Annotated in this window: 38 protein-coding genes, 9 tRNA genes and 3 rRNA genes (1 of these 50 cut by a window edge); 31 read left to right on the forward strand and 19 right to left on the reverse strand. The window is 47.5% G+C overall.

Translation table 11 applies throughout. From position 1 onward, the window contains the following. The 5 genes from rpsR to rsmA form a co-directional block, all read right to left on the reverse strand. Nucleotides 1-188, reverse strand: partial view of a 30S ribosomal protein S18 gene (rpsR, locus tag BCF55_RS09385; RefSeq protein ID WP_121013068.1) — the 5' portion only. The gene continues 34 nt to the left of window position 1, outside the view; the window shows 188 of its 222 coding nt (coding positions 1-188); the start codon lies at nucleotides 186-188; the stop codon falls past the left edge of the window. 24 nt (nucleotides 189-212) lie between these two features. Next, nucleotides 213-662 (reverse strand): single-stranded DNA-binding protein, encoded by a 450-nt coding sequence (ssb, locus tag BCF55_RS09390; RefSeq protein ID WP_121013069.1) that lies wholly within the window; start codon nucleotides 660-662, stop codon nucleotides 213-215. Beyond that, on the reverse strand, nucleotides 652-993 hold the full coding sequence (rpsF, locus tag BCF55_RS09395; protein WP_121013070.1) for a 30S ribosomal protein S6: 342 nt from the start codon (nucleotides 991-993) through the stop codon (nucleotides 652-654). The genes ssb and rpsF overlap by 11 nt, the downstream gene beginning before the upstream one ends. 80 nt (nucleotides 994-1073) lie before the next feature. Beyond that, nucleotides 1074-1916, reverse strand: a complete 843-nt coding sequence (gene speE, locus BCF55_RS09400) for a polyamine aminopropyltransferase (protein ID WP_121013071.1) — start codon at nucleotides 1914-1916, stop codon at nucleotides 1074-1076. Then, the gene (gene rsmA, locus BCF55_RS09405; RefSeq protein ID WP_121013072.1) at nucleotides 1913-2674 is read right to left on the reverse strand and encodes a 16S rRNA (adenine(1518)-N(6)/adenine(1519)-N(6))-dimethyltransferase RsmA; all 762 of its coding nucleotides are present in this window, start codon (nucleotides 2672-2674) and stop codon (nucleotides 1913-1915) included. The genes speE and rsmA overlap by 4 nt, the downstream gene beginning before the upstream one ends. Before the next feature lie 31 nt (nucleotides 2675-2705). On the opposite strand from rsmA, the gene BCF55_RS09410 reads away from it, so the two are divergent. Continuing rightward, the gene (locus BCF55_RS09410) at nucleotides 2706-4139 is read left to right on the forward strand and encodes an acetyl-CoA carboxylase biotin carboxylase subunit (protein WP_121013073.1); all 1434 of its coding nucleotides are present in this window, start codon (nucleotides 2706-2708) and stop codon (nucleotides 4137-4139) included. On the opposite strand, the gene BCF55_RS09415 is transcribed toward BCF55_RS09410, so the two are convergent. Continuing rightward, nucleotides 4127-4897: a fibronectin type III domain-containing protein gene (locus BCF55_RS09415; RefSeq protein WP_147425020.1), complete on the reverse strand. Its 771-nt coding sequence runs from the start codon at nucleotides 4895-4897 to the stop codon at nucleotides 4127-4129. The two genes, BCF55_RS09410 and BCF55_RS09415, sit on opposite strands and share 13 nt — an antisense overlap. Nucleotides 4898-5053: 156 nt before the next feature. Between BCF55_RS09415 and BCF55_RS09425 the strand changes: the two genes are divergently transcribed. The 4 genes from BCF55_RS09425 to topA all read left to right on the forward strand — a co-directional run bounded on the left by BCF55_RS09425 (nucleotide 5054) and on the right by topA (nucleotide 9463). Then, on the forward strand, nucleotides 5054-6184 hold the full coding sequence (locus tag BCF55_RS09425; protein ID WP_121013076.1) for a KamA family radical SAM protein: 1131 nt from the start codon (nucleotides 5054-5056) through the stop codon (nucleotides 6182-6184). A 73-nt stretch (nucleotides 6185-6257) separates the two neighbouring features. Further along, nucleotides 6258-6749: a hypothetical protein gene (locus tag BCF55_RS09430; protein ID WP_121013077.1), complete on the forward strand. Its 492-nt coding sequence runs from the start codon at nucleotides 6258-6260 to the stop codon at nucleotides 6747-6749. Continuing rightward, nucleotides 6750-7859, forward strand: coding sequence for an MFS transporter (locus tag BCF55_RS09435; protein ID WP_121013078.1), 1110 nt, complete (start codon nucleotides 6750-6752; stop codon nucleotides 7857-7859). It begins immediately after the preceding gene. Next, nucleotides 7856-9463: a type I DNA topoisomerase gene (topA, locus tag BCF55_RS09440; protein WP_121013079.1), complete on the forward strand. Its 1608-nt coding sequence runs from the start codon at nucleotides 7856-7858 to the stop codon at nucleotides 9461-9463. Before BCF55_RS09435 ends, topA begins: the two co-directional genes overlap by 4 nt. Before the next feature lie 2 nt (nucleotides 9464-9465). Here topA and BCF55_RS09445 read toward each other — a convergent pair. Then, nucleotides 9466-9538 (reverse strand) — tRNA-Phe (locus tag BCF55_RS09445). A gap of 34 nt (nucleotides 9539-9572) precedes the next feature. On the opposite strand from BCF55_RS09445, the gene BCF55_RS09450 reads away from it, so the two are divergent. After that, a complete protein-coding gene (locus BCF55_RS09450; protein ID WP_121013080.1) occupies nucleotides 9573-10949 on the forward strand; it encodes an MBL fold metallo-hydrolase RNA specificity domain-containing protein in 1377 nt (458 codons plus the stop codon). Here BCF55_RS09450 and BCF55_RS09455 read toward each other — a convergent pair. Then, nucleotides 10950-11026: transfer RNA gene (locus BCF55_RS09455), tRNA-Arg, on the reverse strand. It lies immediately after the preceding gene. Between the two features lie 216 nt (nucleotides 11027-11242). On the opposite strand from BCF55_RS09455, the gene BCF55_RS09460 reads away from it, so the two are divergent. The 5 genes from BCF55_RS09460 to rrf all read left to right on the forward strand — a co-directional run bounded on the left by BCF55_RS09460 (nucleotide 11243) and on the right by rrf (nucleotide 16210). Beyond that, nucleotides 11243-12812, forward strand: a 16S ribosomal RNA gene (locus BCF55_RS09460). Nucleotides 12813-12891: 79 nt separating this feature from the next. Further along, nucleotides 12892-12965: transfer RNA gene (locus BCF55_RS09465), tRNA-Ile, on the forward strand. 16 nt (nucleotides 12966-12981) lie between these two features. After that, nucleotides 12982-13054 (forward strand) — tRNA-Ala (locus tag BCF55_RS09470). Between the two features lie 48 nt (nucleotides 13055-13102). After that, nucleotides 13103-16054, forward strand: a 23S ribosomal RNA gene (locus tag BCF55_RS09475). Between the two features lie 38 nt (nucleotides 16055-16092). Next, nucleotides 16093-16210, forward strand: a 5S ribosomal RNA gene (gene rrf / locus BCF55_RS09480). The 16S, 23S and 5S rRNA genes sit together here with 2 tRNA genes alongside, the layout of an rRNA operon. 18 nt (nucleotides 16211-16228) lie before the next feature. Here the strand turns inward: rrf and serS are convergent. From serS to BCF55_RS09530, 10 genes are all read right to left on the reverse strand, one after another. Further along, nucleotides 16229-17500, reverse strand: coding sequence for a serine--tRNA ligase (gene serS / locus BCF55_RS09485; protein WP_121013081.1), 1272 nt, complete (start codon nucleotides 17498-17500; stop codon nucleotides 16229-16231). Nucleotides 17501-17511: 11 nt separating this feature from the next. Then, entirely contained in the window at nucleotides 17512-18330 is an 819-nt protein-coding gene (locus tag BCF55_RS09490; protein ID WP_121013082.1) for a GGDEF domain-containing protein, read from the reverse strand. Nucleotides 18331-18361: 31 nt separating this feature from the next. Beyond that, nucleotides 18362-18799 carry a DsrE family protein gene (locus tag BCF55_RS09495; protein ID WP_121013083.1) on the reverse strand — a complete coding sequence of 146 codons (438 nt, stop codon included), beginning with the start codon at nucleotides 18797-18799 and terminating at the stop codon, nucleotides 18362-18364. Beyond that, nucleotides 18796-18987: a hypothetical protein gene (locus BCF55_RS09500; protein ID WP_121013084.1), complete on the reverse strand. Its 192-nt coding sequence runs from the start codon at nucleotides 18985-18987 to the stop codon at nucleotides 18796-18798. Before BCF55_RS09500 ends, BCF55_RS09495 begins: the two co-directional genes overlap by 4 nt. Further along, a complete protein-coding gene (locus BCF55_RS09505; protein ID WP_121013085.1) occupies nucleotides 18987-19406 on the reverse strand; it encodes a DsrE/DsrF/DrsH-like family protein in 420 nt (139 codons plus the stop codon). Before BCF55_RS09505 ends, BCF55_RS09500 begins: the two co-directional genes overlap by 1 nt. Before the next feature lie 62 nt (nucleotides 19407-19468). After that, nucleotides 19469-20044, reverse strand: a complete 576-nt coding sequence (locus BCF55_RS09510) for a TetR/AcrR family transcriptional regulator (RefSeq protein WP_121013197.1) — start codon at nucleotides 20042-20044, stop codon at nucleotides 19469-19471. After that, nucleotides 20037-20546, reverse strand: coding sequence for a thioredoxin fold domain-containing protein (locus tag BCF55_RS09515; protein ID WP_121013086.1), 510 nt, complete (start codon nucleotides 20544-20546; stop codon nucleotides 20037-20039). The genes BCF55_RS09510 and BCF55_RS09515 overlap by 8 nt, the downstream gene beginning before the upstream one ends. Continuing rightward, nucleotides 20522-21394, reverse strand: coding sequence for a 4-hydroxy-3-methylbut-2-enyl diphosphate reductase (ispH, locus tag BCF55_RS09520; protein ID WP_121013087.1), 873 nt, complete (start codon nucleotides 21392-21394; stop codon nucleotides 20522-20524). Before ispH ends, BCF55_RS09515 begins: the two co-directional genes overlap by 25 nt. Before the next feature lie 24 nt (nucleotides 21395-21418). Then, nucleotides 21419-22069 carry a phosphoribosylglycinamide formyltransferase gene (gene purN / locus BCF55_RS09525; RefSeq protein WP_121013088.1) on the reverse strand — a complete coding sequence of 217 codons (651 nt, stop codon included), beginning with the start codon at nucleotides 22067-22069 and terminating at the stop codon, nucleotides 21419-21421. After that, nucleotides 22062-23606: a hydantoinase B/oxoprolinase family protein gene (locus tag BCF55_RS09530; protein WP_121013089.1), complete on the reverse strand. Its 1545-nt coding sequence runs from the start codon at nucleotides 23604-23606 to the stop codon at nucleotides 22062-22064. Before BCF55_RS09530 ends, purN begins: the two co-directional genes overlap by 8 nt. A gap of 59 nt (nucleotides 23607-23665) precedes the next feature. On the opposite strand from BCF55_RS09530, the gene BCF55_RS09535 reads away from it, so the two are divergent. Next, on the forward strand, nucleotides 23666-25378 hold the full coding sequence (locus BCF55_RS09535; RefSeq protein WP_121013090.1) for an EAL domain-containing protein: 1713 nt from the start codon (nucleotides 23666-23668) through the stop codon (nucleotides 25376-25378). On the opposite strand, the gene BCF55_RS09540 is transcribed toward BCF55_RS09535, so the two are convergent. Continuing rightward, nucleotides 25365-26603, reverse strand: coding sequence for an EAL and HDOD domain-containing protein (locus tag BCF55_RS09540; RefSeq protein ID WP_121013091.1), 1239 nt, complete (start codon nucleotides 26601-26603; stop codon nucleotides 25365-25367). The genes BCF55_RS09535 and BCF55_RS09540 overlap by 14 nt on opposite strands. A 94-nt stretch (nucleotides 26604-26697) precedes the next feature. On the opposite strand from BCF55_RS09540, the gene BCF55_RS09545 reads away from it, so the two are divergent. From BCF55_RS09545 to BCF55_RS09635, 19 genes are all read left to right on the forward strand, one after another. Then, a tRNA-Thr gene (locus BCF55_RS09545) sits at nucleotides 26698-26770 on the forward strand. Nucleotides 26771-26781: 11 nt separating this feature from the next. After that, nucleotides 26782-26868, forward strand: a tRNA-Tyr gene (locus tag BCF55_RS09550). 3 nt (nucleotides 26869-26871) lie between these two features. Next, a tRNA-Gly gene (locus tag BCF55_RS09555) sits at nucleotides 26872-26947 on the forward strand. A 4-nt stretch (nucleotides 26948-26951) separates the two neighbouring features. Beyond that, nucleotides 26952-27024 (forward strand) — tRNA-Thr (locus tag BCF55_RS09560). A gap of 79 nt (nucleotides 27025-27103) precedes the next feature. Next, complete coding sequence (tuf, locus tag BCF55_RS09565) at nucleotides 27104-28321, forward strand: elongation factor Tu (protein ID WP_121013092.1); 1218 nt, start codon at nucleotides 27104-27106, stop codon at nucleotides 28319-28321. Between the two features lie 14 nt (nucleotides 28322-28335). Then, nucleotides 28336-28494, forward strand: a complete 159-nt coding sequence (gene rpmG, locus BCF55_RS09570; protein WP_121013093.1) for a 50S ribosomal protein L33 — start codon at nucleotides 28336-28338, stop codon at nucleotides 28492-28494. Nucleotide 28495: 1 nt separating this feature from the next. Beyond that, nucleotides 28496-28568: transfer RNA gene (locus BCF55_RS09575), tRNA-Trp, on the forward strand. A 14-nt stretch (nucleotides 28569-28582) separates the two neighbouring features. Further along, nucleotides 28583-28777 carry a preprotein translocase subunit SecE gene (gene secE / locus BCF55_RS09580; RefSeq protein ID WP_121013094.1) on the forward strand — a complete coding sequence of 65 codons (195 nt, stop codon included), beginning with the start codon at nucleotides 28583-28585 and terminating at the stop codon, nucleotides 28775-28777. Further along, nucleotides 28777-29502: a transcription termination/antitermination protein NusG gene (nusG, locus tag BCF55_RS09585; RefSeq protein ID WP_121013095.1), complete on the forward strand. Its 726-nt coding sequence runs from the start codon at nucleotides 28777-28779 to the stop codon at nucleotides 29500-29502. The genes secE and nusG overlap by 1 nt, the downstream gene beginning before the upstream one ends. An 11-nt stretch (nucleotides 29503-29513) precedes the next feature. Continuing rightward, entirely contained in the window at nucleotides 29514-29951 is a 438-nt protein-coding gene (gene rplK / locus BCF55_RS09590) for a 50S ribosomal protein L11 (RefSeq protein WP_121013096.1), read from the forward strand. 4 nt (nucleotides 29952-29955) lie between these two features. Further along, nucleotides 29956-30684, forward strand: coding sequence for a 50S ribosomal protein L1 (gene rplA / locus BCF55_RS09595; RefSeq protein ID WP_121013097.1), 729 nt, complete (start codon nucleotides 29956-29958; stop codon nucleotides 30682-30684). Nucleotides 30685-30696: 12 nt separating this feature from the next. Continuing rightward, nucleotides 30697-31245: a 50S ribosomal protein L10 gene (gene rplJ / locus BCF55_RS09600; protein ID WP_121013098.1), complete on the forward strand. Its 549-nt coding sequence runs from the start codon at nucleotides 30697-30699 to the stop codon at nucleotides 31243-31245. Between the two features lie 12 nt (nucleotides 31246-31257). Next, nucleotides 31258-31647 (forward strand): 50S ribosomal protein L7/L12, encoded by a 390-nt coding sequence (gene rplL / locus BCF55_RS09605; RefSeq protein ID WP_121013099.1) that lies wholly within the window; start codon nucleotides 31258-31260, stop codon nucleotides 31645-31647. Between the two features lie 128 nt (nucleotides 31648-31775). Next, complete coding sequence (rpoB, locus tag BCF55_RS09610) at nucleotides 31776-36182, forward strand: DNA-directed RNA polymerase subunit beta (RefSeq protein ID WP_121013100.1); 4407 nt, start codon at nucleotides 31776-31778, stop codon at nucleotides 36180-36182. Further along, on the forward strand, nucleotides 36179-40927 hold the full coding sequence (gene rpoC, locus BCF55_RS09615) for a DNA-directed RNA polymerase subunit beta' (protein ID WP_121013101.1): 4749 nt from the start codon (nucleotides 36179-36181) through the stop codon (nucleotides 40925-40927). The genes rpoB and rpoC overlap by 4 nt, the downstream gene beginning before the upstream one ends. 40 nt (nucleotides 40928-40967) lie before the next feature. Next, nucleotides 40968-41357, forward strand: coding sequence for a 30S ribosomal protein S12 (gene rpsL / locus BCF55_RS09620; protein WP_121013102.1), 390 nt, complete (start codon nucleotides 40968-40970; stop codon nucleotides 41355-41357). Then, entirely contained in the window at nucleotides 41357-41839 is a 483-nt protein-coding gene (gene rpsG, locus BCF55_RS09625) for a 30S ribosomal protein S7 (protein WP_121013103.1), read from the forward strand. The genes rpsL and rpsG overlap by 1 nt, the downstream gene beginning before the upstream one ends. 11 nt (nucleotides 41840-41850) lie before the next feature. Then, entirely contained in the window at nucleotides 41851-43950 is a 2100-nt protein-coding gene (gene fusA / locus BCF55_RS09630) for an elongation factor G (protein WP_121013104.1), read from the forward strand. Between the two features lie 16 nt (nucleotides 43951-43966). Further along, a partial coding sequence (locus tag BCF55_RS09635) for a GTP-binding protein (RefSeq protein WP_211322898.1) occupies nucleotides 43967-44059 on the forward strand: 93 nt, incomplete at its 3' end.

Consider the following 44059-nt stretch of genomic DNA (forward strand, 5'->3'; position numbering starts at 1 on the left):
CGTGCCCTCTTTATCTGAAGGGCAAGCTTCTTTTGATGTTTGTTGCACAGGTTAGTTTGCCTCCTTGCCTTTATCCTCGCCCTTTCTGTCATAAACTGCCTGAGCTCTTCATAGTTTTTGTAGTCAGGCTCCTTGTTATTCTCACAAAAGTAACAGGTCTTTCTCTTTGCTGGTCTTTTAATAGCCATCTTCAATCCTCCTGAATAAGTAGTTTAAAAAGGTATTTCATCGTCTTCATCAAAGGGTTGTTCTTTCTCTCCAAGCTCCTTTAACTCCTCTTCAAGCTTTTCAACCTCTGAGTCCTTATCAATGATTTCCTCCTCTTCAATCTCCTCTATCTTAGGTTTCCTAATGATCTTTACCGATTCCGCAACTACCCTGATTCTGCTGTAATTCTTTCCGTCTTGTCCGGTCCATCTGTCCTGGGTTAGCCTGCCCTCTACGACAACTTGATATCCTTTTGAAAGCCTTTCCGCAAGGTCTTCAGCCAGCTTCCCGTAAGCTTTTATGTCAAAGAAGTGGCTCTCCTCTTTCCATTCATCACCGGTTCTGTACCTTCTGTTCCATACTATTCCAAATTCCGTTATCGGCGTTCCGGAAGGCAGATATCTTATAACAGGGTCACTGGTAAGCCTTCCTATTAGGAGTACCTTATTTAGCACTTTTAATAACCTCGCTCTCCTTTATCTGGAAATTGAGCCACCTTATAACATCCTCGTTTATCTTGAGTTGGAAATCAAGCTCGTTGGGTAGCTGGGAATTATCAGTCCTGTACTGAATGAGAAAGTACCTGCCGTGGTTGAAGTTATCAACCCTGTAAGCCAGGGTCTTTGTTCCCCAGTCCTGGAAGTGAAGGACCTCGCCACCCTTTGATTCAATGAACTTTTTTATGCTCTCAGCCTTCTGCTTCACCTCTTCTTCTGTAAAGGTCGGCTTGAGGACAAAAACCGTTTCGTAAAATCTTACCGTTTTGTAGTGCCTGTTCTTTGGCATCTCTCACCTCCTGGTCTGTTTGGTCCCCTCCTGTAATCGGAGGAGGGAACGAGGCATGTAGCCAATTTTACCACAAATTCTCAGTACTTATACTCTCCCTCCATTATCCTCCTGTAAAAGCTTTCCGGAAGAAAGGCGTGTCTGTGCATGTCTGCTGAGTATATCTTCGTTTCAGCCTTCACTTCCCTTGCAGGTTCACGAACAGGGTATTTCTTTGAAGCAATGGAAAAGGTCCACCAGTACCCAGCGTATATCGGAATGACGGAAGTGTATAGGTCAACCACAGGGAATACCTTTTTGAGAGCCTTCTGAATTCTTGCAACTATATCAAGGTGGTAGTGGATAGACTCAGTCTGAGCTGCGTATATACCATCCTCCTTTAAAGCTCTATAAACAAATTTAAAGAAGTCTTCCGTTGTGAGAACATGGGCAAAGCCAACAGGGTCTGTTGAATCAATTATTATCACATCAAACTCACCTTCGTAGTCCTGTATGTACCTGTAACCATCCTCGTTCACGACTATAGCCCTTGGGTCTTCAAAGGAGCAAGACATGGTGGGAAAGTACTTCTTGGATACCTCTATTACTTCTTTATCTATGTCAACTAGGACAGCCCTTTTAACGCTTTCATGTTTGAGAACTTCTCTAAGCGTCCCTCCGTCTCCGCCCCCAATTATAAGGACGTCCTCAGGGTTTGGATGGGCGTACATAGGAATATGAGCAAGGTATTCGTGGTACATGAATTCATACTTCTCATCAACCTGTACCACACCATCAAGGACGAGGAGTTTCCCAAATTCTGGAGATTCAAGAACCATTATCTCCTGGTACTCACTCTTGCCTTCATAGAGAACCTTGCTCACTGGGTAGCAGTGTCTTATAGGTGCGTATGGGTCCCTCTCAATAAAAAAGACGTCTCTCATCCTATCTTTCTCCTCTTCTGGCTTGTGTTAAAAACATTATACAGCCTAAGGAAATCCTCGGTAGTCAATTGCTCAACCCTGAGGCTTGGGTCTATTCCTGCTTCAGTGAGTGTATCTTCCGGTAACTTCTTTTTAAGCATCTTTCTCCTCATAGAAAAGATGGAGGTGAGAAACTTCTTGTAATTTTCCAGGTTGAGTTCAGGAGGGTTCTCCTTCCTGATGAGTTTTATAACTCCAGAGTCTACCTTTGGGGGAGGGATAAAGAACCTGGGAGGGACACTCATCAGGTACTCAACTTCATAGTAAGTGTTTAAGAATACTGTGAGCCAGCCTATTTCGCCCTTTCCACACAGCTTTAAGGCTACTTCCTTCTGGAGCATAAACACACCCAAGGATATGCACCTGTAATGCTTCACCACGTTCTCAACTATTAGAGAACCGACGTTGTATGGAAGGTTCCCTGTAATCTTAACCTCCTCTCCCAGAGAACAGAAGTCAAAACTGCTCGCATCCGCCTCTATAACCTCTAACCGATTGTCTTCAATACTCATGAGCCTCTTTACCATTTCAGGGTCAAGCTCAAGGACGTAAAGCCTGTTTATGGGATACTCAAGGAGAGCCCTTGTCAGATTTCCCGTTCCGCCCCCGATCTCAACGACCGTGTCTCCTTCTTCAAGGTTAAGGCTTTGGGCTATCTTCTTCAAGACCCCTGGAGAGACCAAGAGATGCTGACCGTAGGATTTTTTAAGTCCTCCCATCTGATAACAAGATAGCCTTATAATTACTGAGATGTTCAAGAAGGTTCTTATAGCGAACAGAGGAGAGGTTGCCCTAAGGATCATAAGGGCATGCAAGGAGCTTGGTATAAAAACCGTTGCGATATACTCAGAGGCTGATGTCCGTTCCCTCTATGTTAAAAAGGCTGATGAGGCTTATCTTATCCCGGGAGACCCAATAAGAGCATACCTTGACTATGTGAGGATAGTTGACCTTGCCCGTCAAGTGGGAGCGGAAGCTATACATCCTGGTTACGGCTTCCTGGCGGAAAATGCCGACTTTGCAAGATACTGTCAGAGGAGGGGTATAACCTTTATAGGACCCACACCAGAACAGATAGATACCTTTGGAGATAAGGTTAAAGCTAAGAAGGTTATGGAGGAGGCAGGTCTTCCCACTGTCCCCGGTATACCTGAACCTGTCACTGAAGTTGAGGACGCTTTGAAATTTGCTAGGGAGATAGGATTTCCGGTTATGTTGAAAGCCGCATACGGTGGTGGTGGTAGGGGTATGAGGGTTGTCCACTCCGAAGAGGAGCTAAGGACAGCCTTTGAGTCTGCCTATAGAGAGGCTGAGACCTTCTTCGGCAAAGGCGATATATTCATAGAGAGGTACCTGGACAACCCAAAGCATATAGAGGTTCAGGTTCTTGGGGACAAGTACGGAAACATAATCCATCTCGGAGAGAGAGACTGTTCAATACAGAGAAGACACCAGAAACTTATAGAGATAGCGCCCTCACCGGCTCTACCCAGAGACCTTAGGATGAAGATACTCGGGAACGCTGTGAGAGCTCTGATGAGAGTGGGTTATGAGAACGCTGGTACACTTGAATTCCTTGTGGACGTGAGAACGGGAGAGTACTACTTCATAGAGATGAACACAAGACTTCAAGTTGAACACACTATAACGGAAGCCATAACCGGTGTGGACATAGTTGAAACCATGATAAAGATAGCTGCCGGTGAACCTCTGCCGTTTCTTCAGAGCGATGTGACCTACAGAGGTTACGCTATAGAATTCAGGATAAACGCCGAAGACCCTAAAAAGGGTTTTGCTCCCTCTCCTGGAAAGATAACAGCCTATTACTCACCGGGTGGACCAGGTGTGAGGATAGATGCCGGTGTTTATAAGGACTACATAATCCCCCCTTACTACGATTCCATGATTGCTAAGATGACCGTATGGGCTCTTACATGGGAAAAGGTTGTTGCAAGGGCAAGAAGGGCTATAGATGAGTTTATAGTTCGTGGAGTACCTACAAACATACCTCTTTACAGAGAAATCATCAGGGACCCAGATTTCCTTAGGGGAGATTTCGGCGTTAAGTTCCTTGAGGAAAAGATACAGAAGGGCGAGTACGACTTCGCCATAGAGGGGGAGGTAGACAGGGAAGACATAGTCCTTGCCATATCAGCCGCTATAGCAGCTCATTACGGGCTGTAAACAACAACTGCAGGCTCGCTTTCAACACCAAACTCATTTACAGCACGGACCTCATAAAGGGTCCTCCTTTTGGGCAACTTATCTACGAATAAGTTCTGAACTGTCGGTACAGGAGTAATGAGTTCTCCATTCCTGTAGACCACAAACCTGACTTCCTCTTCCTTTGACCACCAGTATATGTAAAGGTTCCCCCCTTTTACTATAAGCTTTAACCCTTCAGGTTTTTGAGGTTTTGGGGGTTCCTTTGCCGGCACCTCAACTACAAGGGGATAGGTTTCAGCCCCATCCAAGACTTTAGTTATGGCAACCCTGTACGTTCTGTATTTCCTTTTGAACTCAAGCCTATTACCTCTTATATCAGTTATGACCTTAGGTACTATCTCTCCGTTATAGGGGTATACTTTGTAAAACCCCTCTCGGTCAAGAGTCACAACAACGCTCTCCTCCAAGACCTTTACGCTACCCGTGATTTTATCCGTAGGTGCTTCCTGCACACAGGACAACTCTTCTTTCCCCTTCGTATGCTTGACCTTAAAGCAGAAATGCATAGGTTCTTTTCTTAGAAAATAAGAGCCCTTTCTCTGGAATCCTTCAGGGATTACCTCGTTGCTACTGGGGATAATATAGACGGTTTCGCCTATCCTGAGCATCGTATATTCAGGCTTTGGAAGGGGTTTAACGTCAGATTTTATGCCGCAAGAGTACAGTAAAAGTAGATTTAAAACAAGAAAACTACATTTTAAAAAAAATCTATTCATGTTCAAATTAAATTATAAAACCTTTTATATTCAAGATATTAAACTCTGGCTCACAGGGGTTGACATATCTGATGAATTTTTTAAAATAAAACACCCCAAAGAGCAGGCTCTATGAGGGGCAGCTTCATCTTGTTCAGAAATTAGGAGGTGGGTAGTATGAATAAAAAGGTTAAGTATATAATAAAACTTGAATCAATCCCTGAACTTAAGGAGCAAGAGAAGAAGGAGCTTGCAAAAGTTACATCAAAATTCGCATTTAGAACAAACGATTATTACAACTCCCTTATAAATTGGGAGGACCCTGAAGACCCTATAAGAAGGATAGTTATTCCGACTACGGAGGAGCTTGATGTATGGGGCAGGCTGGATGCCTCCAACGAAAGCAAGTACATGAAGGTTCACGGACTTGAACATAAGTATCCAGATACAGCTCTTCTCCTTGTTACAGACGTCTGCGGAATATACTGCAGGTTTTGCTTTAGAAAGAGGCTCTTTATGAATGACAATGACGAGGTGGCAAGGGACGTCTCTGAAGGTATTGAGTACATAAGGAATCATCCGGAAATAAACAATGTCCTCCTTACAGGAGGAGACCCACTGGTTCTGGCAACCTTTAAGTTAGAAAAGACACTTAAATCCCTGGCAGATATACCTCATGTGAGGATAGTGAGGATAGGGTCAAAGATGCTCGCTGCCAATCCTTTCAGAGTGCTTAACGATTCTTCACTCTTGAAGCTCTTTGAATGGTTCAATACCGAAACCGGAAAGAAACTTTACCTGATGAACCACTTCAATCATCCCAGAGAACTTACCAGGGAAGCTAAGGAAGCCGTTAGTCTAATTCAGAAAACCGGAACTACCCTTACAAACCAGACACCCATACTTAGGGGGATAAACGACGCTCCAGAGGTTTTAAGAGACTTACTGGAAGAACTTTCTTTTATTGGGGTACCGCCCTACTACGTATTTCAGTGCAGACCTACCGCGGGGAACAAGACATACTCAACCAAGATAGAAGAGACTATAGATCTCGTTGAAACTGTCAGGGCTAAGGTTTCTGGTCTTGCGGCAAGGGTAAGATATGTGATGTCTCATGAAACGGGCAAGATAGAGATATTGGGTAAAACGGAGGAGTTTGTCTTCTTCAGGTATCACAGGTCCGCCGACCCTGAAAATGCCGGAAGGTTCCTGATTTTCAGAAGAAATCCGGAGGCTTACTGGTTTGACGACTACACAGAGCTTGTAGACGAGTATAAGGCTGAACTTGAGGAAGAATATTCCTTCTGAGAAAACCTGGGTCCTGTTAAATAATTTGTAGTTGAAATCACGTGGGAGTCCGTATAAATTTTCCTCTTGAGTTATGGAGGTGTCCCCCTATTACATACTTCTTGCTAAGTTGGAGGAGGAGATTTCCTTTCAGCGAAAGGTTATAAACACCTTCCTCTTTGTCCAGCAGAAACCCTCTCCTGAGATAACGCTGAAAACCATAGACATCCTGCGTAGGTTGACTCAGGGTTTTCGTTTAATTGCCCTTGTTATGGACGAGATGGAGTCTGTAACCGACAAGTACATGAAGGAGCAAGCTCTCCTCCTGAGTTCAGAAAGTCTATCGCTTGCCTCGCTCCTCCTTCCAGCTTTAGAGTCTCTATCTCCGATATTCCTTGAAAGCTTGAGGGTTTACGATGAGCCTATCCTTGATAGGATAGAAGCGGTTGCAGAATTCATAGAAAACTCAATGCAAAACTATGAAGAGCTTGCCACTGACGAGCTTGCTCAGACGATAGAGGACATAATGAGAACCCTTGAGTATCACATAAAACTCGGTGAGAAAGCCGTTGGCAAGATAGTGTGAATGGGCAAAAACATATGGATAGTTGGGGCGGTCAGCTTCCTCACCGATAGTGCAACCTCAATAGTAACATCAACCCTTCCTCTGTTCGTTGTTTATGTCCTTAGGGAGGACGTTGAAAAGCTTGGTGTGATCGTTGCCGTGGCAACTTTCATCTCTTATGCTTTCCGTGTATTCTTTGGCTATATATCTGATAGGTATAGGGTGGCTAAACCTCTGGTAGTGTTTGGCTACAGCCTATCGGCTATCAGTAAACCTCTCTTTTACTTTGTCTCTGACTGGAAAGGTGTAGCATTCCTCAGGGGTATGGACAGGCTTGGGAAAGCTGTAAGAAGTGCCCCTAGAGATGCCCTCCTTTCTATGACAAGGGGTGAAACCGGAAGCGGGAGAGCCTTTGGTATTCACAAGGCTTTTGACGTGGGTGGGGAGACAGCCGGAGCTCTCGTTGCGATGGGGGCATTAATAACGCTTGGAAGCGGTGAGGAGACCTTCAGACTTCTTTATCTCATGACTCTCATCCCCGGAGCGCTTTCCCTGCTCCTCCTATTCTTCGTTGTGGACGTGCCCAAGTCTGTCAATACACAGACACCAAGTCTGGTCAGAGACAAACACCTAATCCCATTCCTGATATACGTTTTCATAACGGTTTTCTTCGTTTGGGACAACGCCTTTTTCCTTGTAAGGGCAAAAGAGATGGGTTGGCAGGATGCCTTGGTGCCCGGCTTTATCGTAGCCCTCAACCTAACCCAAACCCTCTCAAGTTACCCTGTAGGGGTACTCATTGATAAATTCTCCCCAGAGCTGGTTTTTAGGTTTTCTATCTTCTTTGGCTTTCTCTCAATGGTCTTTCTAAAGCTTGGATTTATGGTTGTTTCTTGTTTGTTTCTTGGCATCCATATGGTGAGTTTATTCAACTCGGTCCGCAGCTTAATCTCTGAAAAAGCCACAAACAGAGCCACCCTTTACGGGGTATTTTACGGTGGCTATGCCGTGGCTGGCTCTGTTGGAAGCCTACTGACTGGCTTCCTCTGGAACAGGTTGGGCTTTGATTTGGCGATAAATGTCTCTATCGTAGGACTCTTCTTCCTTATTCTTTTAAAATCCTTTAAATGAACCTCTTTATAGTTGAATCGCCCACCAAGGCAAAGACCATACAGCGGTATCTTGGAAAGGAGTTTATTGTGAGAGCTACCTTCGGTCATGTAAAGGACCTTCCTCAAAGAGAGCTCGGTGTAGATGAAGAAACCCTGGAAGCCAAGTATGTCTATGTTAAGGGGAAGAAAAAGGTGATTGACTCCCTTAAAAAGCTTGCCAGGAGTGCTCAGGTTGTCTATGTGGGAACCGACCCCGATAGAGAAGGTGAAGCTATAGCTTACTTCGTTGAGCAGGAGATTCTGAAGGTCAACAAGAATGTAAGGAGAGCTGTTTTCTATGAGATAACACCTTCGGCTATAAGAGAGAGTATTCGGAATGCCGGTGAGCTGAATATGAATATGGTTTATTCCCAGTTTGCCCGCAGGATACTTGATAGACTCATAGGTTATAAGGTCTCACCTCATCTATGGAAGGCTTTCAGGAACTACAAGCTGTCGGCAGGAAGGGTGCAGTCACCCGCCCTCAGGCTTATCGTTGACCGAGAAAGGGAGATAGAGAGCTTCAAGGTGAAGAAGTATTACTATGTAAAGGCTCTACTTGAGAAGGATGGACACCTTTTTGAAGCCACATACGATTACAGGTATGAGAACCCTTCCGATGCGAAGCTTTTAGCTGAGAGGATAAAGGACGGTGTTTGCGCTGTGGTTGGGGTTAAGAGAAAGGAGGAGAGAGTACCTCCCCCCAAACCTTTTATTACATCAACACTCCAAAGTGACGCTAATGCAAAACTCGGCTTTCCTACCGAGAAGACCCAAAGCCTAGCCCAAAAACTCTACGAGTGGGGTGTCATAACCTACCCAAGAACGGACAGTTATAGAATGAGTTCCACCAAGGCGAGGGAATTCATGGAGTATATAGCCCAGAAGTTTGGACAGGAATACGTGGGAAGATTAAGGAAGTTCAAGGAGAAACCCATATCTCAAGGAGCTCACGAGTGTATAAGACCTACAGGTATAAAGGAAAGAACCTTGAGCGGGGACTACGGAGTTCTTTACAGGCTTATACTTTCAAGAACCCTGGCTAGCCTTATGTCTGAGATGCTTTTGGAAAAACGAGAAGTTGACGTTGAGGTCAGCTCACCTAAACTTAAGACCCCACTGGTTCTTAAAGCAAAAGGACTTGAAGTGAAATTTGATGGTTGGAGCAGGGCTTATCCAGCAGATATAAAAGAGGAAAAACTCCCCGAATTGAAGGAAGGCGAACTCCTTAAACTTGTAAAAGTGTTCATTGAGGAAAAGAAGACACAACCCCCTCCCAGATATACCGAGGGAAGCCTGGTCAGGACCTTAGAAAAGCTTGGCATTGGGAGACCATCAACCTATGCCACTATAGTTAAGACACTCAAGCAGCGAGGCTACGTCCACTTATACCGGAAAAGCTTAAAACCAACGGAGGTTGCCTTTTTAGTGGTGGACTACCTTATGGAGCATTTCCCGGTGCTTATGGATTATAGCTTTACCGCTTATATGGAGAACTCTTTAGATGAGATTGAGGAAGGAAAAAGGTTCTGGAAGGACGTGGTGAGAGAATTCTTTGGAAAGGTAATGAGCGGTGTGGTTTAATGTGGCCCAGGGCGGAATCGAACCGCCGACACCCCGGTTTTCAGCCGGGTGCTCTACCAACTGAGCTACCGGGCCTCAAGATTAGATATTATAGCCCTATAATAGAGCTATGACAATAAAGATAACTCCGTGTGGTGCGGCAAAGGGTGTTACCGGAAGCTGTTATCTCCTTGAAGCGCAGGGCATAAAGCTTCTTATTGACTGCGGCTTGTTCCAAGGCGGAGAGGAGGAAAGGAACTATGATCCTTTTCCCTTTGACCCTTCGGAGATAAGTTACCTCATTCTCACCCATGCCCATATAGACCATTGTGGAAGAATCCCCCTACTTGTAAAAGAAGGGTTTAAGGGGAAGATACTGTGCACGAGACCAACAGCTCAAATCGCAAGGATAATGCTCCTTGACGCTGCAAGGGTCATGAATGAGACTTATAAAAGCAAGTTAAAAAAGGCAGAAAGGTTAGGTGAGGTAGTCAACCCACCTATTTATGAAGAGATGGATGTATTGGAAAGTTTTGACCTGTTCTCTCATCCGTATTTGGAATACGACAAATTTTACGACCTGGCTCCGGCTTTTAGGTTTAGGCTCAAAGATGCAGGACATATTCTAGGCTCCGCCTTTGTAGAATTTGATGTAGGAGGAAAGAGGGTAATCTTTTCAGGAGATTTAGGGAATAAGAACAAGCCTATTGTCAGAGACCCTTCCCCTCCATCAACTGCCCAAGCGGTATTTATAGAGACAACCTACGGAGACAGGAATCATAAAAGCTTTAAAGAGTCAAAGGAAGAGTTTGAGGACGCTGTCCTAAAGACACTATACAGAGGGGGAAATGTCCTTATACCTTCCTATGCCCTAGAAAGGGCTCAAGACATCCTATTTGTTCTGCGGGAAATGTATGAGAGAGATATACTTCCGGAATGCCAAGTTTTTTTAGACAGCCCTCTTGCCATAAGCGCTACGAAATTGTTCCTCCAGAATCCCGATTTTTTTGACGAAGAGACTTATAGAATTTTTAAGGAAAGAGACCCCTTCAACTTTCCATACCTTAAATTCACAAGGGATGTTGAAGAGTCTAAGAAGATAAACGATATAAAAAGCGGAGCGATAATAATAGCCGGAAGCGGTATGCTTACCGGTGGAAGAATACTTCATCATCTCAAGCATAATCTATGGAGGGAGGAGTGTAGTCTTATATTTGTTGGATATCAACCAAAAGGTACTTTAGGCAGGAGGATAATTGAAGGTTCTGAAAAGGTTAAGGTATTGGGAGAAGAGATAGCGGTAAGAGCGGAAATCTATACCATAAACGGTTTCTCCTCTCATGCGGGTCAAAAGGAGCTCACGGAATGGCTCTCCCATACTGAAAGACCTAAGGTTTATCTGGTTCACGGGGAGGAAGAAAAAATGAACATATTTGCAGACCATATAAAGAATGAGCTCTCCTTAGAAAGTTTTATACCCGAGTTTGGTATGCCGATAGAAATATGATGGCGTCCCCGGGAGGACTCGAACCTCCGACCTCGAGATTAGGAATCTCGCGCTCTATCCGCCTGAGCTACGGGGACAGCCAAGGAAAAAGTATAAGCTCTACAGAGGGGAATTTCAAGAAATAAGCTAAAACCTCTTGACACCTCCAAAGGCAGGTGATATATTAATAGACCGCGTCAAAGAAGTAGCGAGTCCCGAGAGGCTCGCCTGGCTCCTTGGCAACTGAATAGGGAGAAGGAACTCTCAGAAACTGGGGTTCTTTGAATTTGGATTTTGATTGCTTGTGCCCTATTTCCATGAAGAGTTTGATCCTGGCTCAGCGCGAACGCTGGCGGCACGCCTAACACATGCAAGTCGTGGGGCATCAGACCCTCCTTCGGGAGGGTGCTGGCGACCGGCAAACGGGTGAGTAACACGTGGGTAACCTACCCTCAGGAGGGGGATAACCCCGGGAAACCGGGGCTAATACCCCATAATGCCAGGCGCCACTGAGGTGTCCTGGTTAAAGGGGGCCTCTGCTTGCAAGCTCCCGCCTGAGGATGGGCCCGCGGCCTATCAGGTAGTTGGTGGGGTAATGGCCTACCAAGCCTATGACGGGTAGCCGGCCTGAGAGGGTAGCCGGCCACAGCGGGACTGAGACACGGCCCGCACCCCTACGGGGGGCAGCAGTGGGGAATCGTGGGCAATGGGCGAAAGCCTGACCCCGCGATGCCGCGTGCGGGAAGAAGCCCTTCGGGGTGTAAACCGCTGTCAGGAGGGACGAAGGGACTGTGGGCTAATACCTCACAGTCTTGACGGTACCTCCAGAGGAAGGGACGGCTAACTACGTGCCAGCAGCCGCGGTAATACGTAGGTCCCGAGCGTTGCGCGGAGTCACTGGGCGTAAAGCGTCCGCAGCTGGTCGGGTAAGCGGGATGTCAAAGCCCGCCGCTTAACGGCGGAACGGCATCCTGAACTGCCTGACTTGAGGCACGCCCGGGCAGGCGGAATTCCCGGGGTAGCGGTGAAATGCGTAGATCTCGGGAGGAACACCGAAGGGGAAGCCAGCCTGCTGGGGCTGTCCTGACGGTCAGGGACGAAAGCCAGGGGAGCGAACCGGATTAGATACCCGGGTAGTCCTGGCCGTAAACCATGGGCGCTAGGGCTCGTCCTTCTGGGCGGGCTCGCAGCTAACGCGTTAAGCGCCCCGCCTGGGGAGTACGGGCGCAAGCCTGAAACTCAAAGGAATTGGCGGGGGCCCGCACAACCGGTGGAGCGTCTGGTTCAATTCGATGCTAACCGAAGAACCTTACCCGGGCTTGACATGCCAGGGTCACCTCTGCGAAAGCGGAGGGTTTTCGTTCCTCTGGAGCGAACCCTGGCACAGGTGGTGCATGGCCGTCGTCAGCTCGTGTCGTGAGATGTTGGGTTAAGTCCCGCAACGAGCGCAACCCCTGCCTCCAGTTGCTACCCCTTTTGGGGAGCACTCTGGAGGGACTGCCGGCGATAAGCCGGAGGAAGGTGGGGACGACGTCAGGTCAGTATGCCCTTTATGCCCGGGGCCACACAGGCGCTACAGTGGCCGGGACAATGGGATGCGACCCAGCAATGGGGAGCCAATCCTTAAACCCGGTCATGGTGCGGATTGTGGGCTGAAACTCGCCCACATGAAGCCGGAATCGGTAGTAACGGGGTATCAGCGATGTCCCCGTGAATACGTTCTCGGGCCTTGCACACACCGCCCGTCACGCCACGGAAGTCGGTCCTGTCGGAAGTCCCCGAGCTAACCCGCAAGGGAGGCAGGGGCCGATGATAGGGCTGGCAACTGGGGCGAAGTCGTAACAAGGTAGCCGTAGGGGAACCTGCGGCTGGATCACCTCCTTTATAACGGAGATATTATCTCAACTACTGTTTAGTCCATAGGATGAGAGTTCCTTCTCCCTATTGAGTTGTTTGCAAGGCAGGGCCTCTAGCTCAGTCGGTTAGAGCGTGCCCCTGATAAGGGCAAGGTCCCAGGTTCGAATCCTGGGAGGCCCATATTGGGGGCATCTTAGGGGATGTAGCTCAGCTGGGAGAGCGCCTGCTTTGCAAGCAGGAGGTCGCGGGTTCAAGTCCCGCCATCTCCATAGGCTCCTTGGCAACTGAATAAGTCTTCCTCTCCAATTAAGGTAGGTATGCAAGTTAGTAAAGGCTCGGGGTGGATGCCTCGGCAGCCGGAGGCGATGAAGGGCGTGCTAAGCTGCGAAAAGCCGGGTGGAGGCGCAAAGAGCCTTTGAGGCCCGGATGCCCGAATGGGGAAACCCGGCAGGCGCCAAGCCTGTCATCCCGCTTCGGCGGGAGGTCACACGGGACGAAGCAAAACCTTTTAGTAGTCCCAGGAAAGGAAATCAACCGAGACGCCCTCAGTAGCGGCGAGCGAACGGGGCATAGCCCAAACCCTGTGGGTGCCATGGCGGCGGCCTTAGCCCACAGGGGGTAGCGGGACGCATCCGGAGAGGTCCGCCGACCTCTCGGGGAGTTACAAAACTTCCACCTAACCGAAGTCCGCTGGAATGCGGCGCCATAGAAGGTGAAAGCCCTGTAGGTTAAAGGTGAGAAGTCTCCCTGGGATGCGCTCCCAAGTACCACGGCCCACGTGAAAGGTTGTGGAATCTGGGGGGACCACCCTCCAAGGCTAAGTACTACCGGCTGACCGATAGCGTATAGTACCGTGAGGGAAAGGTGAAAAGAACCCCGGAAGGGGAGTGAAATAGAACCTGAAACCCCGAGTCTACAATCCAGTGGAAGGGTCCTTGTGGCCCGACTGCGTGCCTTTTGCAGAATGAGCCAGGGAGTTGTCTTCAGGGGCTAGGCTAAGCCGTTAGGCGAAGCCGTAGCGAAAGCGAGTCCGAATAGGGCGCTTAAGTCCCTGGGGGCAGACGCGAAGCGGGGCGATCTACCCTTGCCCTGGGTGAAGGACGGGTAAAACCGTCTGGAGGCCCTAAGGGGTCGGTGCTGCAAAACCGTCCTGTGAGGTGAGGGTAGCGGTGAAAAGCCAATCGCGCCCCGTGATAGCTCGTTCTCCCCGAAATGCATCGACGTGCAGCGTCGTCTGTTCCTTCCCGGGGGTAGAGCCACTGGTTGGGCTAGGGCCCCGAGAGGGGTACCGAACCCTGCCAAACTCCGAATACCGGGAAAGGTAAGACGGCAGTGAGTCTCCGGGGGATAAGCTCCGGAGGACAAGAGGGGAACAACCCAGACCGCCGGTTAAGGTCCCTAAATCCGGGCTAAGTGGTAAAGGAAGTCCACCTCCTAAGACAGCCGGGAGGTTGGCTTAGAGGCAGCCACCCTTTAAACAGTGCGTAACAGCTGACCGGTCGAGGGGGTGGGCGCCGAAAATTTAGCGGGGCTCAAGCCCGGTACCGAAACCGCGGGTCAGCATCTCCTCCGGGAGGTGCTGGCGGTAGGGGAGCGTTCCCTGTGGGCTGAAGTCTCACCGTGAGGTGGGATGGACTGCAGGGAAGTGAGAATCCTGGCATGAGTAGGAGCGAAGGCAGGTGAGAAACCTGCCCGCCGGAAGCCCAAGGTTTCGGTGGCAATGGAAATCAGCCATCGGTTAGCCGGGACCCTAAGGCGAGGCCGATGAGGCGTAGCCGATGGGAAGCGGGTCAACATTCCCGCGCCAGCTGTGTGGAGCCAGAGTCGTGACGCAGGAGGCTAGCCTGGGCCCGCTATGGAATGCGGGTGTAAGGTAGTAGGGGGGAGGCGTAGGCAAATCCGCGCCTCCATAACCCCGAGAGCCGATGCGGTAACTCGGGTGACGCCACACTGCCAAGAAACAACGGCGCTGGCTTTGAAGCACAGCTGCCCGTACCGGAAACCGACACAGGTGGGCTGGGTTAGGAGCCCAAGGCGTCGGGGGAACTCTCCTCAAGGAACTCGGCAAATTGGCCCCGTACCTTCGGAAGAAGGGGTGCCCATGGGGGTGTAGTCCCTCGCGGACGAAGCTTCTGTGGGTCGCAGTGACCGGGCGGTGCCGACTGTTTACCAAAAACACAGGACTACGCAAACCCGAAAGGGGATGTATGTGGTCTGAAGCCTGGCCAGTGCCCGAAGGTTAAAGCCCCCGGTGATGAGCTGGGGGTTTAAGCCCGGGTAAACGCCGGCCGTAACTATGACGGTCCTAAGGTAGCGAAATTCCTTGTCGGGTAAGTTCCGACCTGCATGAACGGCCCAACGAGTGCCGCGCTGTCTCGAGGAGAGTCCCGCCGAAATTGTAATGCCGGTCAAGACGCCGGCTACCCGCGGCAGGACGGAAAGACCCCGTGAAGCTTCACTGCAGCCTGACATTGAGTTCTAGCCTGTCCTGCGCAGGATAGGTGGGAGGCTGGGAAGCCCGCCCTCCGGGGCGGGTGGAGCCGCCGGTGAGATACCACCCTGGGCAGGCTGGAATTCTAACCCAGCCAGGTGAACCCCTGGCGGGGACCGTGTCAGGTGGGCAGTTTAGCTGGGGCGGCTGCCTCCTAAAAGGTAGCGGAGGCGCCCAAAGGTACCCTCAGGCGGGTCGGAAATCCGCCGTAGAGTGCAAGGGCAGAAGGGTGCCTGACTGTGAGACCGACAGGTCGAACAGGGGCGAAAGCCGGGCCTAGTGACCCACCGGCTCCATGTGGAAGGGCCGGTGATCAGCGGATAAAAGCTACTCCGGGGATAACAGGCTAATCTCCCCCGAGAGCCCACATCGACGGGGAGGTTTGGTACCTCGATGTCGGCTCCCCCCATCCTGGGGCTGAAGCAGGTCCCAAGGGTTGGGCTGTTCGCCCATTAAAGGGGGACGCGAGCTGGGTTCAGAACGTCGCGAGACAGTTCGGTCCCTATCCGCCGCGGGCGCAGGAGCCTTGAGGGGGTCCGTCCCTAGTACGAGAGGACCGGGATGGGGCAGGCTCTAGTGTACCGGTTGTTCCTCCAGGAGCAGCGCCGGGTAGCTATCCTGCTACGGGATAAGCGCTGAAAGCATCTAAGCGCGAAGCCCACCCCAAGATAAGGGCTCCCTGAAGGGCCCCGGAAGACTACCGGGTTGATAGGCCGCAGGTGGAAGCTCAGCAATGGGTGTAGCCGAGCGGTACTAATAGCCCGTCCGACTTGCATACCTACCTGAGGAGAGGGAGACTTATTAAGTTGCCAGTTCCCCGGTGCCAATAGCGGAGGGGAAACACCCGGTTCCATTCCGAACCCGGCAGTTAAGCCCTCCAGCGCCGATGATACTGTGCCGGACCGCGGCACGGGAAAGTAGGTCGGTGCCGGGGTTAAAAACTAAAATATTTTTATCCTATGACCTCAACACCTAAATAGTCCCTCAGAACTTCCGGTACTTCAACGCTCCCATCCTCTCTCTGATAGTTCTCAAGTATGGCGGCAAGAGTTCTTCCCACCGCAAGTCCAGAGCCGTTGAGTGTGTGAACGAACCTGTTCCTACCCGTTCTTGAGTCCTTGAATCTTGTGTTCATCCTCCTTGCTTGAAAGTCCTCACAGTTAGAGCAGGAAGATATCTCCCGGTACTTGCCCTGAGATGGGAACCAGACTTCTATATCGTAGGTTTTGGCTGCGGAAAATCCCAAATCTCCTGTGCATAGCTCAACAACCCTGTAGGGAAGACCCAGAAGTTTTAAGACTTCCTCTGCATCGGCAGTAAGTTTTTCAAGCTCATCGTAAGAGGTGTCCGGATGGACTATTTTAACGAGCTCTACCTTGTTGAACTGGTGCTGCCTTATTATTCCCCTTACATCCTTCCCGTGAGAGCCTGCTTCCCTTCTGTAGCAAGGTGTGTAGGCTGTTAGATATATAGGTAGGTCATCTTCACTGAGTATCTCCCCTCGGTAAAGGTTGGTGAGGGGGACCTCTGCAGTTGGAATTAGGTAAAGCTCATCTCTCTCACACTTGTAAAGGTCTTCTTCAAACTTTGGGAGCTGCCCTGTGCCTTCAAGTATATCTGGCTTGACCAGGTGTGGGGGCAAAATCTCCTCATATCCTTTATCCCTGTGAAGGTCAAGCATAAAGTTTATGAGGGCTCTCTCAAGTCTTGCACCCCAGTTTCTTAAAACCGTGAATCTGCTGCCGGACAGTCTTACCCCTCTGTCAAAGTCCAAAATACCAAGAATTTCTCCGATTTCCCAGTGGGGTCTTGGTTCAAAGGTAAATTTTCTCGGTTCTCCCCATTTTCTTATTTCAACGTTGTCCTCCTCGCTCTCACCCTCAGGAACGCTCTCATGGGGTATGTTTGGTACCCAGAGCATCTTCTCCCTCAGACCCCTTTCCACCTTTCTTAGCTCCTCCTCAAGAGCATCTATTTTTTCTTTTATTTCCCGTACTTTCTCTTCTATCTCAGAGGCGTCTTTTCCTTCTTTTCTAAGCAGCCCTATCTCTTTACTCCTTTTGTTCCTTTCTGCTCTCAGGTTTTCAAGCTCCACCAAGATTTCTCTTCTCTTTGAGTCTAAGCTTAGAACATCGTCTATAAGTTCGGGTAGCTTCTTATCCCTTTTTGAAAGCCTTTCCTTTACGAGTTGGGTTTTTTTTCTTATCAGCTCTATATCCAGCATGGGTAGATATTTTAATCTACGGTGTAGAATTCCTCCTCGGTCTTGGCAACAGCTATGGTTCCTTCGCCGACGCTTTTGGCATAGTAAAGTACTTTATCCGCCCTTTCTATCATCTCCTCAACCTTTGTATCCTTCTCAGAGGATTCTATTACACCTAATGAGGCGGAAAGCTTTGTCACAAAAGGGATAGAGCTTATGCACTCCCTTATCCTTTTAGCAACCTTTATAGCCTCTTCCCTTCGGGTTTTGGGAAGGACAACGATAAACTCATCTCCACCGTAACGAACTCCGATATCAGCCTTTCTAAGGTAAAGTTTTATACACTGACCTACTTTCTTAAGCGCTTCATCTCCGGTAAGGTGCCCGTACTCATCGTTTATCTGCTTTAGGTTATCCATATCAATGAATAAAACGGAGAAAACCTCTCCATACCTTTTCCACATGTAGAAAAACTTATCTATCATGCCAGAGAGAAAGCTTCTGCTGTAGAGTCCAGTGAGGGCGTCAAAAACTCCAGACCTTATGATGGAGAGGTTCGTTATGTTTATTACCGATTCCCAGTATATCCCCCCGATTGGGAGTTTTCCATAAGTTCTTAGATAAACCTCAAAGTCTAAGGTTACAGTATCCACATTCTCTTCACCCGATAATATAGGACAGCTTATGTTGTACTCTGGGCAAGGTTTGTCCAGGTTATACAGGACCTGAAAACACTTTTTTCCTACCACCTCCCCAAGCATCATCTTGCCGGTGTCATTAAGTGAAGTTACCACATAGTTTCTGTTGATTAACACGACGGGAAGAAACTTTTCTAAATCCTCAATCCCCATAATCAATAATTCGGAACAGGAAAATTATAGGTTAAAAGGGCACAAATGCAAATCCTGAGTTCTGAAGCTCTATCAGAGTTATCCAGCTGTTAGGAACCGTTTCTATAAAGTCTGGAACACCGCTTATCTTTCCCCTGTCCATAGCTATCCTGCAGGCTTTCACCTCAACGTTGTAGAGCTCCTTTAGTGTTCTTAGCTGGCTCTGAATGAACTCTACTTTCCTTGCCTTCTTAGGAGGGAACCTCTTTAAGTCCTTCTCCACTATCGGTATACAGTGGGAGTGTATAGTGACGACGAACTTGTAATCCCTTCCTTCCCTTACAAGACTCTCTGCAGTCTTCTTTATAAGAGAAAGCCTCAGGCTGACCCAGTCAAGGTCTCCTACTGCACAGTCAAAGACAGCTTTAAGCTCTTTATCCTGGGCGAAAGAAAAAGAAACAACAGCAAAGAGAATCAACAGTAACTTCATAGTTCGCCACCTTCAAGGTTTACTAAACGACACGAGCCCTTCTTAAAGGCATCACAGAGCTCATCCCCTGGCTGTGCGCCTATGGAGCATTCCATACCCTTTAATACCTCCCACTCTTCTTCCGGATACATTTCGGGCGGGAGGTTCTTGACATAATAAACACAGCTCTTACAGATTTCTCTGCCCATCAGTACTGCATAAATATAGTCGCAGGTTCAGCCTTTTCCATGAGAAACCATGTAGCCCCTACTATTCCATCCGCTTCAGAGATAAGGTCTTTCTCCTCAACACCGAATATCTGAGCTGCGAGGCTACAGGCGTATAGATGGACCTTCCCGGTTTCTTTGAGTTTCTTAAAAATCTCGTGAAGGTCTGCCGGCAGTCCTGCCGCTTTCACTCTCTCTTCTATCATATCTACCGGTGTTCCAGTATGATCCGCCGAGGGCTTTACCGCTTCAACGCCCTGCTTGGAAAGGAGCCTTACAGCCCAGTTCACAAAGAGGATGTTCACCTCATCGTAGTCTGCTGCACCCAAGTAGGCAAAAGCCAGCGGGGTTAAAACCAAGTCATAGGCGTCTTGCCTCACAACCATAGCCATGGTCTTCATCTTCCACCTCCTTATTTAGGATAATACCGAACGTTCGGTATGTCAAGAACTTTTTTAAAAACTTAAGGAGAGAGGGACCTCCATACGCATTCCCCAAGGCTATCAGCGTATGAGGTTAACGGTTCCTTTATGACACCGTCCCACTTAAGTTGCATGAGACGAACAGGAGCAGCGGTTATACATACGGCGCAGAGCTCTGGGTCAATAGCTCGTATTCTCCCCTTATCTATCTCTTCTCTACAGAATTTCTTGAGAAGGTCCATCGGCTCTGCAGAACAAACAGGAACATCTAAAATTTCCCTGTGTTTGACGTAGAGAGCATACTCCATCGTGTACCTGTCCTCCTCCGCAAGTATAAGAAGCTCTCTTATCACACCTTTTATCTTCTCTCTTGCTCCTTCCCCTTCACGGAGAGCCTTTTCAAGTCTTTCTTTTATCTTTTCTACAGTTTCCCTGTATATCTCACCCGCTATCTCCTCCTTGCTTTCAAAGTGATGGTATAAAGCTCCTGTACTGACTCCGGCTTCTTTTGCTATGTCTCTCATGCTGGTGTTGAAGTACCCTTTCTCTACGAAGAGTTTCTTTGCTGTGAGGATTATGCTTCTCTTTGTCTGTTCCCCTGACTGTTTTTTACTCACCCTTGATCCCAAGCTCATTGAGGAGGTTCTGTGAAAAGCCTTCAATTATTTTGTTCTTCTCAGGAATTATATTGTAGGGAACACCGTTTACTCCCAGTCTGTCAACAACCTTAAGATGTTCCTCAATCAGGTCGCATTTACTTACATTCAGAGCCTTACCGTCCAGTTTTCCCAACATAACCTCATCAATAGCTTTGAGTTTGTCTTCTGAGCAGGCGATGTAATAAGACTTTTTTAGATTCTCCTCCCCCCAGGTCTTGAAGGGGAACACAAATATGTATACCTTCAATTTGTCCAGATGTTTGCGAAGCTCTTTCCACTCGGCTCTACAGTGGGGACAGTCTGGGTTTATAACTGCTATGAGCTCCTTATCCCCTTTCCCTACAACTATTGCCTTATCTTTTGGTATGCTGCTTATCTGCTCTTTGATCAACAGGTCGTAAAGACTGCCACCAAAAACGAGGGAGAACAAGCCTATTAGCAGTATGAGTGCTCTTTGCATATTTCCTTTATTTTACTCCTAACCTCTTCTATTATCCATCCTGGGGTTGAAGCTCCGGCGGTTATCCCGACTCTTTTTACACCTTCAAACCATGATGGGTTAAGCTCCTCTGAGGTCTCTATATGATAGGTGCGTTCGTTCAGGGACTTTGCTATACTGTAGAGCCTTCTCGTATTTCCACTGTTTTTGCCACCTATAATTATCATCACATCAACCTCAGGGGCGAGGGTGTATACGTCCTCCTGTCGCACCGAAGTAGCGTTGCATATAGTGTTTATAACCTTAAGCTCTTTAACCCAAAGGGAGAGCTCTCCTACGACCTCTTTGAAAAACCTTTCACTTTGAGTAGTCTGGGAAACGACCCCAACCTTTTCGTGTCTGAAAGCCTCCTGTAGGTCGTCCATGCTTTCTACAACTATACCTTTGCCGTTGCATTCTTTGAGGTAGCCTAAGGTACCTATAACCTCAGGGTGGTTCTTTTCCCCTACGAGAACTATAAAGTATCCTTCTTGGGAAAGTTTACATACGGCTTCATGAACAGCTTTAACGTATGGGCAGGTAGCATCTATAACTCTTAACCCTTTTTCCTTTAACTCCCTTTCCTTTTCTGGAGGTATTCCATGCGAACGGATTATTATCGCGTCACCCTCTTGCAACTCTTCATTTTCAAGGGGTTTTATCCCTATACTTTTTAACCTTCCTACTTCCTGAGGATTATGGATTATCGGACCTAGGGTAAAAACTCTCTTTCTATTCTTTACGAGATGGGAGCTTTCTTCTGCGAGTTTAACAGCCCTCTTTACCCCAAAACAGAAGCCCGCGTTGGGTGCTACGATTATCTCAACCATGACCAGATAAAAATTATATCCCTTTCAAAATTTCTCAAGTTCTGGATTTACAGGAAGGGAGCCGTACTTCGCTCCTTCAATTACCAGGAGCCTCCCCTTCATGCTTACGCGTCCTTCTGAAAACCACTGAATCGCTTGAGGAAGTACCCTGTGTTCGTAACTGAGTATCCTCCTGGAGAGAGTTTCCTCGTTATCCTCTGGAAGAACTGGTACAACAGCTTGAACTATAACCGGTCCACCATCAACACTTTCATCCACAACGTGAACTGTACATCCAGAGAATTTTGCTCCGAACTCTATAGCCTGCCTTTGAGCGTTGAGTCCCTGGAAGGCTGGGATTAGGGAGGGGTGAATATTTATAACCCTATTGGGGAAGTGGCTGAGGAATGTATTTGACAGAATCCTCATAAATCCTGCGAGCACTACCAGTTCCACCCCTTTATCTTTGAGCTTTGAAGCGATAGCCTTCTCAAAGTCCTCTTTTGAGGAGAAATTCTTCCTCTCAACAATTTCACTCTTTAAGTTGTGTTTTTTGCACCTCTCTAGGGCGAGGGCTTTAGGGTTATCTGATATTACAAGCTCTATACTTGCATTAAGCTTACCTTCCTCTATACTGTCAATTATTGCCTGAAGGTTTGATCCCCTACCAGACACCAGAACTCCTATTCTAAGCATATCCACCTCCTCCTGGTGTCTCTATCCTCAGCCCGTCACCTTTCTTGAGCCTAATTGAAAACTTGCCGGACATAGACTCTCTCTTTCCGCCTTTTATAACGGTGTTCTTCCCTACCATACCGGGCTGTCCACCAAACAAACCGTAAGGGGGAGTTCTCCTCCTCTCCGAAAGGACGGTAACTTCAACTTCTGAAAGAAACTCTATCTCCCTCACTATTCCATCTCCTCCTCTTCTAAGTCCATCTCCTCCTGAGTTTCTTCTCACAGAATACTCCCTCACTATAAAGGGAAAAGAGTGTTCCATAGCTTCTACCGGGGTGTTCATAGTGTTGGTCATGTGGGAGTGGACTGCGCTCTCCCCATTCCCACCGTACCAGGCTCCCATTCCACCTCCTATAGTCTCATAGTAGGTGAAGCTTTTCCCTGTCCTTGGGTCAACACCGCCTATGGCAACGTTGTTCATGGTTCCCTGGCTGGCTGCTGGTACATATTCTGGTAGCGCTTTTGCCAGGGCTCCCAGGACTACGTCTACTATTCTCTGGGAGGTTTCCACGTTCCCTCCAGCAACCGCCGCAGGAAAGTTAGCATCCAGGATAGTACCTCTTTTGGTTATAACCTCTATAGGTGCAAAACATCCATCATTGGTGGGAGCGTCCTCGGGAAGTAGGCACCTGAAAGCATAGTAGGTTGCAGATAGAGTTATGGCTTTGACGGCGTTCATGGGTCCTTGGGTCTGGGGATCGCTCTCCGAGAAATCAACACTGACCTCACCACCCTGCACCTTTAATCTAACCCTTATAGCTATGTCCTTTGTTCCGTATCCGTCATCTTCCAAATAGTCTTCAAACTCGTAACTCCCATCGGGGATTCTCTCTATCGCTTTACGCATAAGTTTTTCTGAATAAGCGAGCAGCTCTTCACACAACCTTTCCGTTTCCTCTCCGTAAGTGTCCAGCAGGCTTACAGCCCTCTCAATACCTACCCTGTTTGCCATTATCTGGGAGCTTAGGTCACCGATCCTCTCCTCGGGTGTTCTGACGTTTGCAGTTATTATGGACAATATATCCTTCTTTATTTCCCCTTTCTCCACAAGCTTTACGGGGGGAATTATCAAGCCTTCTTGAAATAAGGAGTTTGATAGAGGCATTGAACCAGAAGACATACCACCTATATCGGCGTGATGTGCCCTATTTGCCACATAGAACCTGAGTTCACCCCTGTAAAAGACCGGAGCTACCAAAGTGATGTCCGGAAGGTGAGTCCCGCCCCTGTATGGGTCGTTTAGAATCACCATGTCCCCTTCTTCCATCGGAATTGTATCAATTGCCTTCCTTACAGACATAGACATTGAGCCAAGGTGAACCGGTATATGTTCAGCCTGAGCAACGAGCTTGCCTTTACGGTCAAAAACTGCACAGGAGAGGTCTTTTCTCTCCTTTATGTTCGGCGAGAAGGCGGTTCTTTGGAGGACTAATCCCATCTCCTCAGCTATGGAGGAGAGCCTGTTTCTGAATACCTCAAGGAGAAGGTAAGACATTGAAAAGAATTATAAGTTAAAGCTCCAGACCAGCTGCCGATAATCTAAACTTGATAGGCATGTGTAAAGAAGATGAGCTAAAGAGGCAGATAAAGAAACTTAAGGAAAAACTTTTTTTAATGTCAAAGGTTCTAAAGTATATGAATGAAGGAGTTGTGATAGTTGACAAGGAAGGGAGGATAAAGAGTGCTAACGAGGCTTTCTTGGACATAACCGGTCTAAAGCTTGAGGGTGTGTACGGGACAAAACTATCGGAGCTTGACCTTAAATGGGAGGGTTACCCCTCCTTTCAAGAGGTCATGGATATTCTTTTATCGGAGGGTTTGTGGAAGGGGGAGGTCTGGGGCGTGCATAGAGGTGGAAGACCCTTCTCCACAGAAGCAACCATAGTTAGGGCTGACGAGGATAACTACGTGGTTATATTTTTAGACACTACCGATAAGAGAAGCCTTGAAGCTAACCTCCGTTCACTTGCCTACTATGATTCCCTAACAGGACTTCCCAACAGGGCTTTACTTTACGAACACATATCACAGCTGATCTTTCATGCAAGGGAGGAGAGAAAAAGACTTGCCGTTATATTCATTGATATAGATAACTTTAAGCTCATAAACGATACCCTGGGACATGACGTAGGAGATAACCTCCTTAAGGCGTTCGCTCAGAGGCTAACCTCTTACTTCCCAAAGAACACTATGGTTGCCCGTTTTGGGAGCGATGAGTTTGTAGTTGTCTTGGATACGGTGCCAAGTGTTGATTTTATTGAGGACCTTGTAGCCGGTTTTGTAGACAGTGTTTCAACACCCTTTTTCATAGAGAAGCAGAAGATATATATAACCGTTACGGCAGGTATAAGTATATACCCAATAGATGGCAATGATCCCCAGACTCTGCTTAGGAATGCGGATATAGCTATGCACCATGCGAAGGAACTTGGGAAGAGCTCTTACAAGTTCTTTACCAATGAGCTCAACCTTAAGGTGAGTGAGCGTTTTACCCTTCAAGCTGAGCTTAGAGACGCCTTAGAAAAGGAAGAATTCGCCCTGTACTATCAACCTCAATTTGAACTTCATACAAACAGTATCGTAGGAGTAGAAGCTCTTATTCGCTGGCACCATCCCGATAGGGGGGTTATACTCCCTGGCAGGTTTATGCCAGTGGTTGAGGATACGGACCTTATAATCCCATTGGGGTATTGGGTATTAAAGAAAGCCTGCGAAGATGGAAAGAGGCTGGTTGAGGAGGGTTTTCCTCTTAAGATTGCTGTGAATATATCAGCTAAGCAGCTTTCTTCGGAGAATTTCCTCCAAAGGCTCAAGGATATTCTCAACGAGACGGGTTTTAGCCCCGAGTACCTTGAGATGGAAATAACTGAAAGCGTTTTGATGAAGAACAAGCAACAGGCTGCAGATATTCTCAGGGAGCTTAAAAAATTGGGTATATCTATAGCCATAGATGACTTTGGGACAAGTTATTCCTCCCTTAACTATCTGAAGTACTTTCCGGTGGATAAGTTAAAGATAGACAGGTCTTTTATAGGTGATGTAATATCTGACCCTAACGATGTTGCCATAGCCACCACTATAATAGCCATAGCCCATAACCTCGGTCTCAGGGCTACCGCTGAGGGCGTTGAAACTGAGGAGCAACTGATTTTCCTTAAACTCTGGCAGTGCGATGAAGCTCAAGGGTTCTACTTTTCTCCTCCGGTGACACTGGACAGCCTGATAGATATGCTCAAGAGTGAAAACTTTAAGATTAAAGGTGTATAACTGTATCAGCCATTATGTAACTTCTGTTCGCTATATCCAGAATCTCTTCGGGTTTGAGCCCAGTATGTTCTGACACGCTCTTCAGGAATTTTAATCCTTCGGCTGTTTTAGCTTTCTTAATCTCCTGCTCCATCTCCTCTATAACTGAAGCCATGCTTAGAAGCTTTGCCATCTTACTCCCTTTATCAAGGAACGCTGAGATTATTAAGTCGTCAACGTTAACTTCCATGAGAAATTCGGGTATGTTTACATCAAGGATTCGGTCTATGAGAGAGAACAGTCCAACGAGGTATGCTTCACTTGTGTGGTCGGGCATTATGCTCTTTGCAAGTTCTTCCATTACTTTTGCCCTCACGAGAGCCTTTCTCCACAACTCTGGGTCTTTAACTGTGGCGTAGTCATTTATTGCAAGGACAATTATAAAGTTCTTTATATTTTTCAACCCAAAGTAAACCGCTGCCTGTTCAATACTGCTGATTTTCTTTCTCAGGGCGAAGAAGGCTGAGTTTATAAAGCGAAGGAATTTTGCACTCAAGCCCACATCGGTTTCTATAACCTTTGCGAACTCCTTTGGAGTTTGAGCTGTGTTCATCAGGACAAGAAGTCTTAAAAGGGTGCTCTTCAGGAAGGGAGCAAGCTTTATCTGCTTGAGTTCCTCGGGAGGGCTTACATAATCTCCCTCAATGTAATCAGCAAAAGCAATGAACCTGTCGTAAAGCTCCTTAGAATCAACACCGCTCACAAATACTTTTTTCCCGATGTTCTCTATCTGAGATATATCCTTTATCTCTGCCGTCTTCGCATCAAACTCTATCATGTCTGCGAGTTTTATTATGTCTAAGTGCTGCTTTAAGAGAGAATAGTGAACCGCAATTGTAGCTTCCTCACTACGAAGCCTCTCAATGCTCTCTACCGCATGTGTATACACTACTTTTCCGAGACCCACGGTAGCAGGGTACAATTTGAAACCCGTAAGCCTGGGGTTCAAAAGTTCAAAGGCTTTTACAAGAAGCGTGTCTATTGGTAAAGTTATAAAAACCTTCTTCCCCTCTCCTACCCTGTCCAATCCGTACTCTGCCAATGTTCGTATGCTTATAATAGCCAGTTTATTCTCAAGTATTTCTTTAGGGAGCTCACTTTCGTATAAAGGTTCAACATAAAACTCATAGGCAAATAAGTTGCCTTCCCGGTCTAGGATAGCCCTTCTGTATACACTAAGGTCCATGCCAGATAAATCGTCCCCTCAGCGGTATTTATTAAATTACTAGTATAAACCTTGACGGAGTCTGAGCCTTAAATTAAAATTATCCTTTGTGTCTGCTGGCGTAGCTCAGTCGGCAGAGCGCGGGATTTGTAATCCCGTGGTCGCGGGTTCAAGTCCCGCCGCCAGCTTTTAGCTGGTAGGAGGGGTTGCCGAGCGGCCAAAGGCAGGGGACTGTAAATCCCCCGGGCTCCGCCCTGCGCAGGTTCGAATCCTGCCCCCTCCACCAGTAGCGGGTGTAGCTCAGTTGGTAGAGCAGCGGCCTTCCAAGCCGCAGGTCGCGGGTTCGAGTCCCGTCGCCCGCTCCATAAAGCCCAGGTAGCTCAGTCGGCAGAGCACACCCTTGGTAAGGGTGAGGTCGCCGGTTCAAGTCCGGTCCTGGGCTTAAACTATTTGTATTTTCAATAAAAAGGATTTATTATATTCTGTTAGCTCAAAATACCTATACGGAGGTATGAACGGAGATGGCTAAGGAGAAATTTGAGAGGACGAAGGAGCACGTGAACGTAGGGACAATAGGGCACGTTGACCACGGGAAGAGCACCCTCACCTCTGCCATAACCTGCACGTTAGCGGCAGGGCTTGTAGAGGGGGGAAAGGCAAAGTGCTTTAAGTACGAGGAGATAGACAAAGCTCCTGAGGAGAAGGAGAGAGGAATAACCATAAACATAACCCACGTTGAGTACGAGACAGCCAAGAGGCACTATGCACACGTTGACTGTCCTGGGCATGCGGACTACATCAAGAACATGATAACGGGTGCAGCCCAGATGGATGGGGCTATACTTGTTGTGTCAGCAGCAGACGGACCCATGCCCCAGACCAGGGAACACGTTCTTCTTGCGAGACAGGTTAACGTTCCCTACATAGTAGTGTTTATGAACAAGTGTGACATGGTAGATGATGAAGAGCTCTTGGAGCTTGTTGAGCTTGAGGTAAGGGAGTTACTTAGCAAGTACGAGTTTCCTGGTGATGAGGTACCTGTTATTAGAGGTTCAGCGCTTGGAGCTTTGCAGGAACTTGAGCAGAACTCACCTGGCAAGTGGGTAGAGGGCATAAAGGAACTCCTCAACGCCATGGACGAGTATATACCGACACCACAGAGGGATATGGATAAACCCTTCCTGATGCCCATAGAGGACGTGTTTACCATATCAGGAAGGGGAACAGTTGTTACTGGAAGGGTAGAGAGAGGGGTTCTCAAGCCTGGTGAGGAAGTGGAGATAGTAGGGCTTAGGGAGGAGCCACTCAAGACAGTGGCAACTTCAATAGAGATGTTTAGGAAGATACTTGATGAGGCATTACCTGGGGACAACGTAGGGGTGCTGCTTAGGGGAGTGGGTAAGGACGATGTAGAGAGGGGGCAGGTATTAGCGAAGCCTGGGACAGTGAAGCCCCACAAGAGGTTTAGGGCGCAGGTATACATACTGAGCAAGGAAGAAGGGGGTAGGCATACACCCTTTTTCCTCAACTACAGGCCCCAGTTTTACTTTAGGACAGCGGATGTGACAGGTACGGTGGTGAAGTTGCCTGAGGGAGTGGAGATGGTTATGCCTGGTGACAATGTGGAGCTTGAGGTAGAGCTTATAGCGCCTGTGGCTATGGAAGAGGGGCTTAGGTTTGCTATAAGGGAAGGTGGAAGGACCGTTGGTGCTGGTGTCGTCACTAAAATTCTGGATTGATAAGGAGTTAAGATATGGCTGTAGCCCGTGAAATTATCACTCTTGCCTGTACTGAGTGTAAGAGAAGGAACTACACTACTACAAAGAACAGACAGAAGCACCCTGAAAGGTTAGAGCTCAGAAAGTACTGCAAATGGTGCAGGAAGCACACCGTACATAGGGAGGTAAAGTAAAGGGGCAGTAGCTCAATTGGCAGAGCGCGGGACTCCAAATCCCGCGGTTGGGGGTTCAAGTCCTCCCTGCCCCGTATGGAAGAATCCCATGGAAAAGCTAAAGGTTTTCTTGCAGGGTGTAAGGTCAGAACTGAGAAGAGTTACGTGGCCCGACAGGAAACTCGTCACCAAAGCCACTATAAGTGTTATAATATTCTCTTTGGTTGTAGGAGTGTATCTTTGGGTTTTAGACCTTGCTTTTACTAAGATATTGTCTCTCATATTTGCGTTGAGAGGAGCTTGATGGAAGAAAAACAGTGGTATGCTCTTCAGGTTGAGGCAGGAAAGGAAGTAGCTGCTAAGGAGAACTTCCTTAAGGTCCTTGAGCTTGAAGGTTTGAAGGACCTGGTGGAACAGGTTGTGGTTCCTGCCGAAGAGAGGGTAGTTATAAGAGCGCAGGGTAAGGAAAAGTACAGGCTCTCTCTCAGGGGAAACAACAGAGACATAAGCGTCCTTGGTAAGAAAGGTGTTACTACATTCAGGATAGCAGATGGGAAGGTTAGCGTTGTTGAAACCGTTGAAGGTGACGATTGTCTCCAGTCTCCGCCCATATCCAAGCCTGGTCAAAAACTTATATGTAAGGACAACAGAACGGAAGCAAAGATAATCCTGGACAACAAGATGTTTCCCGGATACATACTTATAAAGGCTCATATGAATGATAAGCTCTTGAGAGCGATAGAAAAGACACCACACATATACAAACCGGTTCTTGTTGGAGGAAAGGTGGTCCCTCTGAAGGAAGAGGAGGTCAACAGGATACTTGAACAGGTTCAGAAAGGGGTTAAGACCAGGAAGGTTGAGTTTGAAAAGGGTGACCAGATCAGGGTTATAGAGGGTCCCTTTATGAACTTTACAGGTACGGTTGAAGAGGTTCATCCTGAGAGAGAAAAGCTCACAGTTCTTATAAGCATATTTGGCAGATTGACACCCGTTGAGCTTGACTTCACCCAGGTTGAAAAGATTTAGGAGGCTCAGAAATGGCTAAGAAAGCGGTAGGCAAGATAGAGTTGATGTTGCCGGCACAGCAGGCTTCTCCTGCACCACCTGTTGGTCCAGCCCTTGGTCAACATGGTGTGAACATAATGGAATTTGTAAAACAGTTCAACGCCGCCAGTAAAGATTTTGAACCCGGAACTGTAGTTCCGGTGGTGATAACCGTTTATCAGGACAGGAGCTTCACCTTTATAATGAAAACTCCTCCTGTCTCTTACCTTCTTAAGAAGGCTGCAGGTATAGACAAGGGTGCTGCTGACCCTAAAAGGCAGAAGGTGGGTAAGGTTACGATAAAGCAAATTGAAGAGATAGCGAAAACCAAGCTAAAAGATATGAATACCGATGACTTAAAGGCTGCCATGAAAACTGTGGCTGGTACAGCAAGAAGCATGGGTATTGAAATAGAAGGTTGGAAGGAGTAGAGCTATGGCGAAGAGAGGGAAGAAATATCTGAAGGCTTTAGAGCTCTTTGACAGGAATAAGACCTATACGGTTGAGGAAGCAGTGGATATACTCAAGAAGGCTGCGGAATTAACCCAGAGGGGTTTTGATGAGACCGTTGAGTTAGCTATGAGGCTTAACGTTGACCCCAAGTATGCGGATCAGATGGTCAGAGGCTCTGTTGTCCTCCCTCACGGACTGGGTAAACCTATAAAAGTTCTGGTTCTTGCAGAGGGTGAAGACGCAAAGGTGGCTGAGGAGGCCGGAGCTGACTACGTAGGCGGAGAGGACTTAATTAACAAGATTCTTAAAGAAGAATGGATTGACTATGATGTGGTGATAGCTACCCCAGAGATAATGTCAAAGGTTGCCAAACTCGGTAGGATATTGGGTCCGAGAGGACTCATGCCAAATCCCAAGACCGGGACTGTTACCAAGAACCTTGAGCAGGCTATTAAGGACGCAAAAAGGGGAAGAGTAGAATTCAAGGTTGACAAGGCTGGCAACATTCATATGCCCGTAGGGAAACTCTCCTTTGATAAGGGGAAGCTCGTAGAAAACATATATACGGCTATAGATGCTGTTGTTAGAGCAAAACCCCCTGGAGCGAAAGGTCAGTACGTGAAGTCAATAACCGTTTCAACAACTATGGGACCAGGTATTAAAATAGACATTTCCGAAACGATGAAGAAGCTGCAGGAGCTTGCAGCTTAAAGGAGAGGAGCTATGGCAGAGGAAGCGAGAAAGAGTCTATTAAGGAAGAAAGAGCTTGTATCCTCCTATAAGGAGAGACTTAATAGGTCCAACGGCTTTGTAGTATTCTTCAACTTTCAGGGTATAGATGCCCTGCCCCTATCCGATCTGAGAGCTAGAGTTAGGGCTCTCAACGGTGAAATAGTTGTGGGTAGGAACACCCTTTTATACAGAGCTTTTGAAGACACACCCCTGGTTGACCACAGGGACATGTTCGTGGGTCCGAGCGCAGCTCTTTTTGCTTATGGGGATGTGGTTTCCACCACCAAGACTCTTATAGAGTTTCTGAAGGAGGTTTTTGATAAGGAGTATAGGGAGAGGATAAAAGGCGGTCTCCTTGACAACAAGTACATGACTCCCGAGGACGTAGTTGCCTTGGCGGAACTGCCGAGCAGGGAAGAGCTTGTGGCAAAGCTTATGGGTGTGCTAATGGCACCTATAACCCAGCTTGCCATGACGTTGAAAGCTGTACCTCAAAAGCTTGTTTTAACTTTGAAAGCTATAGAAGAGCAAAAATCTTAAGGAGGTTTGGTTATGGCTACACTTACCATTGACGAAATTGTTGAGGCTATCAAGAACATGAGCGTTCTTGAAGTGGCTGAGCTTGTTAAGAGGCTTGAGGAAGAGTTTGGGGTTTCTGCTGCCGCCATGGTAGCAGCTGCTCCCGCTGCTGGTGCTGCTGCTGGTGCTCCTGGTGCAGCTGCCGAGGAAAAGACAGAGTTTGACGTAATACTCAAGTCTCCCGGCGGGAACAAGATACAGGTCATCAAGGTGGTTAGGGAGATCACCGGTTTAGGACTCAAGGAAGCTAAAGACCTGGTTGACAACACACCAAAACCCATAAAGGAAGGTGTATCTAAGGAAGAAGCTGAGCAGATAAAAGCCAAGCTGGAAGAGGCAGGAGCAGAGGTAGAGCTAAAGTAATAGTGGATTACGCCCAAGTTACTTCTTCTGAGAGCAGGGTGTCCCAAAAAGGGATGCCCTTTTCTGCGTTTATATTTGAGTGTGTTAAAATATTTAATTTGTCATTAAACCATTAAGGGGTGGAAAGTATGAAGAATGTTGCTCTTCCAAGAAAGTTTTTTGGGAGGAGAGAAGAGATCATTGAACCTCCCTACTTGCTTAGTGTACCAAAAAGTTCCTTTGAGAGCTTCATTCAGCTCAAAAAGGCGCCCCAAGATAGAGAGAATATAGGACTGGAGTATATATTCAGAACCTCCTTTCCTTTTGTTGACCCAGATGGCAATATCCATATGGAGTATCTTGGTTATGAGATAGGGGATTGGGAGTGTAACGCCTGTGGATACAAACCGGAATCAGATTTCCTTGCTGGTTGGGGTGTTAACTGCCCAGAGTGTGGAGGGAAGTTAGTATACAAGGAAAAGTATACCCCCGACGAGTGCAGGATAAAGGGGTTGACCTACTCTGCTCCTCTCAGGGTTATGTTCAAGCTTAAAGTTAAAACGAAGGACGGGGAGAGGGAAACTCCACCCAAGAAGGTTTACTTCGGCGAGATACCCCTGATGACCGATTGGGGTTCCTTCATAATAAACGGGAGTGAGAGGGTCATCGTTAACCAGCTTATAAGGTCAACGGGTGTATTCTTTGAAGAAAAGGAAGAGAAACAGAAAGATGCAACGATAACGAGAATAGTATACAGGGCAAGTATAATACCCGACAAGGGTTCCAGGATAGAGTTTGAACTCTCCGGGACTACGGATACTTTCCATGCAAGGGTTGATAGAAAGAAGATAAGCGGTATAGCTATACTGCGAGCATGGGGCTTTGAAACCGCCTATGAGATACTCTCTAACTTCTATGAAGGTGTTAGAAAGCTTACCGTGACCGATGGGGTCCTCATAGACACAGAGACTGGAGAGGAGTATAAGCCAGAAGACCTTGAACATCATTACATCTTTGCTGTACTCAGGTATAAAGCTAAGCTTGAGGACTCAGATAAAGAAAAGGAATTTATTGAAGAGAGGTTTATTGAGGAGTGGGAAGGGCTTGAGCTTCTATTGAAAGATGAAAGGATAAAGGTTGAGGCGGTTACCATACTCCCGAATGAGAATGCGGTTAAAAGTCCGTATGCCAAGATAGTTGTTGAAACCCTCGCTAATGAGACAACCCCCAGAGAGCCCGATAGGATGAGCCAAGTAAAGGTTCCATCTGAATTTTCATTTAGAGATTACGGATATATGGAGATATATAAGAAGCTCAGGCTTGTGGAAACCATGACTATGGAGATTGAGAACCTCATTGAGCGTGCCCATTCCTACTTTGAGGTCTTTTTTGGGCATATAACCAGATACGACCTTTCCAAGGTGGGAAGGGTTAAAATAAATGCTAAGGTTCACAAACTGCCAAAGGTTCTCAAGCCTGCGGATGTTGATATTCTTGATAAGCTCCCTCCAGTTGCTCTCGCAGAAAGCGTTGGGGACTATGAAGAAGGCACAAGGTTAACCAAAGATATTCTGAAGGAGATATTCAAGAGCAAGAAAGTTAAAGAGGTTAAGATAAAGGACTACACGGAGGACGAGGCAAGGTTTATACTTCCTATTGACCTCATAAATATACTCAAATATCTGATAGACCTTAGGTTTAGGAGGGAAAGAAAAGACGACATAGCCCACCTTGGAAATAGGAGGATAAGGTCTGTCGGCGAGCTTCTTGAAAACCAGGTTAGAACAGGGATAGCTAGAATGGAAAAGGTCTTCAGGGATAGGGTTGCGGTTATAAACCCTGAGGACCCTAACGTGAGACCGCAGGACCTGATAAATCCAAGGTATGTAACCAACTCCATAACGGAGTTTTTGAAGGGTGGTCAGCTCTCCCAGTATCTTGATAACGCCAACCCCCTGTCTGCCCTTACCCATAAGAGGAGGCTTTCGGCGCTGGGTCCAGGGGGTCTGACGAGAGAAAGTGCCAAGTTTGAAATAAGGGACGTTCATCCTTCCCACTACGGGAGGATATGTCCCATAGAAACTCCTGAAGGGCAGAACATAGGTCTGGTTACTTCTATGACCGTCTACTCCCAGGTGAACGAGTATGGTTTTCTCATAACTCCTTACAGGAAGGTTGAGGACGGAGTTGTTACCGACAAGATAGAGTATCTCGCTGCCTACGAGGAGGAGGATTACGTCATAGCCCAAAGCACTCCAACCGATGAAAAGGGAAAAATTCTCAGTGAGAGGGTTCTTGCCAGGCATAAGAACGACATAAGGATAGTGAAACCCGAGCAGGTTAACTATATAGACGTATCTCCCAGACAGGTTATATCGGTTTCCGCTTCTCTGATACCGTTCCTTGAGCATGACGACGCCAACAGGGCTCTGATGGGCTCAAACATGCAAAGACAGGCAGTCCCATTGGTATTCACACAAGCGCCCCTCATAGGAACCGGAATGGAAAAGAAGGTTGCAAGGGATTCTCACTCTGTAGTTACGGCTAAGAGGGGAGGCATAGTTGAAGAAGTAAACGGCGCAAGGATAGTGGTCAGGGTGCATCCAGAGGAGATAAATCCTGAAGACCCTCTTGATTTCGGTATAGACATATACGAACTGAAGAAGTTCCAGAGAACCAACCAGAACACCTGTGTTAATCAGAGACCTCTGGTCAGGAAAGGACAGGAGGTTAAAGCCGGTGACATAGTGGCAGACGGGCAATCCACATACAAAGGGGAGCTTGCCCTTGGTAAGGATGTGCTCGTAGCCTTTATGCCATGGAGGGGATACAACTTTGAGGATGCGATAGTTATATCCGAGAGGCTTGTAAAGGAAGACGTATTTACGTCAATACACATTGAGGAGCTTCAGGCTGAAGCAAGGGAAACCAAGCTTGGAGAGGAGGAAATTACAAGGCAGATACCAGGAATTCCCGAGAAAGCTCTCGCACACCTAGACGAGCTCGGGATAGTCAGGGTGGGAACCTACGTTAAGCCTGGTGACATCCTCGTTGGAAAGGTTACACCAAAGGGTGAAACCCAGCTCACCCCTGAGGAAAAGCTCCTCCAGGCTATATTCGGTGAAAAGTCAAAGGATGTGAAGGACTCTTCCCTTAGATGCCCACCTGGCGTTGAGGGTGTAGTTATAGATGTCCAAATATTCACGCGCAGAACCGGTGAAAGGAGGAGTATGCTTGCGGATACAGTGGAGAGAGAGGAGCTGGAATCCCTGAAGGAGGAGCTGGAAAAGAGGAAAGGATTAGTAGTTGAAGGAAGGAATAAGGTATTGAGGGGACTTGTTCTTGGTAAGAAGATAGAGAAGGATGTTACCCTGAGGAAGAAGACTTACAAAGCGGGTACTGAGATAGATGAGAAGTTTCTGGATACTTTCTTAAACTTCATAGTGTCAAAGCCGGACAACTTCTTCAAAGATAAGAAACTCATAGGGCAGATAACGGACGTTGTTAATAAGGCGAAGACACAGGTGCAGATGCTTAACAAGATATACGAGGAAAAGAAGAAATCCCTGTACAGAAAAGGCGATCTCCCACCAGGTGTTATCACATTGGTCAAGGTTTACATAGCTCAGAAGAGGAAGATAAAAGTTGGCGATAAGATGGCCGGTAGACATGGAAACAAAGGTGTTATATCTGTGGTTCTGCCCGTTGAAGATATGCCCTTCCTGCCCGACGGAACGCCTGTAGATGTGGTTCTTAACCCTCTCGGTGTTCCTTCCAGGATGAACGTGGGTCAGATACTTGAAACCCACCTGGGTTGGGCTGCCAGGGGGCTAGGAAAGAAGATAGGTGAGATGCTCTCCCAGGGTGTCAGCAGAAAGGAGTTGACCAAGTGGTTTAAAGAAACCTACGCCATAGGAGACCCAACCGGTGAAAACGCCAAGTTTATAGAAGAGTTTTTAAACTCTTTATCGGACGAGGAGTTTAACGAGCTCATGAGCGAATATGCCCATAAGGGCATACCTATGGCCACACCCGCCTTTGAGGGTGCTGAAGAGGAAGCTATAAGAGAGCTCCTTAAGAGGGCAGGTCTCCCTGAGAACGGGAAAACAACCCTTTACGACGGTAGGACTGGAGAAGCCTTTGATTTTGAGGTAACTGTAGGCTACATGCATATGCTCAAGCTTATTCATATGGTTGATGATAAAGTGCATGCGAGGTCTACTGGACCTTACTCCCTCGTTACTCAGCAGCCCCTCGGTGGAAGAGCCCAGTTCGGTGGACAGCGTCTTGGAGAAATGGAGGTTTGGGCTCTTGAAGCTCATGGTGCGGCTTACACCCTTCAGGAGATGCTTACGGTTAAATCCGACGATATAGAGGGTAGGAGCAAGGTTTACGAATCAATAGTGAAAGGTAAGTACACCTATTCACCGGGCATACCTGAGTCCTTCAGGGTTCTGGTCAGGGAGCTGAAAGCTCTTGGCCTTGACGTAAGGTGTGTCAACGGTGAGGATACTGGGTGTGATCAGATTCAGATGAAAGAGGAGGAAGAAAAATGAACCACCAGAAGAGAAGAGGTCTTTTCCCCTTTGAAAAAATTAAGCTCCTCCTTGCCTCTCCGGAGGAGATCAGGAGTTGGTCTATGGGGGAGGTCAAGCGTCCGGAAACCCTAAATTACAGAACCCTAAAACCTGAAAAGGACGGTCTCTTCTGTGCGAAGATATTCGGACCGATAAAGGACTACGAGTGCCTGTGTGGGAAATACAGAGGAAAGAGGTATGAAGGTACAGTCTGTGATAGATGCGGTGTTGAGGTAACCCTCTCCTACGAGAGGAGAAAGAGGTTCGGACACATAGAGCTTGCTGCTCCCGTTGCCCATATATGGTTCCTGAAATCAGCCCCTTCTAAGATAGGAACGCTTCTGAATCTCACCTCAAGGGACGTGGAGCGGGTGATTTACTTTGAATCCTACCTGGTTATTGAATATCCAACTGAGGAAGAGGAAGAAGCTTTCCTTAAGATGGAAGATACGATACCCCTGAACGATGGTACCACAACCAAATGGGTTAAGCTCCACGTTGTTACAGAGCATGAGTTTGAGGAGGAATACTCCTTCACTATAGACGAGAAGTACGAGTATGGAATGGGAGCTGAGATAGTAAAAACGGTCCTCTCACAGCTTGACCTCCATGAATACTACAAGAAGTTGAAAGCCCTGATAAGACCCTACAGCATAGGATTTGAGGACCTTGGCAAGGAGATTGAAACCAATTACAAGAGTCTGTATGAAAAGCTCATAAAGACCATAGCACAGGACTTTGACGAGTTTGGAGTTCTCTTCTCCAACCTTGAAGAGCTTGGACTCTCCCTTGAAGAGGCTATTTACAGCATACTGAATGAGGAACTCTACCTAAACGTTGAGACAGGAGAGCTCTCTAAAGAAGATAAGGGTGACGAATATCTGACTGGCAAGGAAGCTCTCAGGACTTACTATGAGAACGTTAGAGCCAAGAAGAACATACCTATATTTGAGCGGATAAAGGAGGATGTAAGGACCACCGTTCTCAAGGATGTTTCCGAACAGAGGGTTAAGAAATACCTGAGGATTCTTAAGCTTGTGGACGGATTTATAAAGAGTGGCAACAACCCCGAGTGGATGATACTTGAGGTTATTCCCGTTCTACCTCCTGACCTTAGACCACTTGTTGCTCTTGACGGTGGAAGGTTCGCAACTTCTGACCTGAACGACCTTTACAGGAGGCTCATAAATAGAAACAACCGTCTAAAAAGGCTTATAGAACTTGATGCTCCGGAGATAATCATAAGAAACGAAAAGAGGATGCTCCAGGAAGCTGTAGATGCCCTCATTGACAACGGCAAGCGTGGAAGGGTTGTGACCCAGAATGGGAGACCTCTCAAATCCCTGGCAGATTACCTCAAGGGTAAGCAGGGGAGGTTCAGACAGAACCTGCTGGGTAAAAGAGTGGACTACTCAGGCCGTTCCGTCATAGTCGTTGGTCCTGAGCTCCAGATGCACCAGTGCGGACTCCCAAAGATAATGGCTCTTGAACTTTTTAAACCCTTTGTTTATAGAAGGTTGGAGGAGAAAGGATACGCAACTTCAATAAGGAACGCCAAAAAGCTTGTTGAGCAGAGGGCACCGGAAGTATGGGAGTGCCTTGAGGAGGTGGTGAAGCAGCATCCTGTTCTCCTGAACAGGGCGCCAACCCTTCACAGACCTTCTATACAGGCTTTTGAACCCATTCTGGTTGAAGGTAAGGCTATAAGGCTTCATCCTCTCGTCTGTCCTCCGTTTAACGCTGACTTTGACGGGGACCAGATGGCTGTTCATGTTCCTCTGGGTGTTGAAGCGCAACTTGAATCTTACATACTTATGCTGTCAACACAGAATATACTCTCACCAGCCCACGGGAAACCACTTACCATGCCCTCCCAAGACATGATCCTTGGAACCTACTACATGACTCAGGATCCCATACCCGGTAGAAAAGGCGAGGGTAAGGTGTTCTCCTCAAGGGAAGAGGTTCTGAAAGCTTTGAGCTTAGGTAAGGTTGATATACACGCTGGTATCAAAGTTAAGCTTGACGGAAAGCTCTTAGAAACTACGCCCGGCAGAGTTCTCTTTAACTCTATAATGCCTGAAGGTGTGCCTTTCGTTAACCATACCCTTGATAAGAAGAGCCTTTCCAAACTGATAACAGAGCTTTACATACAGGTTGGTAACGAGGAAACGGTCAAGTTCCTTGATAGGGTTAAAGAACTCGGGTTTACAATGGCTACGAAGGCGGGTATATCCATAGGGGTTGATGACCTTCAGATTCCTAAAGTTAAGAAAGGCGTTATAGAAAAGGCTCTCAAGACCACCGATGAGATATGGAACCAGTATGTTAGCAACATAATTACCAATAAGGAACGTTACAACAAGATAATTGACATCTGGTCTGAGGCTACCAACCAGATTTCAAAGGCTATGTTTGATGAGATAGAGAAGACGGAGAGGATAGAGAACGGAAAGAAATACCCGGGTGTGTTCAACCCTATATTTATGATGGCAAACTCAGGAGCGAGAGGTAACAGAGACCAGATACGTCAGCTTGCAGGTATGAGAGGTCTTATGGCAAAGCACTCCGGTGAGTTTATAGAAACACCCATAATATCCAACTTCCGTGAGGGACTTTCGGTTCTTGAGTACTTTATATCAACCTACGGCGCACGTAAGGGTCTTGCAGATACGGCTCTCAAAACCGCCTTTGCAGGATACCTCACCAGGAGGCTCGTTGACGTTGCCCAAGACATAACCATAACGGAGCATGACTGCGGAACCCTAAAGGGAATAGAGGTTGAACCTATCGTTGAAGGTGGTGAGGAGAAGGTGCCCCTGAAGGACAGGATATTTGGAAGAGTCCTTGCTGAGGATGTAAAAGACCCGTATACGGGTGAGCTTATAGCCAACAGGAATGATGTCATAGATGAGAAGCTCGCCGATAGGATAGCTAAGAGTGGTATTGAAAAAGTCAAGGTCAGGTCCCCTCTCTCCTGTGAAGCTAAGCGTGGAATATGTGCCCTATGCTACGGATGGGACCTCTCTCAGAGGAAAATCGTATCGGTCGGTGAAGCTGTTGGGGTTATAGCCGCTCAATCCATAGGTGAGCCTGGAACTCAGTTGACTATGAGAACCTTCCACATAGGTGGTGCTGCTACGGCTCAGAAAATCCAAAACGTTCTCGTTGTTGAAACTTCCGGACAGGTAAGGTTTTACAACCTCAGACTCATAAAGAACAGAAAAGGAGAGCTTATAAACATATCCAGGGAGGGCGCAGTAGGAGTTGTTGATAAGGAAGGAAGAGTGGTGGAGAGGCATGCAGTCCCCTACGGAGCAAAGATACTGGTTGAGGAGAACCAGGAAGTTAAGGAAGGAACGTCCGTTGCCGAGTGGGACCCATTCAATACTTACATAATTGCTGAGGAAGAGGGTGAGGTTGAACTCAGGGATATAATCCTTGACGTTACAGTGAGGGAAGAAAGAGACGCTCTGACAGGAAAAACCGCTACCGTCATATCCTTTATGAGACCAAAGGATGCAATGCTCCATACCCCCAGGGTCGTCATAATCACAAAAGACGGAAAGGAGCTTACTTACGACCTCCCTGTAAACTCCATATTGAACATACCTTCTGAAAAAATGGAACTTGAATGGAATCCATGCCCAACATGCTCCGAGGCGGAGGATGCAAACATACAACACAGATATTATGTAGTTAAGAACCTGAAGGTGAAGCCTGGAGATGTCCTTGCAAGGATACCCAAGGAGATGGCTAAGGTTAGAGACATAGTTGGTGGTCTTCCAAGGGTTGAGGAGCTCTTTGAAGCGCGTAAGCCTAAAAACCCGGCAGTCATCTCTGAAATAGACGGTTACGTGAAGATATACGAGGATGCCGATGAGGTCATAGTCTACAACGCTTCTACGGGTGAGACCAGGAAGTATTCCATCAAAAAGGACGAACTTATACTCGTTAGACACGGACAGTTTATAAAGAAAGGGCAGAGCATAACTGAGAGCATAACCTCTGAGATAGATGGGCAGGTGAGGATGAAGGGTAGCAAGGGCTTTAGGGTTATAGTCTACAACAGGGAAACTGGTCTGGAGAAGGAGTATCTCGTGCCGAAAGGCAAACACCTCCTCGTTAAGGATGGAGATGAGGTTGAGGCTGGAGAAGCGCTTACGGATGGAACACCCATCCCAGAGGAAATGCTTAAGGTTAAAGGGATTGAGGAGCTACAGAAGTTTCTCCTTAAAGAGGTCCAAATGGTTTACAAGCTCCAGGGTGTTGATATAAGCGATAAGCACTTTGAGATAATAATCAAACAGATGCTCAGAAAGAGAAGGATAATTGACCCCGGGGACAGCAGGTTCCTTGTCAATGAGGAGATTGATAGGGAGGAACTGGAGGAAGAAATCCAGAGGATCAAAGAGGAAGGTGGGAAACTGCCAAAAGTTGAGCCGGTGCTTGTTGGTATAACCAGGGCTTCTCTATCAACGAGGAGCTGGATATCAGCGGCGTCCTTCCAGGAAACCACAAAGGTCCTTACGGAGGCAGCCTGTGAAGGTAAGACCGATGAGCTTTACGGTCTGAAGGAAAACGTCATAGTTGGGAACCTTATACCTGCTGGGACAGGTGTTGATGAGTATTCAAAGATAGGAGTTCTTGAAGAGGGGCAAAAGCTCCTGTTTAAGGAGGAGCCAGAGTCTCAAGAGGAAGGATTGAAGGAAGAAGGAGAGTGAGCTATAATAGTTGATTGCGTCTTTTTAGGAGGAAAGCGGTATGCCGACGATTAACCAGCTCATTAAGCATGGCAGGAAGAGAAGGAAAAAGAGGTCCAAGTCCCCTGCCTTGGAGGGGAATCCCCAGAAGAGGGGAGTCTGCGTCAGGGTTTACACTGTCACTCCTAAAAAACCCAACTCCGCCCTGAGGAAGGTTACCAGGGTGAGGCTATCAAACGGTATAGAGGTAACAGCTTATATACCTGGCGAGGGGCACAACCTCCAAGAACACTCCATAGTCCTTGTCAGGGGTGGAAGGGTTAAGGACCTTCCCGGTGTCAGGTACAAGGTTATAAGGGGGACCCTTGACACAGCTGGTGTTCAGGGAAGGAGACAGTCCCGTTCCAAGTATGGAGCTAAGAGGCCAAAGGAAGAGAAGGGAGGTAAATGATGCCAAGGAAAGGACCGGTTACTCTAAGGGAAACTCCTCCTGACCCCAAATACGGGGATGTTCTCATACAGAAGCTGATAAACAAGGTGATGCAAGATGGCAAGAAGAGTGTTGCAGAATGGATAGTTTATACGGCTCTTGAAGAGGCAGCTCAAGAGAGGGGCATGACCCCGGTGGAGCTCATGCATAAGGTTATAGAAAATCTTAAACCCCAATGGGAAGTCAGACCCAGGAGGGTCGGTGGTGCCACCTACCAGGTTCCCATTGAGGTTCCCGAAAGAAGGCAGATAAGCTTAGCCATAAGATGGCTTGTGGATTCCGCCAGGAACAGACCCAGGGGAAAAGGCTCCTATACTATGGTTCATAGACTAAAGGCTGAACTCCTTGACGTTCTTGACGGAAAAGGTGGAGCGATAAAGAAGAAAGAGGACACCCATAAGATGGCTCAGGCGAACATGGTGTTTTCTCATTTTAGGTGGTAAGGAGGTAGGTTATGGCAAGGGCAGTCCCCATAGATAAGTTAAGGAACATAGGAATAGTTGCGCACATTGACGCCGGTAAAACGACAACTACCGAAAGGATTCTCTACTATACGGGTAGAACCTACAAGATAGGAGAAGTGCACGAAGGTGCAGCTACTATGGACTGGATGGAGCAGGAGAAGGAGAGGGGTATAACCATAACAGCGGCTACAACAGCCTGTTTCTGGCAGAGGAACGGAGAGAAGCACCAGATAAACATAATAGATACTCCCGGACACGTTGATTTCTCCGTTGAAGTTGTCCGTTCCATGAAGGTCCTTGACGGTATAGTCTTTATATTCTCCGCCGTTGAGGGTGTGCAACCCCAGTCGGAGGCCAACTGGAGGTGGGCTGACAGGTTCAACGTTCCCAGGGTAGCCTTCATAAACAAACTTGACAGATTGGGTGCAGACTTCTACAGGGTTTTTAAGGAGATAGAGGAGAAACTCACCATAAAGCCCGTAGCTGTTCAAATTCCTGTTGGGGCTGAAGATAACTTTGAGGGTGTCATAGACCTAATGGATATGAAAGCCATAATCTGGCTTGAGGAGACCCTCGGTGCCAAGTATGAGATCAGGGATATACCTGCGGATTACGTTGACAAAGCCCAGGAATGGCGTGAGAGGATGGTTGAAACCATAGTTGAAACCGATGACACCCTTATGGAGAAATACCTTGAGGGTCAGGAGATAGGTGTTGAGGAACTGAGGAAAGCTCTGAGGAAGGCAACCATAAACAGACAGCTCGTTCCTGTCCTGTGCGGTTCAGCCTTTAAGAATAAGGGAGTCCAGCCTCTCCTTGATGCTGTTATAGATTATCTTCCCTCGCCTGTTGACCTTCCTCCAATAAAGGGGATTAACCCCAACACCGGTGAGACCGAAGAGAGGAAGCCGTTAGACAATGAACCTTTCTGTGCTTACGCCTTTAAGGTTATGTCTGACCCCTACGCTGGACAGCTTACCTACATAAGGGTGTTTTCAGGAAACCTGAAAGCAGGCTCTTATGTTTTCAACGTTACAAGAGGTGAGAAGCAGAGGGTTGGAAGACTGCTCCTTATGCATGCCAATACGAGGGAAGAGATACAAGATGTATCTGCAGGGGAGATATGTGCGGTTGTCGGTCTTGATGCAGCTACCGGAGACACCCTTTCTGATGAAAAGCACCCCATAATCCTTGAAAAGCTGGAATTCCCTGACCCTGTTATATCAATGGCGATAGAGCCAAAAACTAAAAAGGACCAGGAGAAATTGTCTCAGGTCTTGAACAAGTTCATGAAGGAAGACCCTACCTTCAGGGCGAGTGCAGACCCCGAGACAGGACAGACACTCATACACGGTATGGGTGAGCTACATCTGGAGATTATGGTTGACAGGATGAAGAGGGAGTATGGAATTGAGGTAAACGTTGGAAAGCCACAGGTTGCCTATAAAGAGACCATAAGGAAGAAGGCTAACGGTGAAGGTAAGTTTATAAGACAGACAGGAGGTAGAGGTCAGTACGGACACGCTATTATAGAGATTGAACCCCTTGAAAGAGGTCAGGGCTTTGTCTTTGAAAATGCTATAGTTGGAGGTGTTATACCCAAGGAGTTCATCCCCGCAGTTGAGAAGGGGATAAAGGAGGCTATGGAAGGTGGAGTCCTCGCGGGATATCCAGTCGTAGATGTGAAGGTGAAGCTCTATGACGGTTCTTACCACGAGGTTGACTCCTCGGAGATAGCTTTCCAGATAGCTGGGTCTATGGCTTTCAAAGATGCGGCAAAGAAGGCAGACCCGGTAATACTTGAGCCAATAATGGAAGTGGAGGTTGAAACACCCGAGGACTACGTGGGTGACGTGATAGGTGACCTTAACTCAAGGCGTGGAAAGATAATGGGTATGGAGAATAAAGGCGTGATAACAGTCGTTAAAGCCCACGTGCCTCTTGCGGAGATGTTTGGGTATGCCACAACCCTCAGAAGCTTGACACAAGGAAGGGGAACCTTTATAATGAAATTTTCCCATTACGAGGAAGTTCCTCAGCATATCGCTGAAAAGATTATCGGGGAACGAATGGCGGGAAAGAGCGCCTGATAGGAGGTTGATATAGATGGCTAAGGAGAAATTTGAGAGGACGAAGGAGCACGTGAACGTAGGGACAATAGGGCACGTTGACCACGGGAAGAGCACCCTCACCTCTGCC

The sequence above is a fragment of the Hydrogenivirga caldilitoris genome, assembly GCF_003664005.1.
GTDB classification, from domain to species: Bacteria; Aquificota; Aquificia; order Aquificales; family Aquificaceae; genus Hydrogenivirga; species Hydrogenivirga caldilitoris.

Coding starts and splice junctions, on each gene's coding strand:
- BCF55_RS09430 (WP_121013077.1), top strand. CDS start 6,258: ATGGAGGTGTCCCCCTATTACATACTTCTTGCTAAGTTGGAGGAGGAG.
- nusG (WP_121013095.1), top strand. CDS start 28,777: ATGGAAGAAAAACAGTGGTATGCTCTTCAGGTTGAGGCAGGAAAGGAA.
- rpsF (WP_121013070.1), bottom strand. CDS start 993: ATGCCAAAGAACAGGCACTACAAAACGGTAAGATTTTACGAAACGGTT.
- BCF55_RS09530 (WP_121013089.1), bottom strand. CDS start 23,606: ATGTCTTACCTTCTCCTTGAGGTATTCAGAAACAGGCTCTCCTCCATA.
- topA (WP_121013079.1), top strand. CDS start 7,856: ATGAACCTCTTTATAGTTGAATCGCCCACCAAGGCAAAGACCATACAG.
- BCF55_RS09500 (WP_121013084.1), bottom strand. CDS start 18,987: ATGGGCAGAGAAATCTGTAAGAGCTGTGTTTATTATGTCAAGAACCTC.
- ispH (WP_121013087.1), bottom strand. CDS start 21,394: ATGGTTGAGATAATCGTAGCACCCAACGCGGGCTTCTGTTTTGGGGTA.
- BCF55_RS09540 (WP_121013091.1), bottom strand. CDS start 26,603: ATGGACCTTAGTGTATACAGAAGGGCTATCCTAGACCGGGAAGGCAAC.
- rsmA (WP_121013072.1), bottom strand. CDS start 2,674: ATGGGAGGACTTAAAAAATCCTACGGTCAGCATCTCTTGGTCTCTCCA.
- rplJ (WP_121013098.1), top strand. CDS start 30,697: ATGGCAGAGGAAGCGAGAAAGAGTCTATTAAGGAAGAAAGAGCTTGTA.
- rpmG (WP_121013093.1), top strand. CDS start 28,336: ATGGCTGTAGCCCGTGAAATTATCACTCTTGCCTGTACTGAGTGTAAG.
- BCF55_RS09495 (WP_121013083.1), bottom strand. CDS start 18,799: ATGAAGTTACTGTTGATTCTCTTTGCTGTTGTTTCTTTTTCTTTCGCC.
- rpsL (WP_121013102.1), top strand. CDS start 40,968: ATGCCGACGATTAACCAGCTCATTAAGCATGGCAGGAAGAGAAGGAAA.
- secE (WP_121013094.1), top strand. CDS start 28,583: ATGGAAAAGCTAAAGGTTTTCTTGCAGGGTGTAAGGTCAGAACTGAGA.
- purN (WP_121013088.1), bottom strand. CDS start 22,069: ATGCTTAGAATAGGAGTTCTGGTGTCTGGTAGGGGATCAAACCTTCAG.
- BCF55_RS09535 (WP_121013090.1), top strand. CDS start 23,666: ATGTGTAAAGAAGATGAGCTAAAGAGGCAGATAAAGAAACTTAAGGAA.
- BCF55_RS09425 (WP_121013076.1), top strand. CDS start 5,054: ATGAATAAAAAGGTTAAGTATATAATAAAACTTGAATCAATCCCTGAA.
- rplK (WP_121013096.1), top strand. CDS start 29,514: ATGGCTAAGAAAGCGGTAGGCAAGATAGAGTTGATGTTGCCGGCACAG.
- serS (WP_121013081.1), bottom strand. CDS start 17,500: ATGCTGGATATAGAGCTGATAAGAAAAAAAACCCAACTCGTAAAGGAA.
- BCF55_RS09410 (WP_121013073.1), top strand. CDS start 2,706: ATGTTCAAGAAGGTTCTTATAGCGAACAGAGGAGAGGTTGCCCTAAGG.
- BCF55_RS09415 (WP_147425020.1), bottom strand. CDS start 4,897: ATGAATAGATTTTTTTTAAAATGTAGTTTTCTTGTTTTAAATCTACTT.
- rpoC (WP_121013101.1), top strand. CDS start 36,179: ATGAACCACCAGAAGAGAAGAGGTCTTTTCCCCTTTGAAAAAATTAAG.
- rplL (WP_121013099.1), top strand. CDS start 31,258: ATGGCTACACTTACCATTGACGAAATTGTTGAGGCTATCAAGAACATG.
- rplA (WP_121013097.1), top strand. CDS start 29,956: ATGGCGAAGAGAGGGAAGAAATATCTGAAGGCTTTAGAGCTCTTTGAC.
- BCF55_RS09515 (WP_121013086.1), bottom strand. CDS start 20,546: ATGCAAAGAGCACTCATACTGCTAATAGGCTTGTTCTCCCTCGTTTTT.
- fusA (WP_121013104.1), top strand. CDS start 41,851: ATGGCAAGGGCAGTCCCCATAGATAAGTTAAGGAACATAGGAATAGTT.
- speE (WP_121013071.1), bottom strand. CDS start 1,916: ATGAGAGACGTCTTTTTTATTGAGAGGGACCCATACGCACCTATAAGA.
- BCF55_RS09450 (WP_121013080.1), top strand. CDS start 9,573: ATGACAATAAAGATAACTCCGTGTGGTGCGGCAAAGGGTGTTACCGGA.
- BCF55_RS09490 (WP_121013082.1), bottom strand. CDS start 18,330: ATGGGGATTGAGGATTTAGAAAAGTTTCTTCCCGTCGTGTTAATCAAC.
- rpsG (WP_121013103.1), top strand. CDS start 41,357: ATGCCAAGGAAAGGACCGGTTACTCTAAGGGAAACTCCTCCTGACCCC.
- tuf (WP_121013092.1), top strand. CDS start 27,104: ATGGCTAAGGAGAAATTTGAGAGGACGAAGGAGCACGTGAACGTAGGG.
- BCF55_RS09435 (WP_121013078.1), top strand. CDS start 6,750: ATGGGCAAAAACATATGGATAGTTGGGGCGGTCAGCTTCCTCACCGAT.
- rpoB (WP_121013100.1), top strand. CDS start 31,776: ATGAAGAATGTTGCTCTTCCAAGAAAGTTTTTTGGGAGGAGAGAAGAG.
- BCF55_RS09505 (WP_121013085.1), bottom strand. CDS start 19,406: ATGAAGACCATGGCTATGGTTGTGAGGCAAGACGCCTATGACTTGGTT.